This is a genomic window from Lentibacillus sp. L22, from assembly GCF_040812445.1.
GTDB classification, from domain to species: Bacteria; Bacillota; Bacilli; order Bacillales; family Amphibacillaceae; genus Lentibacillus_C; species Lentibacillus_C daqui.
This window is the reverse complement of the sequence record NZ_JBFNXI010000028.1, coordinates 1-42366: the sequence shown is the minus strand read 5'-3', so window position 1 is coordinate 42366 and position 42366 is coordinate 1. Positions and strand designations below refer to the sequence as shown.

Below are 42366 nucleotides of genomic sequence, written 5' to 3'. Positions count from 1 at the left end.
GGGCTGCAGGTCTGCCTAACTATATCAAGGTGTACCTGCCTAATTTGTGCTGCGAAAGTTGAGATATGAAGAACAATTGGATATTTTAAGGAGTCGAAATCTTATCATTGACGATGTTGAGGATGCTTTGGGGTTCTTGAAAAAAGTAAACTACTACAGGTTTTCTGCATATGGCCTCACATTAAAACAAAAAGATAATAGAGATTTATTTCAAAAAGGAATAACCTTCCATCGAATAAAAATGATTTATACATTTGACCAGAAGCTGCGTAGTCTTCTGATGAATTATTTGGAGTACATTGAAATTGAATTCCGCTCCAGGATAGCGTATTACCACTCGCACAAATATGGCTCGCTTGGTTATAAAGAAAGTGCCAATTTTTTATCCGAATCGAAACATGAAATTTTTTTGAAACAATTACAACAACAAATTGACAGAAGTAGATCTCAGTTGTTTGTTATGCATCACAAACGCAAATATAAAGGCGAATTTCCTTTTTGGGTGGCAATTGAAGTAATATCTTTCGGGGAATTGTCAAAAGTCTTTCGAAATCTATTAAAAAACGATAAAAAAGAGATAGTTAAGTCATATAAGATTTCGAGTTATTATATAGAAAGTTGGCTTCATACCTTATCTTATATTAGAAATGTGTGTGCTCATTATGGTAGATTGTATGGAAAAAGGCTGGTTATTGCACCAATGCTCCCAGGGTCAGAACGAAGCTTTAACAATAAAACTGTCTTTGCGGCAATCTATATTCTATCCAGATTACTACATATTGAGGAATTGACCAACTTTATTACGTCTTTAAATGCCTTGCTTGAACAATATGAAACGTATATTACTTATGGAGATTTGGGGTTTCCAGAGAAATGGGAATCTTTACTTCTGAGATAGTCTAGGATGCCTTTTGGGACCTCTGTCACTTCCTCAATTATGTCGTATATTGCCGAATAAGCTGTTTGGCTTTGGGTTTTGGGAGTATTTTAGTCGTTAAAACCGAATGTTTTTGGAAATTAAAATATAGAGCCATATAAAGTCTTTAACTGGAAAGACTTTATATGGCCCAGTGCCCGGCGGCTCAAACTCCAGATTTCTACCTACGATTTACCAACATCGGTTCCTTGATGAAGGGATGCCGACTAAAATCGGGTTTTGCGTCCTTCGCTGTCGTTATCCTTATGATTCAATATTCCTCGTCCCAATATTGCTCCGGAGCGCTTCCTTTTTCGGCAATAATTACTGGAGCTGTCGGTTCCCCCTCTAATGGTGCAATGTTTTCAAGGGTTACGGTAAATATCCATTCATCGCCATAATCATATAAATACATAAAGTGCTGGCCTTCATGTAATCCGGCACTACCGATCTGGATGTTTGCTGCATTTGCTCCGGAGTCATCGTTGGGAGAGGCGATACAATTGGGAGACCATTTTTCTCCATCCATAAAAAAGGAATACAAGTGTTCGTCGTCGAAGTTAAAGGCTTGTATGATTGCCTTGTGTAAATCCTGCATCGTATGTTCAGATGAAATAGTGATTTTCCGCCAAACTTTCACATGCCACATCACATGAAAGGTATACAGCCCGGGTGTATATGTCCCTGAATCCCTTGGCAATGTTTGGGACAGATCCCTTTTTGGAAATAGCCCATCAAATGCATGATGAAAAGCTTCTGGCTTCTTTTTATTTACTGTTCGCTTTTCACTGGGCATATCGGGAAGCGCTGAACCAGGTACAGGGTTGACTTCTCCATATTCCACCCTGAGCGGAATATTCCAGACAGTTATATCCCTGGACTCCAGTAAGATTCGGAGCATGTTTTCTCCAAACGGCGTTAGTGAGATGGATTTTGCATAAAAATCGTTTTTCTTGCCGTATTTATCTATTTGCTCCTGATCCTTTTCGCATACCCAAAACCCGAACCACTCTATGTGCAGGAAAAAATGATTCCAGCAACGTGTTAAATTAGCAAGCATGGTTTTGGAGCCAAAATCGATTTGCTTATCATCAAGTAATTGTTTACAAACGGTAGCAAACATGTGATGGATTTGGTTGCGATGTTCTCCAAGCATTTTTGCCCAATTGGCGTCGACCCAGAATGTTTCTAGTAAAACGAAATATTTCTCAGTGAATGTGAGCTTTTGAAACTGCATCCACCGATTCGTTCCTTGTAGCTTGAGCTGATTGGCGGTTATGGGCGCTTTTTCCAAAATTCTGCTAGCAAGGGCAAGATGATATAGAAAATGGATATATGGATATTGTTCCTGCTGCGGGCGGTTTGTCTTATTTTTCGCTTTGATGGATAACAGGCTATTCAGATCCGGTAGTTGTTTCGATGGAATGTATGCTTTTGTCTTTGTTAATTCCATTGGATGCTTCAATATATAATTGATGTACTGTTCAAAATCATTTACTAAATCACTGGGAAATGTCCTGCGTTTTTCTTTTTTAGCTGAAAAAATAGTTGCTCCTGCTGGTTCAGACTGATTAGCGTCATCAGTGTCATCAAGGAAAAAGTCCAATGTCAATTGTTCATGATTATCCTTCAAACTGCTTACCTCCTTCGCTTTGATTGTATTTCATTCACATCGTACAATAGGTTGATAGAATGATTCTAACATATTGACAGTTGATGATGAAGTGATTGGTTGACAGGCAGGTTGATAAAAAATTTTGTTTGGAAACACATACTTGAAACGTTTTCATGCATGTTTTAGGGATGCCAGGATCGTATGGAATTTAAACGTAGCGCTTCACCGGTTGGAGGGCAGGGGCAAGGGGGCTCAGAATTGGTATGTGAAAAAGTAAAATCTATTATGAAATCGCCATCTGAAGTTTCACCCTGCATATTTGCAGATGGCGATTTTTTAACGTTCTTTGGCTTGGCTCACCATTCTTACCGAGCCCCTTTTAATTAATTCCGGCTCATATATCTTTGATGTAACCGGCTGTTTATTCAGCATATCGATGATCATTTTACCAGCATCAAAACCCATTTTTTCCTGAGGATGACGGATGGTAGTTAAGCCTGAATTTATAAACTTTGAAAATTGATAATCATCAACACCGATAATGGAAAGATCGTCGGGAACTTTCAAGCCTATTTCTTTTACGAAATTAATGACTTGAATTGCTAATTCGTCATTATAACAAGCAATTGCTGTCGGAATAAACTCCGACCCCGTCAGCATGGCGTGAAGTTTTTTGAATAAGTTAATTTTATTTTCCTCGGTCTGATACATCATAATATCGCCCATATTTAAAATTTCAGGATGATCTTGATAGGCTTTGATAAAACCATTCATTCGATTGATTCCCTGTTTATCATCAACTTTAAAGATACCAATAATTTGTTTATGTCCCTGGGAAATTAAATAGTCGGTTATCATTTCTCCGGTTTTTACATCATCCATTATTAAATAAGGAATATCCAAATCATCATAGACAGCATTAATCGATAGCATAGGTATACCCATTGATTGAATATTATCGTAAATACTTTTGTTGATATTACCCCGCGCGCTTCTGGTTGGTTCGAATATTAGTCCGGACAGGTTATTCGATAATAAATTAGTTAAGCTTTTCCGTTCTTTTTCCGGGTTATTTTGCGTATCAGCAATCAAAATAGAGTAGCCGTAACTCGATATATAATTGTCAATTCCTGTGATGATATTTGGGAAAATATAATTCGCAATATGCGTTGAGATCAAGCCAATTGTCTTATTTTTAATTTCAGTATGTGGCTTGTTTTTCCAATCATTTACAAATGTCCCTCCACCCTGAATGCTATAAACAAAGTTCTCTTTCTCCAGTTCATCCATTGCACGCCTTACTGTGAAGCGACTAACATGATAGATCTCCATGAGTTCCGATTCAGTTGGTAATTTGTCATTAACTTGGTATACTTCTGATATGATTTTTTCACTAATATCTTGCTTAATTATTTCGTATTTTTTGGCCATGTTAAGCTTCATTCCTTTCATTGTACCGGTGGGGAGGAGCATAAGAAAAGCTGTCACTAAGGGGTGAAATCTCAATGTCTTAGGACAGCGGATTAATCATATAGTTAAAACAAACAATAAAATTGCTAAAAGAGGATGTTCAAAAAGTCCGGTAAAAATGACACTTCGAATTTCGTTGTTGGCTTGCTTTTCCGCTCCTCATGTACCTTTTATGTACACTCGGTGCTCAAAGCTACGCTGCCTAGAACTTTTCGGTCCTTTTTATCCTCCTTTTTGAACACGCACTAAAAGAAAAATATAAATAATTTTAGATCGACAATTGAAATGTTTCCTGTGCTGTCTTATTTTTGACCGTAATAAGCATTTTTGCCATGTTTTCTTAAAAAGTGTTTATCCAGGAGATAGGGATCCATTGTAATATCATTCGAATTTAATTGTATCGTGTGGTAAGTCATTTTGGCTACCTCTTCCAACACGACTGCATGTTGAACGGCATCATAGGCAGATTTTCCCCATGTAAAAGGACCATGATCATTGACTAGGGCAGCTGGCACTTGATCGGGATCCATGTTTCGCTTCTCAAATGTTTCCACAATGACATCTCCGGTTTGTTTTTCGTAATCGTTCCTAACCTCGGATGCTTTCATTTTTCTTGTTACTGGAACGGGACCATAAAACGTGTCAGCATGGGTTGTTCCTGCGGGCGGTAAATCGATGCCAGCTTGGGCAAATGTAACAGCCCATGGGGAATGGGTATGGACAATTCCTTTTATATTTGAAAAGTGTTTATACAAAACAAGGTGTGTTGGCGTGTCACTGGACGGGTTTAAATCACCTTCAACGACATTACCGTTCAAATCAACCACAACCATAAGTTCCGGTGCTAACGCTTCGTATGCGACGCCGCTCGGTTTAATGACAAACAAATTCTTCTCGCGGTCCATTCCGCTGACATTTCCCCACGTGAACGTTACAAGGTTGTATTTTTGCAATAGCATATTAGCTTCATAAACTTCCTGTTTTAACTGTTCTAACATAAGCAATTCATCCCTTTACTACTCGTTTTTTCGGTATGGACTGTACATGTCGATAGTATCGGGTAGAGCGAAATATATCATAGTTAATCATGATACTATTATATTGATACGTACAAGTCAATCTAAATCACTCTGTGCGTGCGTTTACTGCCCTCCGGTAGAAGAGGCTTGCTTTTATCAGGCGAATGGGCAAAATTTGATGCCCTGCAACAGTCAGTATCCAACTTTTTGGGGGCAATACGGCTTTATACCCAATCATGCTGGCAAGTCAACCTCTTCCTATAGATTCCAGATTTCTATATTATTGAATCGTGATACATTTCAGGCCAAACATTTTTGCTAAATCTTCAACCTGCTCGGATGTGATTCCAAATGACATGACGGTGTGATGACCTCCGCCGTTTTCGATCCATTGTTGAACGCCATTGTAGAATCCCGGTTTGGGCGTAAACATTTGGCGGGCAACCGGAAGATGTGGAGCCGGTTCTGTTGGTTTATGACCTTCAATTTCATACATAACCATTTTAAATTGATCGCCAAAATCAGAAATGGTTACATTGACTCCTTCTCCCTCTAAACCATCAAATACAAGCCTTGCAGGATCCGCTTTGTCACCAATTCCCAGCGGGTGAACCTCTACGCTTGCTTTGGTGCTGGCCAATGTTGGATCAACCTCTAACATATGCGAACCTAAAATTTCCTCATGTCCTTCAACCAAGTTGTACGTATAGTCTTCCATGAACCCTGTGCCCTTATTGTGGGCCATAATCTTTATTAAGCGATCAAGAGCAGCTGTCTTCCAATCCCCTTCACCAGCAAAACCATAGCCTTCTTCATTTAAACGTTGAACAGCCATTCCCGGTAACTGCTTCATGCCCCACAAATCCTCAAAGTTGGTTGTAAATGCGCTATAGCCGCCAGCTTCCAGGAATTTTCTGAGTGCGATTTCCATTCTGATTTGTTCCTTCACATGTTCCTCAAAAAATTGTGGGTCATTTTCTCCGGCATCCAATTCATACTTGTTTTGGCATTCTTGGTACGTATCGTTGATGTCTTTATCGGTTACTTTATTCATTTCCGCTACTAAATCGCCAATGCCATAGTAGTCCACGGTCCAGCCGAATTGGATTTGGGCTTCTATTTTATCACCTTCTGTAACAGCTACATGGCGCATGTTGTCGCCAAATCTTGCTACTTTAATATGGAAACTTTCATTGTATGCAGCAGCTACATCCATCCATTGACTGATTTGTGTTTGAACACGCTGGTCTTTCCAGTGCCCGACAACGATCTTGTTATTCTTATGCAAACGTGCATTGATAAATCCGTATTCGCGATCCCCATGGGCACTTTGGTGTAAATTCATATAGTCCATATCAATGGTCTGCCATGGAATGGTGTTGGAAAATTGGGTGGCAAAATGGAGTAATGGTTTTTGTAATATTTTTGTCCCTCTGATCCAATTTTTAGCAGGAGAGAAGGTGTGCATCCACGTAATGACACCGGCAACATGATCATTGAAATTGACTTCCTTCATAACTTTTGTGATGCTGTCTGCTGTTGTTGCCACGGTTTTAAAAACAATCGGATAGGCCAGATTTCCATTTTTATTTAATTCATCGATGATTTGCATCGTATCTTCTTTTACAGTGTTTAATGCTTCTTCGCCATAGAGATATTGACTTCCTACAACAAACCAAAATTCATAGTCGTTCGTTTGCAACATGATGATAACCTCCCAGAATTTGTGTTTTTCTTGGGGTAAACAGGGCACTCTATTAGAATTTTTTTAAACTACTCTTATGCCTCGCCCTTTTGTTAACCGCTTACACAGAATGGTATATTATTTATCCGTATAAGTCAAACAACATTAATATGGACGGTGATTGCTATTTTTAGTGCAACTATAATGTACTTATTAGTAAACTAAACTTAGTTGCTTATTTAAATTATACATACAAATATTTTTTATGTTGATTTATAAGTACAATGGTGATAATATCCATTTTGAAAGCCTTTACTATCTTAGTATAAATACTTTGAGAAATAATCTTAAAACTTTGGAGGGATAATAATGGTTGGGGAAAAGAAAATCTCGAATGGGTTCATTTATTTTTTCGGGGCTTTTGGTGGAATTCTTTTTGGATATGATATTGGTGTGATGACAGGGGCTTTGCCTTTTCTAAAGGAAAATTGGGATTTGCAGAGTGGAAGTATTATTGGCTGGATCACCTCATCAGTTATGCTTGGGGCCATTTTTGGAGGCGCTTTAGCAGGTCATTTTTCGGACCGTTTAGGACGGCGCAAGATGATCTTAATAGCTGCTGTCATTTTTGTTATTGGTTCTGTTTTGTCGGGAATAGCCCCTCATAATGGAAGAGTTTTTTTGATTGTTTCCCGAATTATATTGGGATTAGCCGTTGGTGCTGCCTCCGCATTGGTACCTGCCTATATGTCAGAAATGGCGCCCGCACGTTTACGCGGAAGGTTGTCCGGTATCAATCAAACAATGATCGTTTCCGGAATGTTACTTTCATACATTGTTGATTATTTATTTCAAGGTTTACCAGAAACACTGGGATGGCGCTTAATGCTTGGCATGGCGGCTGTACCTGCTTTAATTTTATTCTTTGGAGTGCTAAGATTACCTGAATCCCCACGTTTTCTCGTCAAAAATGATAAACTGGATGAAGCGCGTAAAGTTTTAAGTTACATTCGTTCCGAGCAAGAAATTAATTCTGAAATAAAAGAAATTCAAGAAACTGCAAAGAAGGAGAAGCAAGCAAATCAAAAAACATCATTGCGTACATTACTTAATAGTAAATATCGTTATTTAGTCATTGCCGGAGTAGGAGTTGCTGCTTTTCAACAATTTCAAGGTGCTAATGCAATCTTTTATTATATTCCTTTGATTGTTGAGGATGCAACGGGGTCTGCAGCCAGTTCGGAATTGATGTGGCCAATTATTCAAGGAATTATTCTCGTTTTAGGTTCATTGTTATTTCTGCTTATTGCTGATAAATTTAAACGTCGTACGTTATTAACAATGGGTGGAACGATTATGGGACTGTCCTTTATCTTTCCAGCAATTTTGAATGTCGTTATACCAAATGCTAATCCAATGATGATCGTTGTATTTTTAAGTATCTATGTAGCATTTTATTCTTTCACATGGGCTCCGTTAACCTGGGTCATTGTAGGAGAAATCTTTCCATTGTTGATTCGCGGGCTTGCGTCAGGAGTAGCCTCATCCTTTAACTGGTTAGGTTCTTTCCTGGTTGGATTGCTATTTCCAATCATGACTGCCTCCATGCCTCAAGAAGCTGTTTTCGCAATCTTTGGTGTTATTTGTTTGCTTGGTGTATTATTTATTCGTACGAGGGTTCCGGAACCACTTGGACGTACTTTAGAGGAAATTGAAAAAATTGGCGAATTAAAAGGGGCTAAAAAAATGAGTAAGGAAATGAATGCCTGAGGGAAAGTATTGGTAGATTATAAGAGTTTGGAGGTAAATGACATGAACATAAGGGAAATATCCAAGGCAATTCAACAGGGTCATGTCTCGTTGGGGATCGAATTGGGGTCCACACGTATCAAAGCAGTATTGGTAACGGATGATTTTCATACCATTGCTACTGGAAGCTATGGCTGGGAGAATAAATTTGAAGATGGCATTTGGACTTACGCATTAGATGACGTATGGAATGGGATTCAACAAAGCTATAGACAAGTTGCAGCGGATGTGCAAAGCAAGTATCACACCACGTTAACGCAAATCAGTGCAATAGGTGTAAGCGCTATGATGCACGGATATTTGGTTTTCTCAAGTGATGGCACGTTATTGACCCCTTTTAGAACGTGGCGGAATAACATGACAGAACAAGCCGCCAATGAATTAACAGAACTATTTCAGTTTAATATTCCCGAGCGGTGGAGTATTGCACACTTGTATCAGGCTATTTTAAATAATGAATCACATGTAAATGACATTCATTTTATGACGACTTTAGCTGGCTATGTACACTGGAAATTATCCGGAGAAATGTTTTTGGGAATTGGCGATGCTTCCGGGGTTTTCCCAATTGATGAAGCCACTGGCACATATTCTGCAGCCTTTTTGGATACCTTTGATCATCTTAAAAACGTTACGCCATATCAGTGGAGTATTCGGGATATCTTGCCTGCCGTGTTACAAGCCGGTGATCATGCCGGAACATTGACCGCGGCAGGCGCTAAATTGCTAGATGTGAATGGCAATCTCCAGGAAGGTAGTGTCATGGCTCCTCCCGAGGGTGACGCTGGTACTGGTATGGTTAGTACCAACAGCGTTCGTCAACAAACTGGAAATATATCAGTAGGAACTTCCGCATTTTCCATGGTTGTGCTTGACAAACCGTTGAAAAAAGTTTATCGAGATATTGATATCGTTTCGACGCCAAATAATGAACCAGTAGCAATGGTCCATATTAACAATTGTTCGTCTGATATTAATGCATGGGCAGCAATATTTAAAGAATTTGCAGAGCGCCTCGGTATTGATTTGGATTCCGATCGATTATTTGAAACGCTATTCTTAACGACTACGAAAGCTGATCCCAATGCGGGTGGATTAATCAATTACAGCTACTTGTCAGGTGAAAATATAACCAAGATGCCTGAAGGACGTCCGCTTTTTGTTAGAGCGCCTGGTAGCTCATTTACACTGGCAAACTTTGTTCAAACCCAATTATATGCTGCCTTTGCTCCGCTTAAAATTGGCATGGATATTTTGAAAAATGAAGAAGGAAACAAAATAGACGTTTTAATCGCGCAAGGTGGCTTATTTAAAACACCAGTCATTGCCCAGCAGATTCTGGCCAATGCATTAAACATGCCCATCACTGTTATGAACACAGCGAGTGAAGGTGGTGCCTGGGGCATGGCGGTACTAGCTGCTTATGCCATATATGGAAATGATCGTATAAGCTTAGAAGACTTTTTGGATGAAAAGGTTTTTGCTAATCCTGAAAGTTCGACCTTAAGTCCAGAGCCTGAAGGAGTAGCTGGATATGAAGATTTTATTAAAAAATATAAAGAAGGGTTATCGATTGAATCCATGGCAATTCAGTCGATTCCATGATGCGAGCGAAGTCAATGATTATGAAGAGAAAATTAATAAAAAGATGGCGGAATATATGCCATCTTTCTTGTTTTTTTGGCCATGGCTCTAGCTAGATTTGTATCAATTAAAACCCGATAGCATGTAACTGCTTAGAGAAACAGATAGGAAGATAATTGCTCAAGCAAAATAGCTGTCTTTAGATAGATGTGCGTGCAAGCCGATCGTGCCCATCATTATTATTGTTATTTGAATAATCAAGATTCAAAACAACTTTTCCAGACTGAGCAAAACGGTTTTCCTCAATATACAAGTGCCTTACACTAATAGTAATGACGATGAAAGAGGTACAAGAACAATGACGGATGTATACAGCGACGTGATTCAATTTCGAGGAACGCATGCAGACTTCGGCTATTTTCAAGGGAAAAAACTTTTATCTTCCCCGATATTACCCAATCGGAAAAAGCAGTGGGGCCCGCTTAAAGAGAGGCATTTCATTATTGATCCGGAAGCCTTTACTCAAGCAATCAGATCCATTGCACCGGGGATATTAGATGAAATTCGCGGTTTAGCCGATGCACTGGAACTAGAAATGAACGATGCTATTCGGCTATTTAGTGGATATTATCTGGAATATGAGCGGAGTGGCTGTTCCGTATATGCCGATCGGGACTACATGGTCCGCAACTATGATAGCCACCCCCGTTCTTATGAAGGACGCTATCTTTTTTATCAGCCAACGGACGGAGGCTATGCTACTACTGGCCCATCGATGCAGATTACCGGACGAATCGACGGCATGAATGAAAAAGGACTAGTAATGGCGTATAATTTCACTCACCGAAAACAGTCTGCCGATGGATTTTTATGTAATATGATTGGGCGGTTGATCCTGGAGACATGCGGGAACGTTGACGAAGCGGTGAAACTCCTCCGGGACATTCCGCACCGGCATTCGTTCAGCTATATCTTGCTGGATCCGTCCGGTGAGTCGTATGTTGTTGAAGCATCCCCAAGGAAGATAGCAGTACGCCGATCCAATGTATGCACGAATCATTTTCACCTTCTTGATGAAGAGAACCGTTATCGCCAGGATGAGTCACGTCATCGGGAAAAAACCATCCAGAGCGAACAGCAGCATACAGCCAATCCTTATCAGGCATTCCAGGTCATGAATCGACCCGAATATGACATTTTTTCCTATAAATATGACGCCGCAGCCGGAACACTGCATACTACCGCTTACTTTCCAAAGGAGATGAAAGCATGGTATGCCATCGGTCCCGACCGTCCACCGGTGATTTTTAACTTTCAAGAATGGTTGGACGGGAAAAATACGTCCATTTCCCGCATTCGGGGCAAGATCGATTACCCTAGAGGTTTTATTAATATGGAGTGAATCAGGCTCATTTTATTGTTGAGAGGCAGATTTGCTGACATCGGCTGAAATAAAGGTATACAACTTAAAGGGGTATCACTTTAATCAGAATCGGTTTGTGGATCAAAAAAATAAAATTTATAGATGAAATCGCCATCTGAGGATTTACAGGTGGCGATTTTTTAACGTTTATTGAAACAAAAACAGACTAGATTAGTTGGGGCTCACAGTAAATTGTCCAATCAAAGAAACATTCAGTTGAATTTCGCTTACACGCTCGAAATTGCGTCCAGTTCGATCGAATTTCAAGAGCACACGATCGATGAATATGATAGTTACATTTTAATGGCCTCGAAAGATAAGCAGATTTTTTAGTCGTTTGTTCCATTCAAGAGTCTATTCGGCCAACCATTTTCTTGCTGTTTCCAGTTCGTCAAGCGAATACTGGGCGACTTCTACTCCAGGAATGAGATTTGCAATGGTTGCATCTGTTTTGGTAAACGTGTCATCCGCTACGATGGCGCCTTTTTTGATGCTTTTCATATATGGAAAAGTCTTCACATCTTCCATTAATCCTTTGGGGGTGATACCTTCTATATTTTTGAAAATAAACAAGATGTTGACCGGTTCCTCCTGCAGTGTTTTCGTATGCAGCGCTTCTTTAAATTTCTGTAAATCCTCCTGGGTGGCGGTACCCTGCGTGGTGATCTCCAATATCGCGCCCTGTTCCTGTCCTTTCACATCCAACATATTTCTCATCCTTTCGTTTTCCTGTCTTGGTGATAGGTTTCCTCTTCAGGCAATGTTTAAAACATTAGTGCTGCGATTCTACTTGAAAGCGAGGCAAAAACAAATTATAAGATGTACAAGCCGGTAGATTTCATTGAAGGCGAATAATCCAGAGAAAAATAAGAGCTAAAAATATTAAATATATAGGCCAAAAAGTAACCACAGACTTTTTTGTATTGTCATTAAAGGGCTGTTTGTGGAGCAAAATTACCTTAGTGTAAGAATTTAAATATTTAATTAAAAAGGGAAAAGAAACGGGTTTAACTTTTGCTGGTGTTAGCCCAGCCGGTCTTGATGATTTGACTGTTAATTCATTTGCTCAAGAGGCAGGCATTAAAACTAAATTCATTCCTTATCCATCAGGGGCTTCCGTTAAGGCTGCTGCATTAGGAGAGGAAGTAGATATTTATGTAGATAAAGTTGTAAACGTTGTTAATTACATTAAAAGTGGGAAAGTACGTCCTATTGTAGTTTTTCATGATGAAAAAATAGATGAAGTAGAGGAACTAAAAGATGTACCAACTACTGTTGAAAAAGGGGTTGATATGACAGTAGGCTCATGGAGAGGCTTCGTTATAAAGAAAGATGCGCCAGGAGAAGTAAAAGAATACCTTACTAAGCAAATGAAGGGTGCATCCGAAACCGAAGAATATAAACAATTTGCAGAAGAAAACTATGTTAACATCGGTGAAGAATATTTAGGCCCCAAGGAATTCAAAGAAAAAATGGAAGAGGAATACCAAGAGTTTGATGAAATCAGTAAAGAACTAGGCATAAAGTAAAAAATATATAGTGAGAGAGGGAATTTATGGGGGGAATAGTTTTTAATTTTATATTATTGGCCGTATTTTCCGCTTTCTTGAAGATGTCCTTTGACATCGAGGATCTAAGAGAAGTGGATCCTTTGGGGGCAGCTGGTTTCCCTAAATTTATTCTTGTTTTACTAGTAATATTGCTTCTGATTTCTCTTATAAATACAATTAGAGAATATGTGAAAAATGGAGAAGGAAATACTGGCGGTACATCAAACCCAATCAATATTTATGGTTGTGAGTTTAGTAATCTTAATTGCATTATTTACACTAGTCCTGGATAAGATAGGCTTCCTTCTTTCTATCTTCCTTTTGACACCCACTGTTCTACTAGTATTAGGAGAAAAAAGAAAATTGGCGTTAATTTTATTAACCATCTTCACGCCAATTGTTCTTACGGTTCTATTTGGTGTTAAGTAAAAGCATTAGCTTCGGGATTAATTGGTCTATTTATAGCAACCATTGGTGTTGATCCTATCAGTGCCACTGAACGCTTTACTTTCGATAGTATTGAGTTAATGAATGGTATTGATTACATTCCGATTATGATTGGTGCCTTTGCTTTAGGTGAAGTCTTTTCTCAGATAACCTCAGGTGATAATAATGAATTTGAAATGTCAAAAGCATCTAACCTTGGTACATTTAAATTAAAAGAATTCCTTGTTCATAAATGGGCAGTATTACGATCTGCGGCTATTGGTTCAGTGTTAGGGCTATTGCCCGGTACAGGTGGATCTATTGCTTCGTTTGTTAGCTATGGTGTTGCCTCGAAGGCTAGTAAGAATGCAGATCAATTTGGAAAAGGTGCCGAAGAAGGAGTAGTCGCTCCAGAAACTTCAAATAATGCAGCGGCCGGTGGTTCAATGATCCCAACGCTTATCCTGGGGATACCCGGAAGTCCAACAACAGCAATTATCTTAGCAGCTTTAGTATTACAAGGGCTGCAACCTGGTCCTCAATTATTATCGGATCAGCCAACACTTTTATATGCAGTATGCTTTGCAATGTTAACGGCCAGTGCTTTAACACTTGTTACTGGCCGGTTTGGTGTAAAAGCTTTTAGTTCGCTTTTAAGACTGTCATATGGAATTTTGGCAACCTTTATAATCATGCTTTCGTTGCTGGGCGCATTTGCTGTTGATAATAACACCATGAATATATGGATTATGTTGTTGTTTGGTGTTGTCGGTTACTTTATGAAAAAATATAATTTCTCAGTTGCAGCTTTAATACTTGGGTTAGTTTTAGGACCAATGATGGAAGAATCACTTAGAAGACAATTGTTAATAACTAATGGAGATTATCTAACCTTTATCACATCTCCAATTTCGGCGATTACTTTATTAATTGCTTTGGTAGCTTTATTATTACCTTTGTTTTCAAAGAAAAAGGGATCTTAGTATTCATCATACCGAGAAGGCGACAATCAATGTTTGGTTGTCGCCTCTACTCTTCGTATAGATAAATAGAGGACGTATTTGAACCAAATTCTTCCGGTGCACCTGAACTCCCTTGTTCTTATTCTGCTAAAGACCTTTTACCTAATTTTTTGTTTATTTCTAATATAATTGTTACTTAAGGTACTATTTAATTTATCAAAAGTTCAATATAATGTATATGGTTGTAATGTTTGGCAGGATCAATAAGGTTCGGGGGTGAGAGCAATTTTATATCAAAATGGGAGGTGCGAATGATGGCCTGGATTTGGTTCTAATATTGCAGGGAAATAGTATCGTTTAGTCTGCCCATCACTCTTAGGACCTTTACGTCAAAACAGGATGATGGAGAAAAAATTTAATAGTTTACAAAAGAGTAACAACTTCCGGGATATTGCAACGTACGCCAACAGTATTCTGGAAGTTTTTTGAGCTGTTTTACATGATTTGTTCCTATTATATGGAAGGGGGAAAAGTGTCATGAAGTATAAGCGAATGCGGAAGGTAACATTATTGTTGATCGTATTAATGGGCGTGTTTATCGGGATCATTATCGTGTCAGCAGAAGAACCGCAAGATGATGGAGATGAAGCAAATGCTGAAAACGTGAAGCCAGGAATTGAAGTTCTTTTAGATGATCATTTAGATTGGATCGAAGGTAAGCGTGTTGGACTCATTACAAATCCGACTGGGGTTACAAGTGATTTAGAAAGCAGTATCGATGTATTGTATAACCACCCTGATGTAAATTTAACTGCTTTATATGGACCGGAGCATGGTATACGGGGAGATCGTGAAGCAGGGGAACATGTAGATTCCTATATCGACGAAAAAACAGGGCTCCCGGTTTATAGTCTTTATGGGGAAACTTGGAAGCCGACCGAAGAGATGCTTGAAGACGTTGATGTCCTGCTTTATGACATTCAGGATATCGATTCGAATGTCTACACGTATATTTATACACTTGGGTTTGCGATGGAAGCAGCAGCTGGGCAGGATAAGGAATTAATTGTTTTGGATAGGCCGAATCCTAATGGAGGTACCAAAGTTGAGGGACCAGTTCGTTTCGAAGACGCTGTCAGTTTTATGGGAAGGTTTCTTTTGCCTATCAGACACGGGATGACAGTGGGTGAACTGGCAACGATGTGGAATACGGAATACGGTTTAGATACTGATGTGAAAGTGGCTGAAATGGAAGATTGGGAACGAACGATGTCTTTTGAAGATACAGGCCTTCCTTGGGTCATGACGTCACCGAATATACCAACAGAAGATTCTGCTCATTTGTATTCTGGGACAGAGCTATTGGACGATACGAACCTATCAGAAGGACTGGGTACAACAAGGCCGTTTGAGTTAGTTGGCGCGCCTTGGATTGATGCAGAAGATTTAGCGGAGGATATGAACAATCTCGAACTTCCAGGGGTGAAATTCAGACCTGCCAATTTTACGCCAACATCTGGAGAGTATGAGGGAGAATTGGTTGGAGGCGTTCAAATCCATATTGATGACCCTTTAAAAATAGACCAAGTTGAATTGGGTCTTCATTTAATAGATGTGATGAGAAATCAGGACCCGGAAAAATTCGAAATGAGTGATAATTATGCTGAGCTTATTGGTGATCCTGAAGCAGCGGATATGTTAAGAAATGGCGAACCGGTTGACGATATTATGGCATCCTGGGGAGATGAATTAAATACTTGGGTTAAAGATGTACGGAATCCGTATTTATTATATCCACCGTACCCGGAAGATCCGATTAGTTCGGAGGATATCCTGGCCACAGTAACGGAGCTAGAGGAAAGTGGCGACATTATGGATGATGGGGCAGCTCATGATCTGAAGTTACACGTAAAAGCTGTTGGCCAGTATGAGAAAAAGGAAGCAGTTGATAAAGTTATCAAACATATGAAAGGTTTTAAAAAGTTAATTGACGCCCAAAAAGAGAATAATCTTATATCAGATAAAGCACAGGTTAAACTTCAGCAAAAAGCAGATGCAATACTCGCGCAATGGAAGTAAGTAGAGGAGTGCTGTGAAACATTGAAAAGACAATTGCCAGTCTACCTATTAATTAATCCGACGTTTACCGGTAGCTGCTACAGCGACAGCTACGATTACTCGATGAAAAAGGAATTGCCTATCTCAAACGATGAGACGGGCAATTCCTTTTTTCATCATCTCCATGCGTTTTTCATTCGGTCATTATAGATACCAGCTTTTTTTGATTCACCAGTTTTACGGTTTACTTTTCCATGTTTGCATAGTAATTCCTTATATTTTTCTTCAATGTTCGTTTTCATTTTTACTTTTGATTTGCTGTATGCGTTCAGGGCACACTAGAAGTTGATTCGCAAATCTATATTTACTTTTACATCCGGTAATATTGAAACGTTATCGATAATATAACTCTGGTATGAACTAAAATTATAAAAGGGAGGATTTTTATGCGTATTGTACTTCTATGCGCTCAAGGAATGAGCACCAGTTTATTAGTTCAAAAGATGAGAGAAGCGTCTGAAAGGCTAGAATCAGCTGTGGAGATAGAGGCACATGCTGTTGATGCATTTGACCGGCAATTGAAAACAGCAGATGTCATTTTGCTGGGACCCCAAATTCGTTATAAGAAAGGTGAATTTATATCTAAAGCCGATGCAGCGAATGTGTCACTTAATGTCATTGATATGGCGGCATATGGTTCTATAAATGGTGAAAAAGTTTTAAAACAAGCTTTGGATTTGAGGAAGAAAAGGTCTTGAATCTTTTCCCCTGTATAAAGCTTTAAAGACGTTAGGCAGGAAAACTGTGAAAGGAGTGATTTTTCATGAATGAGTTTAATCAATTGATGGAACGCTATTTTATGCCTGTAGCAGGAAAGATATCTGAACAGCGTCACTTGAAGGCGGTTCGTGATGGAATTATTTCAGCGATGCCTTTGCTTATTATTGGAAGTGTCTTTTTGATTATATCATCACCTCCCATTGAATCTTGGGCAGAATTTATGGAGCCTTACGCGGAAACACTGAACATTCCGGTAAATGCAACATTTGGCATGCTGGGATTGGTTGCTGTTTTTGGCATATCCTATAGCCTTGCTAAAAGTTATGACATGGATGGATTATCTGCGGGTGTTCTTGGATTGGCGGCCTTTATGGTGGCTACCCCTCTTACGGATGAAGGCAATCTTCCATTGGATTTAATGGGAGCAGAAGGATTGTTTATTGCTATTGTTTTAGCTATTTTTACCGTTGAAGTATATCGATTTTTTGAGTCCAAACATATTGTGATTAAAATGCCCAGTACGGTTCCGCCTTCTGTTTGGAGAGCCTTTACAGCACTTTTACCTGGCTTTTTCATTATTCTTATTGTCTGGGGCGTCGATGTTATACTTGATGCTTCTTTCGGTTTGTCCCTACACGATGTAATTGGCACTGTATTGAAGGCACCGCTGGAGTTAATCGGAGGAAGTCTTTGGGGTGCGCTGATTGCTGTATTTCTTATTTCTCTGTTGTGGGCTTTAGGACTTCATGGCGAGTCTATTGTTGCAAGTGTATTAGCTCCCATATGGTATAGCCTTACCGAAGCTAACGTTGCCGCTAAACAGGCTGGAGAGGAACTTCCTCATGTCGTTGGTCAACCCCTTATGGCTATATGGTTTGCAGTAGGCGGAACGGGGATGGCGTTTGCGCTGGCCATATTATTTGTGTGGCGGGCAAGATCAAAACACCTTAAAAACCTGGGTAAAATGTCTGTGTGGTCCAGTTTTTTTAATATTAGTGAACCAATCATGTTTGGAGCGCCCGTTGTATTAAACCCGCTATTGTTCATTCCTTTTCTCCTTGTGCCATTGGTCGTTACCATCATAACCTACACGTCCATGTCAATTGGCCTTGTCGGGAAGCCTTTTGTTATTGTTCCGTGGACAACACCTCCTCCATTTTCCGGGATATTGACAACAGGAGATTGGCGTGGCGGTGTGCTTATGTTATTTAATCTGGTTGTATCCTTGCTCATTTATTATCCATTTTTCCGTTTATATGATAAAAAGCTACAAAAAGATGAAAAGGCTGAGGAATCAGATGAAGAGAAAAAGGCAATTTCAGAGGATGTCTAATCACATTTAAAAAATGGACAGTGAGATGGGCAAAAGGTTTTTCCAAATGATTAACTTAGAAAGGGATGAATAGATGAGTGAAGAAGTAGTATTTCAAATCATTTTACATGCTGGAAATGCTAGAAGCCTAGCTATGGAGGCTATTTCATTAGCTAAAAACAACGATATAGATGGTGCTAAACAGAGGCTGGAAGATGCGAAAAAAGAGATTTTAGATGCACATGAAACACAAACTGAATTCATTCAAAAAGAGTCCAGGGGGGAAAAGACGGATGTAACGTTACTCCTCGTTCATGCGCAGGATCACTTTATGAATGCGGTAGCTGTTAAAGATCTGGCAATTGAATTTGTCGATCTATATGAAAAGCTGGATCTAACAGGTGAGGTGAAACCATCATGAAAGGGTTAAAAGTGGTAACGATTGGCGGAGGTTCCAGTTATACTCCAGAATTAGTCGAAGGTTTTATTAACCGATATGATGAACTTCCCATTCGTGAGTTGTGGCTGGTTGATATTCCTGAGGGACGGGAAAAATTAAATATTGTAGGTAATCTGGCAAAACGCATGGTTGAAAAAGCAGGTGTACCAATCGACATCCATTTGACAATGAGTCGTAGAGAAGCGCTTAAAAACGCTGATTTTGTTACAACACAAATACGGGTTGGTCTATTGGACGCGAGAGCCAAGGATGAACGTATTCCGTTAAAATATGGTGTGATTGGACAGGAAACAAATGGACCGGGTGGACTGTTTAAGGGACTCCGAACCATACCTGTGATTTTGGATATTTGTAAAGAAATGGAAGAATTGTGTCCTGATGCTTGGCTTATTAACTTCTCCAACCCCACAGGTATGGTTACGGAGGCGGTTTTGCGTCACAGTAGTATCAAAAAGGTGGTCGGACTTTGCAACCTTCCGATAACAATGCGAATCTTGGTTGCCAAGATGTTGGAAGTCGATGCTGATCGCATTCACATCAATTTCGCCGGATTGAATCACATGGTATATGGCCTTCATATTTATTTAGACGGTGAAGAAGTTACGGGTAACGTTCTTTCTGCAATGGGAGGCGATGAATCTTCCGGAATCAGGATGAATAATATCTCGGATTTTGGATGGCAACAAGACTTTATTAAGGAACTTGGCGTCATGCCGTGTCCATACCACCGTTATTATTATAAGACGAAAGAAATACTTGAGGAAGAACAACAGGCAGCATTAAAAGAAGGCACTCGTGCAGAAATGGTTAAACAATTAGAAAAGGATTTGTTTAAGCTATACAAAGACCCGGATTTGGATCGTAAACCGCCACAATTGGAAAAAAGAGGTGGCGCATACTATAGTGATGCAGCATGTAGTCTAATCCATTCTATCCATAACGATAAACACGATATTCAGACAGTAAATACCAAAAATAATGGGGCAATTGAAAGTCTACCGAATGAATCCGCTGTAGAGATCAATTGTGTTATTACGAAAGATGGGCCTATTCCGCTTACAGTCGGCGACTTACCGGTTGCAGTAAGAGGGCTTGTGCAATCTATTAAATCCTTTGAACGGATTACATCAGAGGCTGCGATTTCAGGATCATACAGTAAAGCTCTGTTGGCGATGACAATCAATCCACTTGTCCCATCGGATGAAGTAGCAAAGCAAATCCTGGATGAAATGCTTGAGGCTCATAAGGAATATTTGCCACAGTTTGAAACGTGAAAGGGAATAGTTTTATTATGTTTATAGAAGAGACTTAATACAACTAAGTAGTTTTAGAGGGCAGTAAAGGTGATTTTAGTGTATAACGGTTGGATTGGCAGGGTGTTGTCATTGATTTAAGTTGTCCATGTTGGAAGTAGGTTATTTTCAATTGGTTTTTAAATGGAACAAAAATGACAGGAAGGCCCCTAACTCATTTACTTTTATTCTACTTTTTGGTCAAAGCTATTTAAAAAGGCTTAAAATGGAGTATATAATTAGAAGATCATGCTATATAAAAGGCTGTCCATGCTAGTACATGCCCTAAATCTTGTCAAGGCCATATAGGGTGGTTATTTTTTTATAGAGCATTAATGTAACGGGTGTCTTCTTGGGATTGAAACATGTGCTTCCGGAAATGGAGAAAAATAAAGCTGGATCGGTTATAAATGCATCGTCCATGGCTGGTTTAACAGGAGCATCTGGTCATTTGCTTTATGGTGCAAGTAAAGGTGCGGTGCGCGTGATGACCAAGGATGCAGCCGCAGAATACGCCTCTAACGGAATAAGGGTGAACTCCATTCATCCAGGGTATATTACGACTGGTATGGCGGATTATGCCTCAGATGTAATGAATAAGTCGGAAGAAGAATTGGATGCCAGCTATCCATTAGGCCGAATGGGAAAGCCAACAGAAGTAGCCAAGACTGTTTTATTTCTAGCCTCCGATGATTCATCATTTTCAACAGGCACAGAATTTGTCATTGATGGCGGTGCGTCAAACCTGCAATGAGAAATTTATGGCAATGAACCGTTACGTGTTCATTGCCATTTTGATTTTAAGTATAATAATCAGATCGTTTCAGCAAAAACTTTGGGATCGCAAAGGCGATGTTCCAATTATGCCGGTTTTGATCTTAATAAATGAGATCGGAAATGTCCCTTCCAATAGTGAGGATAACATCATGTCAAGGGTAATTTATGCAGTAAAAATAAATTTCAGTTTTCATCTTTAGGCCGGGGAAGTTGAAAAAAACAGAGAGGCAATTGCCTCTCTGTTTTTTACCTCCACCGATTTCACAAGAAAAACGTGACGCAAACCTCATTGTTAACGAAAGTTGTGTTTCCATTTCAACTATTTTATACTGAATCCAGGACTATTTGCATAGAAAGGGACTTAATGCGTATGAATACCCGGATGCAACAAATTATTCAACAGCTATTGACATCAACAGATCTGCAAACAAGCTCAGAGCTGGCTGTTGCTTTACAGGTTAGTTCAAAAACGATACGTAATGATATCAAAGAATTAAATGAACAATTAAATGAAAATATTGCTCGTGTCGAATCCTATCGAGGAAAAGGCTATCGAATCAATGTCATTGATAAAGAAGGATTCAAACGCTTTTTACAAAAAATAACAGATGTAAACAATCAGATTGTCCCGACTGAGCCTGATGATCGCGTACAATTTTTGGTAAAGAAACTTTTATTGCAATCATCTTATATAAAAATGGACGTACTTGCTGATGAACTATTTATTAGTCGATCCACTTTACAAAGCGATTTGAAAAGTGTACTTAAAATTCTGGAACGTTATAGTCTGTCTCTTGATCATAAACCAAATTATGGGGTTAAAGTGCTCGGAGATGAAATGCAAATACGATTTTGCATCTCCGAATATGTATTCAATCAAATGCAAAATATAAATATAACGGACCAAGCTTCAGATTGGCTGGAGATACTACCCAAAGATGAAATAGAATGGATTCGAAATAGTATTCTTTCCAAACTGAAAAAATATAAGACAACCATCACTGATATTAGTCTGCATAATTTAATTACGCATATCGTTATTTCCTGTAAGCGGATACATGAAAGGTACGTAGTTAAAATGTATCAAGAGGAGCTCAACAAGATCACGGGTAAAAAAGAATATACGATTGCAAGGGAAATTGTCCAGGAAATAGAACAAAAACTAAAGATATCTTTTCCAGTTAATGAAGTTGCCTACTTAGCTATTCACTTACAAGGAACAAAAATGACACATCCTGAACAGGAAATGGAAGAAGCACAATCCGTTCTAAATGAGGAAGTTCAACAATTAACGAGTAATATCCTTTCGCAAATAGATGAAACATATGCATTAAACCTTTCCAAAGATCAGAAATTGTTGTTAACCCTTAGTTTACATTTACAGCCCGCTATTAATCGGTATCGGTATAACATGAATCTCAGAAATCCAATGCTTCAGGAAATTAAAACAAAATACCCGTTTTCTTTCGAGGTTGCTCTTACAGGTGCGGAGGTCATCAATGAAAAAATGAATATTTCCATTAACGAAAATGAAATTGGATATATGGCATTGCATATCCAGTTAACATTAGAACGACAAAAAAAGAATGCGACAAACAAAAAACGCTGTTTAATTGTTTGTGCTTCTGGACTGGGAACCGCGCAATTACTTTTATATAAGTTAAAGGATCAATTTAGCGACCATTTATATATTATGGGAACGACAGAGTATTATAATTTGCGTAAACAACCACTGGGTAATTTGGATTTTATCATTAGCACTGTCCCAATTCCGGAAAAGTTATCCGTTCCGGTCATTCAGGTAAGTGCTTTGTTTGGTAATCAAGATGTGGCTAACATTAATAGACTGATCTATAACGATGTTGAAGTAATGGAGAAATACATGCGAGAACAATTTACGTATTTAAGAATGGATTTTTCTACAAAGGAAGAAGTGATTCAATTTATCGGCAATAAACTATTTGAGGCTGGAATGGTAAATGCGGATTTTATTGACTCGGTGTTGGAACGAGAGCAGTTTTCACCTACCAGTTTTGGAAATTTGGTTGCGATTCCACACCCATTGGAATCGCAAACAGATGAAACTTTCTGGTCTATTGTTACGTTAAAGCATCCTATCCAATGGGGGGAAAAGCCTGTTCAATTGATCAATTTGCTGAATATCAATAGGTATCAGAAAGATAGTTTGAAACCAATGTACGATGTCTTGAAAAAATTATTGGATAGTCGGGCTTTGCTACAAAGACTACTTCAGTGTGAAACATATGCCGAATTTAAATCCTTATTAACTAAAGCGTAGGAAGATGCGAAGTAAATCTGCATCTTTTTTTGTCTTTTATTGTTTTTCCATTGGCAACGGAAAAACAATCTCTACAAATGTAAACGGTATTATTTTAAAATGTGGATGTAGGAAGAAAATTGATTACCTGAATTTACGGAAATAACAAACATCAGGAAAGCAGGAGCATTTGGAAGATAGATTCATTATATAAAGGGAGATGTAAGGACATGCCATTAAAAGTAACTATTATCGGAGGAGGGTCAAGTTATACACCCGAAATTATTGAAGGTATTTTAAAACGCTATGATTCCTTTCCTGTGACTGACATAGCACTCGTCGACGTGGAGTCCGGCCAAAAAAAGTTGAAAATCATCGGAGAATTAGCTGACAGGATGATTAAAAAAGCCGATAAGTCTATTAATCTTACATGTACGCTTGACCGTAAAGAGGCATTGGAGGGTGCAGACTTTGTTTCCACACAAATTCGTGTTGGTGGTTTGGATGCCCGTGCGAAAGATGAGCGCATTCCACTTAGCCATGGGTATATCGGTCAAGAGACAAATGGCGCTGGTGGAATCTTTAAAGCATTTCGGACAATCCCGGTATTACTTGACCTTGCTGAGGATGTTCATAACATTTGTCCAAATGCATGGATTATTAATTTCACAAATCCAGCTGGAATGGTTACCGAAGCAGTTTTAAGGCACTCATCTCACAAAAAAGTGATTGGTGTTTGCAATATTCCATTCAATATGCGTCATTCCGTGGCAGAAATTCTAGAGGTATCAGCGGAAACGATAAAAATCGAATTTGTAGGATTGAACCATTTTGTATTTGGAAAAAAAATTTACGCTGATGGTATGGACCGGACACAGGAAGTACTGGACAAATTGGCTGACGAAGAGCTGGACTACTCACCCGCTAATATTGTTAACCTTGGTTGGTCAAAGACATTTATTAAGGCAATGAATCTTTTACCTAATCCCTATCACCAATATTACTTCCAAACACGAGAGGTACTTGAAAAAGATATACAAGCGTTTAAAGAGAATGGAACACGTGCAGAGGAAGTTAAAGCGTTGGAGAGGTCGTTGTTTGAGTTGTATAGAAATCCGGATCTAAATGTGAAGCCAAGGGAATTGGAACAGAGAGGAAGTGCTTTTTACAGCGATGTGGCTTGCAGTTTGATGGACTCCATTTATAACAATAAAGAGGATATACAGACAGTAAACACACTCAATAATGGTGCTATACCGGATTTGCCGGATGACTGTGTGATAGAAGTGAACAGTATCATTTCCAAACACGGTCCACGTCCAATCGCGTCAGGTCCGCTACCATCAACCATAAAGGGAAGTATCATCCAAATGAAGGCTTTTGAAAAATTGGTGATTCAGGCAGCTGTTACTGGTGATTACAGTGATGCGTACACATCCATGCTTATGAATCCACTGGTAGCAGATGAAAAAGGAAGCAAAATTCTGCTTGATGAATTGCTGGAAGCACACAAAGCGTACTTACCGCAATTTAAAGTCAATCATTATTAAATTAAAAAAACAAGGAGTGTAGAAGGATGAAAAATATTATGTTAGTTTGTTCAGCTGGAATGTCTACGAGTTTGTTAGTAACAAAAATGGAAAAAGCAGCAGATGAAAAAGGAATAGAAGTGAATATTTTTGCGGTTTCGGAAGCAGAAGCAATTAATCATTTCAATGAAATCGATATTTTGTTGCTTGGGCCACAAGTGCGTTTTTTAAAAGCTAAGCTGGAGAAACAGCTAGAAAGTTATCATGTTCCGGTAAAGGTAATTGATAGTGTTGACTATGGGATGGTTAACGGCGAGAAAGTATTAGATAGTGCGTTGGAAGAACTATCGGGCAAATAAAAGCTAGAAGGTGGTGTGCATCATATGAATCGCTTTATTGAATTTATGGAAAAATATTTTATTCCCATTGCATCGAAAATTGGTTCACAAAGGCATCTTGTTGCAGTACGAGATGGATTTGTGACCATTATGCCACTTATGATCTTAGGCTCGTTGGCAGTATTGATTAATAATTTGCCTATTGACGCATATCAAGACTTTTTAAGTTCCATTTTTGGAGAGGAAAACTGGCAAAAGTTAGGTGGTAGTCTTTGGGATGGCACATTTCAGATTATATCCGTTTTAGTTGCATTTACGATTGCCTATCATTTGGCGAATTCTTATGGTAAAGACGCTATTAGTTCAGGTATCGTTTCGGTTGCAGCGTTGATTATACTGATGCGGCCAATAGCAGATGGAGCAGGTCTGCCTACGGACTGGCTTGGTGCAAATGGGTTATTTGTTGCCATTGCAGTTGCACTTATATCAACAGAAATTTTTACACGTTTATCGGGGTATAAGCGCCTGCAGATTAAGATGCCAGAAGGGGTGCCACCTGCTGTTTCAAAATCTTTTTCGGCACTTTTTCCTTCTATGATAACGCTAATCATCTTTGCACTATTTGAAGTGATTTTATTTGCGGCGAATGCTCCAGAAGTGCACGAATTGATTTTTGATCTCATTCAGGCACCAATATCACATTTATCCAATACGGTATTTGCAGCGGTTGTGATAGCCCTATTAATGCACTTATTGTGGTTTTTCGGTCTGCATGGATCCAATATGATGGAACCAATTATGGAATCCGTTTATTTACCTGCTATAAATGCAAATGCAGAGGCGTTTAAAGCGGGACAAGAAATTCCGTATATTGTTACCAAACCGTTTTTTGATTCATTTATGTATTTAGGTGGTACCGGAGCCACACTTGCTTTGATAACAGCAGTATTCATTGCTGGCAGGAGCCACAAGCATTATTATCAAGTTTCTAAGTTAGGGGTAGCACCAGGGCTCTTTAATATTAATGAACCAATTTTATTTGGGTTTCCGATCGTTTTAAACCCAATTATGATCGTGCCATTTTTCCTGGCGCCGGTTATTTTAACTGTGTTTAGTTATTTTGTCATATCCGTAGGGCTCGTACCAAAAACGATTGCATTCATACCGTGGACAACACCACCTGTGATCGGCGGATTTTTATCGACAGGTTCGTGGCGTGGTGGAGCACTAGCGGCAGTGAATTTCGTCATTGCAGTTGTTATATACTTGCCATTCGTAAAAATGGCAGCAAGAAACTATCTTCAAAAACAAAACGATAAGGAATCTGCTTAGGTACGGGAGGAATCATCATGGAAATGGAACAGGTAATCATGGGAATCATTACGCATAGTGGAAATGCTAAAAGTGATGCGATGGAGGCAATCCAACATGCCAAAAACAAAGAAATAGAACAAGCAAATCAGTTAATGGAGCATGCTGAAAAGGAATTATTGGAAGCACATTCCCAACAAACAACATTGATACAAAATGAAGCACGAGGTGAAAAAGCAGAAATTACGCTGCTCCTGGTTCATGCGCAGGATCATCTCATGACCGCAACAACGTTCAAGGATCTTGCGAAAGAATTCATCGAGTTGTATGAAAAAAATAAGAAGTTCCTTCGTTAGGCATCGATTATTTCGGTGTCTTTTTACGGAATATTTTTTAGAATAGACCTATTTTCAAAAGAAAGGAGGTAATATTTAATTATGACAATCGAGTATATATTTCCAGAAGGATTTTGGTGGGGGAGTGCGGCTTCTGCTACTCAGACAGAAGGTGCAGCCAATATGGATGGTAAAGGCAAGAATATTTGGGACTATTGGTATCAGAAGGAGTCTAACCGATTCTATAATCAAATTGGTCCCACTAACACTTCCCGTTTTTATGAACGGTATAAAGAAGATATACAAACGATGAAAGAAATTGGGCATAATTCCTTTCGCCTGTCTATTTCCTGGTCGCGTCTTATCCCGAATGGTAGCGGTGAGATCAATCAAAAAGCTGTACAATTCTATCATAACGTTTTGGATGAATTGACTAGTGCTGGCATTGAACCATTTGTTAATTTATATCACTTTGATATGCCACTTGCAATGCAGGAAATAGGCGGCTGGGAAAGTCGGGAAGTTGTAGAAGCATTCAAAGATTATGCAGCTACTTGTTTTGACCTGTTTGGAGACAAAGTTAGGAACTGGTTTACCCAAAATGAACCAATTGTTCCTGTAGAAGCAGGTTATTTGAATGATATGCACTATCCGAATGTGGTGGATTTTAAAAGGGCTATTCAAGTGGGTTATAACTCTATTATTGCAAATGCTCAAGCAATTAAAGCGTTTAGAGACGGCAATCTTAATGGGAAGATAGGAATTATACTCAATTTAACACCTTCTTATCCGAGAAGCGAGCATCCTTCTGATCAAAAAGCGGGCAGGATTGCTGATTTGTTTTTCAATCGATCATTTCTGGATCCTTCCGTAAAGGGGGAATTTTCTTCAGAACTTGTTCAGCTTCTTGAGGATTATCATCTTTTGCCGTCAACGGAACCATCGGATAGGGAGATGTTGAAAAGAAATACGGTTGATATTTTAGGTGTAAACTACTATCAACCGCGAAGGGTAAAAGCGAAAGAATACATGCCTCATCCGGAAGCACCGCTTATGCCGGAATATTTTTTCGATTTCTATGAGATGCCTGGAAGAAAAATGAACCCTTATCGAGGATGGGAGATATATGAAAAGGGTATTTATGATATTTTAATGAATCTAAAAGACAATTATGGAAATATTGAATGTTTTATTTCCGAAAATGGGATGGGAGTACAGGATGAAGGCCGCTTTAAGGACGAACACGGAATGATTCAGGACGATTACCGGATTGACTTTTTTAAAGGTCATTTGAAGTGGGTGCATCAAGCTATTCAAGAAGGATCAAATGTTAAAGGATATCAGGTGTGGACCTTCATGGATAATTGGTCGTGGCTGAATGCCTATAAGAATCGGTACGGACTCGTGTCGGTCGATTTGGATAATCATGCTAAGCGTAAAATCAAAAAAAGCGGTTGGTGGTTTAAGGAGCTGGCTGGGAATAATGGGTTTTAGCAATATGTTGTAAAGGGGACTTAGCCATGAAACAACTTGGTGTATCGATTTATCCGTCAAGAAGTAATGTTGAAGATGATAAATCGTATTTGGATCTTGCTCGTTCATTAGGATTTACAAGAATTTTCACGAGTTTGCTCGAAATAACGGGAGATACGGACGAGGTCGTTAAAAAATTTAAGAACGTTATAGAATATGGCAATTCACTTGGGATGGAAACCATCTTGGATATCAATCCGGAGTTATTTGACCAATTAGGAGTTAGTTATGATGATCTGCGTTTTTTCAAAGAACTAGGAGCTGCGGGGATTCGCTTGGATCTTGGTTTTACAGGTGCAGAAGAGGCAAAAATGACCAGGAATGCACACGGGTTAAAAATTGAAGTGAATATGAGCAGTGGCACTAACTATATCGATCATGTGACGAGTTATCAGCCTAACACAGAAAGATTATATGCATCGCATAATTTCTACCCACAGAAATACTCTGGGATTTCCCAGAAACATTTTGAACAGACAACAAAAATGTTTCAAAAATATAATCTCAAAACTGCAGCATTTGTAACTTCCCAACATGGAGATATTGGTCCCTGGCCAGTGCAAGCCGGATTATGTACGCTTGAGCAGCATAGAAATCTTCCCATTCAGATGCAGGCAACGCATTTTCGTTTGATGGACATGATTGATGATTTGATCATTGGAAACGCTTATGCGACAAAAAGGGAACTGCAACAGATGTCAGAGGCTTACTTTTCAACACTACCCTCTTTTGAGGTGGAACTTGCTAAAGATGTAACGGATATAGAAATGAAGATCGTATTAGAAGAAGAGCATCAATACAGAGGGGATCGATCCGCATATATGATCCGTTCCACTTCATCAAGGGTGAAATATAAAGAAGGAGATTTCCCACCGCATGATACTGTCCCTGTCAAAAGAGGAGATGTCATCATTTGTAATAACCACTTTGGTCAATATAAGGGAGAATTACAAATTGCTTTGCAGGATATGGAAAACGATGGTGATCGAAACGTTGTAGGTCAATTAAAAGAGGAATCTCACTTTTTACTAGATTATTTGCAACCATGGACAGCATTTATATTTAAACGCTCCACTTTTGGAATTGAAAATCAATGGTAATCTACTGTAAAACAAAGGATTTCATATGTTTATGACAAGGGGGCTGGGACATAACTAGTCAAAAAACAACTTAAAAATGGTTCCGATCATCGTTTTTTGACGATCGGAACCATTTTTTGTTGGCTATTTTTTATTATTTTGATTTGTATTGATCACGGGTGTATTTTCTCAGAGTAGCCATGGATAATTTGGATGTCTTTTTTTGAAACATGGTATAATTAAAATAAATTTAATTAGGATCTCTCTTTCAAAAATTCATGTAGAGTTGAGGTGCCCAAAATTATAACAGTTAGACATTTATTGGATAAATTGGAAGCCCATAACGTAGAGCTTATATCTGGCAAGGATGGAATAGACAAGCAAATAGAATATATAAATATACAAGAATTTGCACTTAAAAGTGAGCGTATAAAAGAGAATGGTGTTCTTTTAACAACATTTAAGTCTTTTCTTGAATCAGCTAATATTATTGAACATTTAAATTGGCTAAAGAACAGAGAAATTAGTGCTGTTGGAGTGCACACTGTTTTTATAAAAGAAATACCTCAGGAAGTAATTAACTTTGCTAATGTCAACAATTTTCCCATGTTTGTCATTCCTGAAGAAATTTCCTATCAGCAAATTATGCAAGTTTACAATGAGTTATTAATGATAGATGCAAATGATGTACGCATAAAAATGGAACAGGTAAATATTAAAATGTTACGAGCAGCAGCGCTTGATAAGGATGCACAATATATCGTATCCACTATGGGAAAACAGTTGGGATTATCAGTTTTAAATATTGATAAGTCATTTAATGTTAAGAGTTTCCAACTTAATACTGATTTTAGTATATCTAAATTACAGCGTATTGCAAAAGAAATCATGGAACAGAAAGAGACTTTAAATAGGGAAATATCAGATTACAAATTTGAAGATAATTATTTTAAATTATTTCCCATCATTGACAACAAGAGTTTCTACGGGTTTTTAGTTATTTGTGTAGAAAAGGAATTAAGTTTATCTGATTGGTCAATTATTAATTATGGTAAAACTGCTTTGTTGCTTGATGCAGTAAAAAGAAGTTCTATTGAAAAATATGTAAAAAACCGTGATATGAAGATTATAGAATCTGTATTAAAACCGTCTAAGCCTGAGCAAATGGACTTTCATGACTTATCCCCCCATCTCAAAGAAGCAAACTATCTTTATTTGATTGAATCCGATGATTTGGTTGTATTAAATAATGTCTATGAAGATATATATTTAATTATAAATAAGATAGATCCGGCTTCTCTATTGTGGATATATGACAATCAAATTATTTGCATTGTAAGGTATGAAATATCAACTGACTTTTTGAATAAACTGGATAAACGTTATGAAAATATATTTTTTGGAATTAGTGAGAAATCAAGAAATATTAATGTAGATAGTATTCAAGAGAAGTATGAGCAGGCAAAAATAGGCATCAGAGTAGGAGAAAAAAGAAAGAATATGGTTAATCAATGGAAAGACTTAGGTCTTGATAAATTTCTTATTGCACTTGGACAAAGGAACATATTGCAAAGTTCCATTTATAATCTGTTAGAGCCTCTAATAAATCATGATGAAACGTTTGATTCTGAATTGGTGAACACGTTGACAGTTTATTTAAATAATTATTTTAGCCTGAAGAGAAGTGCAGAAGAATTATTCGTCCACAAAAACACGATAAAGTACAGAATAGCAAAAATTAAGGAATTGTATAAAGGTGTAAATTTTGAGGATCCCGAAACTTACCTGCTATTTGAGATTGCTTTAAGATTATATGAAATGGAATGTAAGAGTCGGAATAAATATTGCCATCAAACGTAAGGAACAAAAAACGGAAATATTTTTGTTCCTCCAGGACAATGAAAATTCTCCTTTAACATAATAAAATGTACTAACAGAATATTAATACTGACTATTTAATGAAACTCGATAAGTATTAACATTGTACTTTATTATCTTGAAACAGAATCTTAAAAAGAACAATTACCATAAGATGTAGGTCAATTAAAAAATGTTAGCGTTACCAATATTGTTATATGCGGTATTTATTCTGTCTATTTAAATTTTATTATAGGGGTGTTGAGGATGGATACAACAAAAAGGGTAAACAAATTAAGAGAAATAATGGCCAATAAGGAAATTGATCTATCAGTGATAATGAATTTTGAGAACCAATTTTACTATTCTGGCTTAAAAGCAATTACTTATTCAAGGCCTATCGTCTTAACTGTAGATTCTGATACGTTAAGCTTAATCGTTCCCTCTTTGGAGGAAAACCATGCAAAAACTGTGACAAAAGCTGACAGGTTATATGTTTATCATGAAACCTTAATTGGAGGTAGCAAAGGTAAATCCCACATTGAACATTTAAAAACGTTAGTTTCATCCTATCCTTCAGGCACAAGGGTTGGTGTTGAATTTTCTTCCCTACCACTTCAATTAGGTAATATGATGAAAAAAGCAGGATTCGAACTGGTTAATATTGATAAAGATATTGAAAAAATGAGATATATCAAGGACCAGGAAGAAATTGACTTAATCACAGAATCAGGAAGATTAGTAAGCCTGGCTCTAAAAAATTCCCTAGAGAATGCAAGTGCAGGACTAACCGAAATTGAACTTGATCAATTTGGAAATCAAGCTTTATTTGCAGAAGTTGCACAAAAACATCCGGATTCAACGTTGGATTTCTTTGTGATGACTCCGTCAGGAATAGATAGAAGTATCTTGCCACATGTATTTTCAAATACGAGGAAGTTTCACGATAACGATATTTCTATTCACAGCCGTCAGGTAGGACTTAATGGTTACCGTGCTGAATGTGAGAGAACCTTTTTTATCGGTACGCCAACGGATAAACAAAAGGATTTATTTAAAATAGCACATGAAGCACAATTGGCTGCCCTGGATACCATAAAAATAGGAATTACAGCAAAAGAAGTCAATGAGGCGGCTCGACAAATATTTATAAAACACGATGTTGAAGAATACAGTATTCATAGGACCGGACATGGAATTGGAATAGGCTTACATGAAGAACCTTCTTTAAGATATGATAATGATCTTGTTTTGCAGGAAGGAATGGTTTATTGCGTCGAGCCGGGGTTATATGTACCTGGTGTTGGTGGTTTTCGCCACTCTGATACAGTCGTACTCAGAGATGATGGCTCTCACCAAATCACCAATTATGCCAAAGAATTGGAGGATTTACGTTTCTGACTCACTAAAGCAATTGTTTGGGTACGAAAGGGGCTAAATATATGAATGTATATCTCGTGGGAGTTGTAGTCTATTTATTAGTCATGGTACTTGTAGGTGTATACTTTGGTAAAAAATCGATAAATGACAATGAGGATTTTATGGCTGCGGGACGATCCTTACCACTTTGGGTAGTAAGCGGGACACTTTTGGCAACTTTTGTTGGTTCTGGGACTGTGGTTGGCGGGGCCAGTTTCATCTATCAATATGGCCCCTTTGCCGCCATTTTCAACTTGTCTGGCGGAATAGTAGGAACGATTATACTATATTTCTTGGCAGGAAAAATAAGAACCGGCGAAGCATATACTGTTCCAGAAATGATTGAGAAAAGATTTGGTACAACGGCTAGACTGGTATCTTCAATTATTATTTTACTAGCCTTTATTGGTATAACGGCATATCAGTTTACTGGAGGCGCTTATGTATTACAAATTACAACTGGATTACCAATTGGAATTGGTTCAATTATTATAGGGGTATTGGTTATCTTTTTAACGGTAAGTGGCGGATTATTTTCGGTCGCGTATACAGATGCAATTAGTGCCATTTTGATAGTAGCCGGATTTCTGCTGGGACTGCCTTTTGTTCTCCATTCAGTAGATGGATTTTCTGGATTATCTCTTTCGCTGCCAAGCAATACTAAATCCTGGAATGGTGGTTTAAGTATTCCCCAGCTTCTTGGGTTCTTTTTACCTTTATTTTTGCTTGTTTTGGGAGACCAGAATATGTATCAGCGTTTTGGTGCCGCGAAAAATCCAACAGTTGCTAGAAGATCAACAATCGGATTTTTTATTGGTAGTTGTTTCGTAATTAGTTTAACGATAATTATTGCTACCTCCGCAATTGTTATGTTTCCTGAAATTGCTCCAGACACCGCGGTGTTGAATATGGCAATAAATGGTTTGCCATTGGCGATAGGATTAATCGTTTTGTGTGCGGCAGTGGCCTTTATTATAACCACAGCTACTTCCTATTTATTATCTGCTTCAGGGAATATTATCTATGATTTGTTAAAGAGATTTAGCAACAAAGATATTAGTGATAAGAAATTGTTGAAATATAATCGGGCTACAGTTGTTGCGGTTGGAGTTTTAGCATATATATTGGGCATGTATTTTCCAACTGTATTAGAATTACAAATGTATTCGTATACCATGTATGGGGCAGCATTGACACCGGCCATTTTAGCGACAGTTACGTGGAAAAAGGCTACTACAGCTGGTATTATGAGTTCCATGATTGTTGGTGCAATAGGTACAATTTTCTGGGAAGTTGTCTTAAATAAACCATTTGATTGGAACAGTGTCTTGTTTGCGCTGCCACTTTCTGTACTAACTTTAATTGTTGTTAGTCTATTGACAAACAAGGAAGGTGTGGCTAAAAGCAATCAGGATTCATTTGTTATAAATGATTGAGTTAATCTGGCTTCAGTTAACCCCGATAATCTTTTTATTACAGCAATAAACTATTTTGAGCTTTGGACAATATATAGAGATAAGATCCCATATGAACAAGAGAGTATTCAAGCAATTATTGTAATGAATCCTTGAATCACTTATATTTTAGTTAAAAATTAAGAAGTTTTTGTAAGAAGTGAGTATTTACCGAAATGCTCACTTCTTAATAATCGAAAGGAGAACCAGTCATGGAATATGTTATTGATAATGTTCAAATTCTTCAAGGTCCTGATTTGGAAATAAAACATGATTGTGGAGTTTGGATTAAAAATGAAGAAATTTATAAAATACTCCCCAAAAAAGATTATCTGGATCACTTGAAATATATTAATGGAGAAGGAAAGTATCTCATGCCGGGCTTAATAGACTTACATGTTCATATCATGTGGGATGGTTCCAAAGACCCCGTATCCACCTTAAAAGAAGAAGGTTATGAGCAAATGTTAATTCGTGCAGTGTCCTACTGCCAAGACTATATTGAAGCCGGAATTACAACGATAAGGGATATTGGATCTGTAGATGATATTGCGCTACATGTAGCTAAAGGCATAAAGAGAGGACTTATTAAAGGACCAACTATAATTGCTAGTGGGAAAACGTTAACGATGACTGGTGGTCATGATCCATTCTGGGCAAGGTTTGTGGATGGTCCAAATGAGGCGTTAAAGGGGGTTCGAGAGCAGATTTTTAAAGGTGCAGAAGTTATTAAAGTGAGTTCTACAGGTGGCGTGTATGGTCGGCATGAGGGTGAATCAGTCGGAAATGCGGAATTAAGTATGGAAGAACAGCGGGTTATTTGTGATGAAGCACATAAATTTGGATTAAATGTCGCTTCCCATGCAATTGGAAGAGAAGGTATTTTGAACTCAATACAAGCCGGAGTTGATACAATTGAGCATGGACATTACTTAGATGAGGAGCTTATAACAATGATGGAAGAGAGGGGGACTGCATGGAATCCGACGCTCTATGTTTACCAAACGATTGCATCGCTGGAGGAAATACCGGCATACGCCAAACAAAAAGCGTTAGAAATTGTTGGGAGACATGAAAAGGCATTTAAAACCTTTTTTGACCGGAACATATTAATCGGAGCAGGATCTGATGCTGGTTCACCGTCTACTCCTCATACAGCATTATTAGATGAATTATTAATGATGTATAAGTTTATACCGAATACAAAGGAAATCTTGAAAACGGCAACAACGAATGCTGGTGCAATTTTGGGAAGAAAGGTTGGACAAATTAAAGAGGGCCATAAGGCAGATTTAGTCCTCCTTCGAGATAATCCATTGAATGACTTAAACAACTTAAGATCGGTCGATAAGGTGTATGTTAATGGTGAGTTAGTTTATTCATGATTAATGGAATAATAAGACGGGAAGTATTGGTAGTATTATAATATTATAAAGAAACGGGTGATAAGTACATGGAATGGCCAAAGGCGGTAACTTTTGATTGTTTTGGGACATTAATTGACTGGGAAGGCGAAATCCAACTTGTTTTCAAGGAGATACTGAAAAAGAACGGCGTAGAAAATGTAAACATTGTGCAACTGCAACGTTATTGGGAGGACGTACAATTTGATTACATTCAAAATGAGTATCGTCCGTACAAGGAAGTATTAAAAAACACATTACAAATGGCTTTTAATCATTTTGGATACCCGTTTACCGAGGCGGATAGTGATTACTTCTCTGAATCAATGGGGAGATGGTGTCCGTTTCCTGATACGAAAGACGCTTTGTTAGAGATTAAGAAATATACGAAAATTGCATTGCTCACGAACACAGATGATAACATTATTGAAGAAACGGTATCAAGGCTTGGGGTGGATTTTGATGAGATAGTTACAGCAGAACAAGCTAGGGCATACAAAGCTAATCATGAGGGTTTTCACCTGCTTTTGAATAAACTAAATCTGGATAAATCTGAAATATTACATACAGGGTTTGGATTTAAGTATGATGTTGTGCCAGCTTCTGAACTCGGTATCACCACTTGTTGGGTCAACCGCTATGGGGAAACCCGCCCAGTAGATGTGAAAGAAGATTATTTAGTTGGCGATATGAAGACATTTTCACTATTAATTAAGGGTTTGGCATCCCAGTAAATCAGGGTGTCTCTTCTCGAATTATGTCATATAATGTCGAATAAAAAGAGTAGTCGATGATCCTGTACTTCAGCCCATTTAATTGTTCTTCCGTTGTTTGATCTGCAAATAACTTGTGGTTATCGGGTAGAGTTCATGACCAGCAATTGGATTATCGCTTACAAGCTAAGCATAAATTACCAGGAATAAACTACTGTTTTTGTAAACGTTTTTATTTTCTGTTGACTATTCCAAATGTCATGATAGAATAAAGTTATTGGAATATTTGGATCATATGTTACTGATGCGATCAGGCATGGTGATAATGAAAATGGATGATAAAAAAAGTCCATTGATATCGCCATGCCTTTTATTTATGTCGCCGCTGATTCTAATGATAGATCGATATATTCCAATCCAAAAAGTATTCATTCCCAATATCCGACCAAACAATTCACAGGGAGGTGCAGAGGAATCTGTCATTCAAGCAAGTTTTATCATTACCTAGAACGTTGATAACAATACAGGAAAGGAAGGGATCAACAGATGAAAAAACGAGTCGTCTTCTCAGTTACGGTCGCAGCTATTATGCTATTTGGTACGGTTTCCCATATGTTTACGCCAGTTGCAAAAGCAGCAGGTAAAAGCCCTGTAAAGGAATATGAATTTTACCCAACACCCCATAGCGTGGAATACGGTAATGGGATGCTGTCGCTTAACAAGGGAGTTCAAGTTATCTATGATGATACGATTGATCGTGTGACGAAAAGAAAGGTGGAAAAAGCATTCACGGATCATGGTTTGGAAGCACCATCTGTTGCGAGTGAGCCGTCAAAGGATAAAGTGAATCTGATGATTGGTACAAAAAATTCAAACGGTCCGGTTGATAACTATGCTAGCGAACATGTGGATAGTGAAGGGATAGATTTTGACCAAATCGATGCCTATCAATTGGACGTTAGCGATAACAACATCGTGATTTTAGGAAAAGATACCGATGCCAGTTTTTACGGGGTTGTTACGCTGGAGGCGATTCTTGCTCAAAGTCCGCAACAGGTGATTCGCAATATGCATGTGAACGATTTTGCCAATACGGAGATTAGAGGGTTTATTGAAGGGTATTATGGTATTCCTTGGAGTAATGAAGATAGAATGTCCCTCATGAGGTTTGGCGGCAATCACAAAATGAATTCGTATGTATTTGCACCAAAGGATGATCCTTACCATCGGGAAAAGTGGGACGAGCTGTATCCGAAAGAGGAGCTGGAAGAAATAGGGGAAATGGCTGACGTCGGGGAAGAAACGAAAACACGGTTTATCTGGACGATTTCCCCATTAGGTGAAGTTGCTGAACTTGCCAGAGAGGAAGGGCAGGATGCGGCAATGGATGTTCTTGATGAAAATACCGATAAGTTGCTTGCCAAATTTGATCAATTATACGATGTAGGGGTGCGCCAATTCGGTGTCAATGGGGACGATGTTGGAAATCTGCCAACGGATTATGTCGTTGAATTGATGCATTCCATTTCTGAATGGGCGGATGAAAAAGGCGATGTGCGCGATACGCTTTATACTCCTGCAAGCTATAACTCCGGTTGGGCCTGGAACCCGGATGAGCTAAACGCTTATGAAAAAGGCTTCGATGATAATATCCATATTTTGTGGACAGGATCAACTACCTGTGCACCTGTTGTTCAAAGTACCATCGATGTTTTTAAAAACAAAAGCAATGACGGTGTAGAACGAAGGGATCCACTATTTTGGCTGAATTGGCCGGTAAACGATGTGGATATGCAAAGAGTCTTCCTCGGCAAAGGAGAAATGCTGGAACCTGGTATCGAAAATCTTGCTGGCGTTGTAACCAATCCAATGCAGGAAGCCGAGGCGTCCAAGATTGCTATCTTTGCCATTGCCGATTACACATGGAATACCGAGGATTTTGATGCGCAAACAAGCTGGGAAGATAGCTTTAAGTATATCGAACCGGACGCCGCGGAAGCATTGCATGAACTTGCCAAGCACATGTCTGATGCGGATCCAAATGGTTTAAAGCTATCTGAAAGTGAAGATATTAAGGAACTATTGGATTCGCTTACGGAAAAGCTGGATAACGGAGAATCATTAAAGGGAATATCTCCGGAAGCAATGGATGCGTTCCAAACGATTGCGGATGCGGCCGATGGTTTTATGGCAAAAACAAAGAATGAAAATCTGAAAGAAGAATTGGAGCCATTTGTAAATGCATTGCATGATATGGTACTTGCTGATAAGGAATTCTTGAAGGCTGCCGTTGCTGTTGAGGATGGTAACAATCAAGCTGCATGGAACGTAATTGAAAAAGCAACGGCCTTAAGACAACAAAGCCTGAATTATGACCGGCCATTAATCGATGGAACGACAAAAGCAAAGCCTGCCCAAAAGAGACTGCAACCATTTACTGATCATTTGCAGGAGAAGGTGACCATTCAGGGCATGCAAACGTTGGTAGATTATGAAGCGGATCAAGGTAATATGGACGCGTCTGATGCACGTTTGTTGCAGACTCATCTGAAGTCACTTGATCATTTTATCAACGTGAAGTCATACGAAAAGGCAGAAAAGCACATGAAAAGTTTGAAACAATTGGTTGCGAAATATCAGGAAGCTGGTCAAATCGATGAAGATGTGGCAAAAACATTGGTCAAGCATGCTGATATACTAATTGAAAAGTGGCAGTAGTACGGTGTTGGATCCCTCTGGCGTTTATGCTGGGGGGATTTTACGCTCGCTTTTCTTTTAAAACAAGCTACGATTACACAAAGAACCTATCAAAACGGAGGAGGGAACCCTTTTTAAAAAATAAAATTTCCCAAGCAACAAAATAGGCATCGAAAAGTCTAAAAATAGATGGACTTTTTTGATGCCTATTTTGGCTTTTTTGATTCAAGTGTACGTATTCAATAATACAAAGATGAATTGTACATCAACCTCAATGGCAGTGATCAACTGCTGTCATTTTCCTCGGAGTTATTGTTTTCATTATCGCTTTCACTGTCATTATCCTTTTTCTTATCTTTGTTATTATGCTCGTTGTCGTTATTATCTTCGCTGCTGTGATCATCCTCTTTATTCTTTTGTTGATCTTCTTGTTTTTGGTTGTCCTTGTCTTCTTCTTGATTAGCCTTGTTTTCTTCTTGATTAGCCTTTTCCTTATCTTGTTCGTCTTCTTGCTGTTTGTCTTCTTTGTCTTCTCCTTTATCTGCCTCTTCCTTGTCTTGTTTATCCTCTTGTTCTTGATTGTCCTTGTCTTCTTCTTGATCCGGTTGTTCCTTGTCCTGTTCGTCTTCTTGTTCCTGGCTGTCCTTGTCTTCTTCTTGATTAGCTTGTTCCTCTTCCTTGTCCTGTTCTTCCTCCTGTTCTTCCTCTTGTTCTTGATTTTCCGTGTTTTCTTCTTGATTAGGTTGTTCGGTGGTTTCTTGTTGCTCTTCCTGATTTTGGTTTTCCTCGTTTGTTCCTTGATCCGCTTGTTCCTCGCTCGGTTGATATTGTGCACCACGTACATACAGTTCCGAACCGCTGGAGACCACCGAATCCGGTTTTTTGAAATCGTCCATATTCGGATCCGAAATCTCGGACATTAGTGTTTGGAAGAGCTGCATGGCAATATTCTGTGAGCCGTCATATCGGATATATTGTACATCGCCGTCTTTATTTTTTAACGATGGGTAACCGGTCCAAACTGCAAGGGAATATTGAGGTGTATATCCAACAAACCACGAATCAAGCACACCATCTCCCAGGCCGTATTGATCTTTGATATCGTTCGGAATATTGGTTGTTCCGGTTTTCCCCGCCACAGGTATCCCAGGAATGTTTGCTTGTGTCCCAGTTCCGCTTGCAACGACAGTCTTGAGCATATCGGTGATCATATAAGCAGTATAATCATGCATGGCATTCTTTGGCTTTGATTTTGGCTTCCATTTCTTTCCGTCCGGGAAAACTATTTTTTTAACCGTGGATGGTTCATGATACTTACCGCCATTACCAAATGCTGCATAAGCCCCTGCCATTTGTAAGGGAGAAACACCATCAAAACCACCGATCGAAGCTGATTCAAAGATCGGATCAATTTTGATACCCAGTCCTTTGGCAAACTTTTGCGCTTTGTCTTGTCCTACAGCCTGAAACGCTTTTAGGGCGGGTATGTTTCGCGACCATTCCAAAGCCCGTCGCATCGAGATATCACCCCAGTATTTGTTATCCCATTCATTGATTGGTGTTCCGTCGCTGTACTGATACGGCTCGTCACTCAGTGTGTGCGATGTGGGCCAATTCAAATGTTCGATCGCTGGAGCATAATCCAAAATGGGCTTAATGGTTGAACCTGGTTGATTTTGGACATTGGTGCCGTAATTGGTATATCCGACCGCCTTGAAATGACGCCCACCTCCGACTGCTTTGATAGCACCCGTTTTTGTATCAACAAGTGTGATTCCTGTTTCGAAATGTTTATCCGGATAAGGGATATCCTTCGAGTGAATCAAATCGTAAACTGCTTTTTGTGCTTTCGAATCAAGAGTCGTATAGATTTTCAAACCGCCCTGGTAGAAATCTTTTTCAGAGACGACCTTTTTCTGATTGACCATTTGTTCATAGACCGTATCGATAAAAGCATTATAAGGGTCATCATTATTCTCCTGCTTTTTTTCTTCTTTCCTAATAATTTCGGAAATCGGTTTGGCTTTGGCCTTATCAGCTTGTTGTTTGGAAATAACGTGATTGCTTTCCATTGCCGACAGCACTTGGTCGCGGCGTTTTTGTGCCCGTTCAGGATGCTTGAAAGGGTCGTCAGCGCTTGGTGCATTTGGCAGACCGGCAAGCAAGGCAGCCTGCGATATATTTAATTTGGAAAGATTGTTCTCGCCAAAATACGTTTTTGAGGCCGTTTTGATGCCATACGCTCTGTGTCCGAAATAGACATTATTTAAATACATCTCGAGAATTTCATCTTTTGAGTATTTCCTTTCCAATTTTAAAGAAAGCCATGCTTCTTGCACTTTTCGTTTCAGTGTTTTCTCCGGGGTTAGCACACTCCGTTTGATCACTTGTTGTGTAATGGTCGAACCGCCTTCTGCACCCCAGCCGTTTTTGACATTGGCGAAGACCGCCCCAAACAAGCGATGGAAATCAATACCATGATGATCGCGGAACCTTTTGTCTTCTATAGAAATGACAGCGTCTTTTACTGTTTCCGGAACATCGTCAATATGTATTTTGACTCGATTTTCCTCATGAAACACGGTACTGACAAGTTTTCCATCCTGATCATATATCCGTGTGGACTGAGGCGTTTGCAGGTCACTTGCCTTCAATGTTGGCGCATCATGGATCATGACAGCGATCGTGATGCCGCATGCGATCACCGCGAGTAGAAAAGCCGCACAGAGACCGAGCAGAATCTTTTTCCACAAGCTTCTTTTTCGTCCGTGTGATCGTGTTTTCTTCTGTTTCTGTTGTCGCCGTCGTTCTTGTCTTGAAGTGTATTCGTCGGACATATGCAGCACTCCTAGCTTATCTAGTAATCTATTAGATACTTCTTTCTGTTAAATAAAAACATCTACAGGGTATATGTAGAATGGATATTGTGGAAAAACAGAATAGATATAACAAATTTGTACCTACATCTTTATTAATATGTCTGGTTCTTTCATCATTTTGCTTATTAAAATATCAGATTCTGCTCTCTTTTTTATTGATTGTATATAGTGAGCTATTACTTTTGCGATGTAACCATATACTTATTCTACTAATTCCCCGTTTTTTATCAATTTTAACGTATTTTAATCTGGGTTGTGACATTTTTGTTTTGGGGTAATCGAGTTAACGGTATATACTATGCTAATTATAGCTTATTGATTACTATAAGTTTATAAGTTTGGGTACTGTCAATAAGTTTGTGTAAATTAATAGAGTATCCTCGGAATTGGGATTTGTTTTCTGA

Annotated in this window: 31 protein-coding genes and 2 pseudogenes; 27 read left to right on the top strand and 6 right to left on the bottom strand. The window is 38.7% G+C overall.

The window, feature by feature from the left end; all coding sequences use genetic code 11:
- Positions 1-136: 136 nt before the first annotated feature.
- The gene (locus tag ABRT01_RS12405) at positions 137-898 is read left to right on the top strand and encodes an Abi family protein (RefSeq protein ID WP_367747553.1); all 762 of its coding nucleotides are present in this window, start codon (positions 137-139) and stop codon (positions 896-898) included.
- A gap of 289 nt (positions 899-1187) precedes the next feature.
- Here the strand turns inward: ABRT01_RS12405 and ABRT01_RS12400 are convergent, their stop codons facing one another.
- The 4 genes from ABRT01_RS12400 to araA all read right to left on the bottom strand — a co-directional run bounded on the left by ABRT01_RS12400 (position 1188) and on the right by araA (position 6725).
- Positions 1188-2549, bottom strand: coding sequence for a plasmid pRiA4b ORF-3 family protein (locus tag ABRT01_RS12400; RefSeq protein ID WP_367747550.1), 1362 nt, complete (start codon positions 2547-2549; stop codon positions 1188-1190).
- Between the two features lie 318 nt (positions 2550-2867).
- The gene (locus ABRT01_RS12395; RefSeq protein ID WP_367747547.1) at positions 2868-3962 is read right to left on the bottom strand and encodes a GntR family transcriptional regulator; all 1095 of its coding nucleotides are present in this window, start codon (positions 3960-3962) and stop codon (positions 2868-2870) included.
- A 341-nt stretch (positions 3963-4303) separates the two neighbouring features.
- Positions 4304-4999, bottom strand: a complete 696-nt coding sequence (locus tag ABRT01_RS12390; RefSeq protein WP_367747544.1) for an L-ribulose-5-phosphate 4-epimerase — start codon at positions 4997-4999, stop codon at positions 4304-4306.
- 301 nt (positions 5000-5300) lie between these two features.
- On the bottom strand, positions 5301-6725 hold the full coding sequence (gene araA / locus ABRT01_RS12385; protein ID WP_367747541.1) for an L-arabinose isomerase: 1425 nt from the start codon (positions 6723-6725) through the stop codon (positions 5301-5303).
- 348 nt (positions 6726-7073) lie between these two features.
- Here araA and ABRT01_RS12380 point away from each other — a divergent pair, with 348 nt between their 5' ends.
- From ABRT01_RS12380 to ABRT01_RS12365, 4 genes are all read left to right on the top strand, one after another.
- Positions 7074-8474, top strand: a complete 1401-nt coding sequence (locus ABRT01_RS12380; RefSeq protein WP_367747538.1) for a sugar porter family MFS transporter — start codon at positions 7074-7076, stop codon at positions 8472-8474.
- A gap of 42 nt (positions 8475-8516) precedes the next feature.
- Entirely contained in the window at positions 8517-10118 is a 1602-nt protein-coding gene (locus ABRT01_RS12375) for a xylulokinase (RefSeq protein WP_269410317.1), read from the top strand.
- A 337-nt stretch (positions 10119-10455) separates the two neighbouring features.
- Positions 10456-11499 (top strand): C45 family autoproteolytic acyltransferase/hydrolase, encoded by a 1044-nt coding sequence (locus ABRT01_RS12370; protein ID WP_269410316.1) that lies wholly within the window; start codon positions 10456-10458, stop codon positions 11497-11499.
- Positions 11500-11712: 213 nt separating this feature from the next.
- Positions 11713-11853, top strand: coding sequence for a hypothetical protein (locus ABRT01_RS12365; RefSeq protein WP_367747533.1), 141 nt, complete (start codon positions 11713-11715; stop codon positions 11851-11853).
- Between the two features lie 21 nt (positions 11854-11874).
- On the opposite strand, the gene ABRT01_RS12360 is transcribed toward ABRT01_RS12365, so the two are convergent.
- On the bottom strand, positions 11875-12228 hold the full coding sequence (locus tag ABRT01_RS12360) for a SpoIIAA family protein (protein ID WP_269410314.1): 354 nt from the start codon (positions 12226-12228) through the stop codon (positions 11875-11877).
- A 275-nt stretch (positions 12229-12503) separates the two neighbouring features.
- On the opposite strand from ABRT01_RS12360, the gene ABRT01_RS12355 reads away from it, so the two are divergent.
- The 22 genes and pseudogenes from ABRT01_RS12355 (at position 12504) to ABRT01_RS12250 (ending at position 39104) form a co-directional block, all read left to right on the top strand.
- Entirely contained in the window at positions 12504-13049 is a 546-nt protein-coding gene (locus tag ABRT01_RS12355) for a Bug family tripartite tricarboxylate transporter substrate binding protein (RefSeq protein ID WP_367747555.1), read from the top strand.
- A 26-nt stretch (positions 13050-13075) separates the two neighbouring features.
- Positions 13076-13363 (top strand): hypothetical protein, encoded by a 288-nt coding sequence (locus ABRT01_RS12350; RefSeq protein WP_367747530.1) that lies wholly within the window; start codon positions 13076-13078, stop codon positions 13361-13363.
- Positions 13364-13507: 144 nt separating this feature from the next.
- Positions 13508-14479, top strand: a pseudogene (locus tag ABRT01_RS12345) (tripartite tricarboxylate transporter permease); the annotation flags it as partial.
- Between the two features lie 516 nt (positions 14480-14995).
- Positions 14996-16537 carry an exo-beta-N-acetylmuramidase NamZ family protein gene (locus tag ABRT01_RS12340; protein WP_367747527.1) on the top strand — a complete coding sequence of 514 codons (1542 nt, stop codon included), beginning with the start codon at positions 14996-14998 and terminating at the stop codon, positions 16535-16537.
- Positions 16538-16962: 425 nt separating this feature from the next.
- Complete coding sequence (locus tag ABRT01_RS12335; RefSeq protein WP_367747525.1) at positions 16963-17274, top strand: PTS sugar transporter subunit IIB; 312 nt, start codon at positions 16963-16965, stop codon at positions 17272-17274.
- Between the two features lie 65 nt (positions 17275-17339).
- Positions 17340-18629: a PTS cellobiose transporter subunit IIC gene (gene celB, locus ABRT01_RS12330; protein WP_367747522.1), complete on the top strand. Its 1290-nt coding sequence runs from the start codon at positions 17340-17342 to the stop codon at positions 18627-18629.
- 73 nt (positions 18630-18702) lie between these two features.
- Entirely contained in the window at positions 18703-19029 is a 327-nt protein-coding gene (locus ABRT01_RS12325) for a PTS lactose/cellobiose transporter subunit IIA (protein ID WP_269410308.1), read from the top strand.
- Complete coding sequence (locus tag ABRT01_RS12320; protein ID WP_269410307.1) at positions 19026-20342, top strand: 6-phospho-beta-glucosidase; 1317 nt, start codon at positions 19026-19028, stop codon at positions 20340-20342. Before ABRT01_RS12325 ends, ABRT01_RS12320 begins: the two co-directional genes overlap by 4 nt.
- A 346-nt stretch (positions 20343-20688) precedes the next feature.
- Positions 20689-21114: pseudogene (locus ABRT01_RS12315) on the top strand (SDR family NAD(P)-dependent oxidoreductase); the annotation flags it as partial.
- Positions 21115-21501: 387 nt separating this feature from the next.
- A complete protein-coding gene (locus tag ABRT01_RS12310) occupies positions 21502-23436 on the top strand; it encodes a BglG family transcription antiterminator (protein WP_269410306.1) in 1935 nt (644 codons plus the stop codon).
- A gap of 209 nt (positions 23437-23645) precedes the next feature.
- Positions 23646-24965 (top strand): 6-phospho-beta-glucosidase, encoded by a 1320-nt coding sequence (locus tag ABRT01_RS12305; protein WP_367747517.1) that lies wholly within the window; start codon positions 23646-23648, stop codon positions 24963-24965.
- A gap of 26 nt (positions 24966-24991) precedes the next feature.
- Entirely contained in the window at positions 24992-25303 is a 312-nt protein-coding gene (locus ABRT01_RS12300; protein ID WP_269410304.1) for a PTS sugar transporter subunit IIB, read from the top strand.
- A 24-nt stretch (positions 25304-25327) separates the two neighbouring features.
- On the top strand, positions 25328-26614 hold the full coding sequence (celB, locus tag ABRT01_RS12295; protein ID WP_269410303.1) for a PTS cellobiose transporter subunit IIC: 1287 nt from the start codon (positions 25328-25330) through the stop codon (positions 26612-26614).
- Positions 26615-26631: 17 nt separating this feature from the next.
- Positions 26632-26949 carry a PTS lactose/cellobiose transporter subunit IIA gene (locus ABRT01_RS12290; RefSeq protein ID WP_269410302.1) on the top strand — a complete coding sequence of 106 codons (318 nt, stop codon included), beginning with the start codon at positions 26632-26634 and terminating at the stop codon, positions 26947-26949.
- 81 nt (positions 26950-27030) lie between these two features.
- The gene (locus ABRT01_RS12285) at positions 27031-28422 is read left to right on the top strand and encodes a glycoside hydrolase family 1 protein (RefSeq protein WP_269410301.1); all 1392 of its coding nucleotides are present in this window, start codon (positions 27031-27033) and stop codon (positions 28420-28422) included.
- Between the two features lie 26 nt (positions 28423-28448).
- Positions 28449-29561: a DUF871 domain-containing protein gene (locus ABRT01_RS12280; RefSeq protein WP_367747512.1), complete on the top strand. Its 1113-nt coding sequence runs from the start codon at positions 28449-28451 to the stop codon at positions 29559-29561.
- Positions 29562-29831: 270 nt separating this feature from the next.
- Complete coding sequence (locus tag ABRT01_RS12275) at positions 29832-31400, top strand: PucR family transcriptional regulator ligand-binding domain-containing protein (protein ID WP_367747509.1); 1569 nt, start codon at positions 29832-29834, stop codon at positions 31398-31400.
- Positions 31401-31664: 264 nt separating this feature from the next.
- Complete coding sequence (locus ABRT01_RS12270; RefSeq protein WP_269410298.1) at positions 31665-32798, top strand: M24 family metallopeptidase; 1134 nt, start codon at positions 31665-31667, stop codon at positions 32796-32798.
- A 41-nt stretch (positions 32799-32839) separates the two neighbouring features.
- Positions 32840-34252, top strand: coding sequence for a sodium:solute symporter family protein (locus ABRT01_RS12265; RefSeq protein WP_367747505.1), 1413 nt, complete (start codon positions 32840-32842; stop codon positions 34250-34252).
- A 230-nt stretch (positions 34253-34482) separates the two neighbouring features.
- Positions 34483-35655, top strand: a complete 1173-nt coding sequence (locus ABRT01_RS12260; protein ID WP_367747502.1) for a metal-dependent hydrolase family protein — start codon at positions 34483-34485, stop codon at positions 35653-35655.
- 68 nt (positions 35656-35723) lie between these two features.
- Positions 35724-36407 carry a haloacid dehalogenase type II gene (locus ABRT01_RS12255; RefSeq protein ID WP_269410294.1) on the top strand — a complete coding sequence of 228 codons (684 nt, stop codon included), beginning with the start codon at positions 35724-35726 and terminating at the stop codon, positions 36405-36407.
- Between the two features lie 525 nt (positions 36408-36932).
- A complete protein-coding gene (locus ABRT01_RS12250; RefSeq protein ID WP_367747499.1) occupies positions 36933-39104 on the top strand; it encodes a glycoside hydrolase family 84 protein in 2172 nt (723 codons plus the stop codon).
- 263 nt (positions 39105-39367) lie between these two features.
- Here ABRT01_RS12250 and ABRT01_RS12245 read toward each other — a convergent pair whose 3' ends face one another.
- Positions 39368-41920 carry a PBP1A family penicillin-binding protein gene (locus tag ABRT01_RS12245; protein ID WP_367747496.1) on the bottom strand — a complete coding sequence of 851 codons (2553 nt, stop codon included), beginning with the start codon at positions 41918-41920 and terminating at the stop codon, positions 39368-39370.
- Positions 41921-42366 lie beyond the last annotated feature (446 nt).

Bases quoted from the DNA above. Each gene is read 5' to 3' on its own strand.
- ABRT01_RS12395 (WP_367747547.1), bottom strand. From the start codon at position 3,962: ATGGCCAAAAAATACGAAATAATTAAGCAAGATATTAGTGAAAAAATC.
- ABRT01_RS12390 (WP_367747544.1), bottom strand. From the start codon at position 4,999: ATGTTAGAACAGTTAAAACAGGAAGTTTATGAAGCTAATATGCTATTG.
- araA (WP_367747541.1), bottom strand. From the start codon at position 6,725: ATGTTGCAAACGAACGACTATGAATTTTGGTTTGTTGTAGGAAGTCAA.
- ABRT01_RS12380 (WP_367747538.1), top strand. From the start codon at position 7,074: ATGGTTGGGGAAAAGAAAATCTCGAATGGGTTCATTTATTTTTTCGGG.
- ABRT01_RS12375 (WP_269410317.1), top strand. From the start codon at position 8,517: ATGAACATAAGGGAAATATCCAAGGCAATTCAACAGGGTCATGTCTCG.
- ABRT01_RS12370 (WP_269410316.1), top strand. From the start codon at position 10,456: ATGACGGATGTATACAGCGACGTGATTCAATTTCGAGGAACGCATGCA.
- ABRT01_RS12360 (WP_269410314.1), bottom strand. From the start codon at position 12,228: ATGTTGGATGTGAAAGGACAGGAACAGGGCGCGATATTGGAGATCACC.
- ABRT01_RS12350 (WP_367747530.1), top strand. From the start codon at position 13,076: ATGGGGGGAATAGTTTTTAATTTTATATTATTGGCCGTATTTTCCGCT.
- ABRT01_RS12340 (WP_367747527.1), top strand. From the start codon at position 14,996: ATGAAGTATAAGCGAATGCGGAAGGTAACATTATTGTTGATCGTATTA.
- ABRT01_RS12335 (WP_367747525.1), top strand. From the start codon at position 16,963: ATGCGTATTGTACTTCTATGCGCTCAAGGAATGAGCACCAGTTTATTA.
- celB (WP_367747522.1), top strand. From the start codon at position 17,340: ATGAATGAGTTTAATCAATTGATGGAACGCTATTTTATGCCTGTAGCA.
- ABRT01_RS12325 (WP_269410308.1), top strand. From the start codon at position 18,703: ATGAGTGAAGAAGTAGTATTTCAAATCATTTTACATGCTGGAAATGCT.
- ABRT01_RS12320 (WP_269410307.1), top strand. From the start codon at position 19,026: ATGAAAGGGTTAAAAGTGGTAACGATTGGCGGAGGTTCCAGTTATACT.
- ABRT01_RS12310 (WP_269410306.1), top strand. From the start codon at position 21,502: ATGCGTATGAATACCCGGATGCAACAAATTATTCAACAGCTATTGACA.
- ABRT01_RS12305 (WP_367747517.1), top strand. From the start codon at position 23,646: ATGCCATTAAAAGTAACTATTATCGGAGGAGGGTCAAGTTATACACCC.
- ABRT01_RS12300 (WP_269410304.1), top strand. From the start codon at position 24,992: ATGAAAAATATTATGTTAGTTTGTTCAGCTGGAATGTCTACGAGTTTG.
- celB (WP_269410303.1), top strand. From the start codon at position 25,328: ATGAATCGCTTTATTGAATTTATGGAAAAATATTTTATTCCCATTGCA.
- ABRT01_RS12290 (WP_269410302.1), top strand. From the start codon at position 26,632: ATGGAAATGGAACAGGTAATCATGGGAATCATTACGCATAGTGGAAAT.
- ABRT01_RS12285 (WP_269410301.1), top strand. From the start codon at position 27,031: ATGACAATCGAGTATATATTTCCAGAAGGATTTTGGTGGGGGAGTGCG.
- ABRT01_RS12280 (WP_367747512.1), top strand. From the start codon at position 28,449: ATGAAACAACTTGGTGTATCGATTTATCCGTCAAGAAGTAATGTTGAA.
- ABRT01_RS12270 (WP_269410298.1), top strand. From the start codon at position 31,665: ATGGATACAACAAAAAGGGTAAACAAATTAAGAGAAATAATGGCCAAT.
- ABRT01_RS12265 (WP_367747505.1), top strand. From the start codon at position 32,840: ATGAATGTATATCTCGTGGGAGTTGTAGTCTATTTATTAGTCATGGTA.
- ABRT01_RS12260 (WP_367747502.1), top strand. From the start codon at position 34,483: ATGGAATATGTTATTGATAATGTTCAAATTCTTCAAGGTCCTGATTTG.
- ABRT01_RS12255 (WP_269410294.1), top strand. From the start codon at position 35,724: ATGGAATGGCCAAAGGCGGTAACTTTTGATTGTTTTGGGACATTAATT.
- ABRT01_RS12250 (WP_367747499.1), top strand. From the start codon at position 36,933: ATGAAAAAACGAGTCGTCTTCTCAGTTACGGTCGCAGCTATTATGCTA.
- ABRT01_RS12245 (WP_367747496.1), bottom strand. From the start codon at position 41,920: ATGTCCGACGAATACACTTCAAGACAAGAACGACGGCGACAACAGAAA.